56 protein-coding genes and 4 tRNA genes (2 of these 60 only partly in view) are annotated in these 55,719 nt (G+C 72.2%); 11 read left to right on the top strand and 49 right to left on the bottom strand.

The features are described from left to right. The 18 genes from rplE to rpsL form a co-directional block, all read right to left on the bottom strand. Window positions 1-436, bottom strand: partial view of a 50S ribosomal protein L5 gene (gene rplE / locus BM158_RS05365; RefSeq protein WP_091555282.1) — the 5' portion only. Its footprint begins 149 nt before the window's first position; 436 of the gene's 585 nt are visible here — the first part of the coding sequence; the start codon lies at window positions 434-436; the stop codon falls past the left edge of the window. Between the two features lie 2 nt (window positions 437-438). Continuing rightward, a complete protein-coding gene (rplX, locus tag BM158_RS05360) occupies window positions 439-774 on the bottom strand; it encodes a 50S ribosomal protein L24 (protein ID WP_191328651.1) in 336 nt (111 codons plus the stop codon). A gap of 2 nt (window positions 775-776) precedes the next feature. Further along, window positions 777-1,145, bottom strand: a complete 369-nt coding sequence (rplN, locus tag BM158_RS05355; RefSeq protein ID WP_091555279.1) for a 50S ribosomal protein L14 — start codon at window positions 1,143-1,145, stop codon at window positions 777-779. A gap of 213 nt (window positions 1,146-1,358) precedes the next feature. Next, window positions 1,359-1,667, bottom strand: a complete 309-nt coding sequence (rpsQ, locus tag BM158_RS05350; RefSeq protein WP_091555277.1) for a 30S ribosomal protein S17 — start codon at window positions 1,665-1,667, stop codon at window positions 1,359-1,361. Next, window positions 1,664-1,897 (bottom strand): 50S ribosomal protein L29, encoded by a 234-nt coding sequence (rpmC, locus tag BM158_RS05345; RefSeq protein WP_091061857.1) that lies wholly within the window; start codon window positions 1,895-1,897, stop codon window positions 1,664-1,666. Before rpmC ends, rpsQ begins: the two co-directional genes overlap by 4 nt. After that, window positions 1,897-2,313, bottom strand: coding sequence for a 50S ribosomal protein L16 (rplP, locus tag BM158_RS05340; RefSeq protein ID WP_091555275.1), 417 nt, complete (start codon window positions 2,311-2,313; stop codon window positions 1,897-1,899). Before rplP ends, rpmC begins: the two co-directional genes overlap by 1 nt. Window positions 2,314-2,316: 3 nt before the next feature. After that, a complete protein-coding gene (gene rpsC / locus BM158_RS05335; RefSeq protein ID WP_091555272.1) occupies window positions 2,317-3,231 on the bottom strand; it encodes a 30S ribosomal protein S3 in 915 nt (304 codons plus the stop codon). Then, a complete protein-coding gene (rplV, locus tag BM158_RS05330; RefSeq protein WP_091555270.1) occupies window positions 3,231-3,695 on the bottom strand; it encodes a 50S ribosomal protein L22 in 465 nt (154 codons plus the stop codon). Before rplV ends, rpsC begins: the two co-directional genes overlap by 1 nt. Before the next feature lie 22 nt (window positions 3,696-3,717). Continuing rightward, window positions 3,718-3,999, bottom strand: a complete 282-nt coding sequence (gene rpsS, locus BM158_RS05325) for a 30S ribosomal protein S19 (protein WP_091061398.1) — start codon at window positions 3,997-3,999, stop codon at window positions 3,718-3,720. A 17-nt stretch (window positions 4,000-4,016) separates the two neighbouring features. Next, entirely contained in the window at window positions 4,017-4,850 is an 834-nt protein-coding gene (rplB, locus tag BM158_RS05320; RefSeq protein WP_091555267.1) for a 50S ribosomal protein L2, read from the bottom strand. Between the two features lie 54 nt (window positions 4,851-4,904). Beyond that, window positions 4,905-5,207, bottom strand: coding sequence for a 50S ribosomal protein L23 (rplW, locus tag BM158_RS05315; RefSeq protein WP_091061394.1), 303 nt, complete (start codon window positions 5,205-5,207; stop codon window positions 4,905-4,907). Further along, entirely contained in the window at window positions 5,204-5,965 is a 762-nt protein-coding gene (gene rplD / locus BM158_RS05310; protein WP_091555265.1) for a 50S ribosomal protein L4, read from the bottom strand. Before rplD ends, rplW begins: the two co-directional genes overlap by 4 nt. Then, a complete protein-coding gene (gene rplC, locus BM158_RS05305) occupies window positions 5,962-6,627 on the bottom strand; it encodes a 50S ribosomal protein L3 (RefSeq protein ID WP_091555263.1) in 666 nt (221 codons plus the stop codon). Before rplC ends, rplD begins: the two co-directional genes overlap by 4 nt. A 13-nt stretch (window positions 6,628-6,640) precedes the next feature. Next, window positions 6,641-6,946 (bottom strand): 30S ribosomal protein S10, encoded by a 306-nt coding sequence (gene rpsJ / locus BM158_RS05300; protein WP_014742859.1) that lies wholly within the window; start codon window positions 6,944-6,946, stop codon window positions 6,641-6,643. A 126-nt stretch (window positions 6,947-7,072) separates the two neighbouring features. Then, window positions 7,073-8,266 carry an elongation factor Tu gene (gene tuf, locus BM158_RS05295; protein WP_091555261.1) on the bottom strand — a complete coding sequence of 398 codons (1,194 nt, stop codon included), beginning with the start codon at window positions 8,264-8,266 and terminating at the stop codon, window positions 7,073-7,075. A 99-nt stretch (window positions 8,267-8,365) separates the two neighbouring features. Further along, window positions 8,366-10,453, bottom strand: coding sequence for an elongation factor G (gene fusA, locus BM158_RS05290; RefSeq protein ID WP_091555259.1), 2,088 nt, complete (start codon window positions 10,451-10,453; stop codon window positions 8,366-8,368). Between the two features lie 107 nt (window positions 10,454-10,560). Continuing rightward, window positions 10,561-11,031, bottom strand: a complete 471-nt coding sequence (gene rpsG / locus BM158_RS05285) for a 30S ribosomal protein S7 (RefSeq protein ID WP_091061384.1) — start codon at window positions 11,029-11,031, stop codon at window positions 10,561-10,563. A gap of 1 nt (window position 11,032) precedes the next feature. Further along, window positions 11,033-11,407, bottom strand: coding sequence for a 30S ribosomal protein S12 (rpsL, locus tag BM158_RS05280; protein WP_055764615.1), 375 nt, complete (start codon window positions 11,405-11,407; stop codon window positions 11,033-11,035). 597 nt (window positions 11,408-12,004) lie between these two features. On the opposite strand from rpsL, the gene BM158_RS05275 reads away from it, so the two are divergent. The 3 genes from BM158_RS05275 to BM158_RS05265 all read left to right on the top strand — a co-directional run bounded on the left by BM158_RS05275 (window position 12,005) and on the right by BM158_RS05265 (window position 14,387). Next, on the top strand, window positions 12,005-12,982 hold the full coding sequence (locus BM158_RS05275) for a chymotrypsin family serine protease (protein WP_091555257.1): 978 nt from the start codon (window positions 12,005-12,007) through the stop codon (window positions 12,980-12,982). 57 nt (window positions 12,983-13,039) lie between these two features. Beyond that, window positions 13,040-13,264: a hypothetical protein gene (locus BM158_RS05270; RefSeq protein WP_091555255.1), complete on the top strand. Its 225-nt coding sequence runs from the start codon at window positions 13,040-13,042 to the stop codon at window positions 13,262-13,264. An 82-nt stretch (window positions 13,265-13,346) separates the two neighbouring features. Next, window positions 13,347-14,387, top strand: coding sequence for an LLM class F420-dependent oxidoreductase (locus tag BM158_RS05265; RefSeq protein WP_091555253.1), 1,041 nt, complete (start codon window positions 13,347-13,349; stop codon window positions 14,385-14,387). 54 nt (window positions 14,388-14,441) lie between these two features. Here the strand turns inward: BM158_RS05265 and BM158_RS05260 are convergent, their stop codons facing one another. The 15 genes from BM158_RS05260 to rplJ all read right to left on the bottom strand — a co-directional run bounded on the left by BM158_RS05260 (window position 14,442) and on the right by rplJ (window position 35,374). Further along, a complete protein-coding gene (locus BM158_RS05260) occupies window positions 14,442-18,350 on the bottom strand; it encodes a DNA-directed RNA polymerase subunit beta' (RefSeq protein ID WP_091555252.1) in 3,909 nt (1,302 codons plus the stop codon). Between the two features lie 91 nt (window positions 18,351-18,441). After that, window positions 18,442-21,939 carry a DNA-directed RNA polymerase subunit beta gene (gene rpoB / locus BM158_RS05255; RefSeq protein WP_229827631.1) on the bottom strand — a complete coding sequence of 1,166 codons (3,498 nt, stop codon included), beginning with the start codon at window positions 21,937-21,939 and terminating at the stop codon, window positions 18,442-18,444. A 309-nt stretch (window positions 21,940-22,248) separates the two neighbouring features. Further along, window positions 22,249-23,208: a hypothetical protein gene (locus BM158_RS22650; RefSeq protein ID WP_091555250.1), complete on the bottom strand. Its 960-nt coding sequence runs from the start codon at window positions 23,206-23,208 to the stop codon at window positions 22,249-22,251. 7 nt (window positions 23,209-23,215) lie between these two features. After that, window positions 23,216-23,857: a hypothetical protein gene (locus BM158_RS05245; RefSeq protein WP_131801974.1), complete on the bottom strand. Its 642-nt coding sequence runs from the start codon at window positions 23,855-23,857 to the stop codon at window positions 23,216-23,218. A gap of 112 nt (window positions 23,858-23,969) precedes the next feature. Next, the gene (locus BM158_RS05240) at window positions 23,970-25,244 is read right to left on the bottom strand and encodes an MCE family protein (RefSeq protein ID WP_091555247.1); all 1,275 of its coding nucleotides are present in this window, start codon (window positions 25,242-25,244) and stop codon (window positions 23,970-23,972) included. Further along, a complete protein-coding gene (locus BM158_RS05235; RefSeq protein WP_091555245.1) occupies window positions 25,241-26,533 on the bottom strand; it encodes an MCE family protein in 1,293 nt (430 codons plus the stop codon). The genes BM158_RS05240 and BM158_RS05235 overlap by 4 nt, the downstream gene beginning before the upstream one ends. Next, window positions 26,530-27,771, bottom strand: coding sequence for an MCE family protein (locus BM158_RS05230; protein ID WP_091556357.1), 1,242 nt, complete (start codon window positions 27,769-27,771; stop codon window positions 26,530-26,532). The genes BM158_RS05235 and BM158_RS05230 overlap by 4 nt, the downstream gene beginning before the upstream one ends. After that, window positions 27,768-28,793 carry an MCE family protein gene (locus BM158_RS05225; protein ID WP_091555243.1) on the bottom strand — a complete coding sequence of 342 codons (1,026 nt, stop codon included), beginning with the start codon at window positions 28,791-28,793 and terminating at the stop codon, window positions 27,768-27,770. Before BM158_RS05225 ends, BM158_RS05230 begins: the two co-directional genes overlap by 4 nt. Beyond that, the gene (locus BM158_RS05220) at window positions 28,793-29,830 is read right to left on the bottom strand and encodes an MCE family protein (protein ID WP_165628838.1); all 1,038 of its coding nucleotides are present in this window, start codon (window positions 29,828-29,830) and stop codon (window positions 28,793-28,795) included. Before BM158_RS05220 ends, BM158_RS05225 begins: the two co-directional genes overlap by 1 nt. After that, complete coding sequence (locus BM158_RS05215; protein ID WP_091555241.1) at window positions 29,827-31,266, bottom strand: MCE family protein; 1,440 nt, start codon at window positions 31,264-31,266, stop codon at window positions 29,827-29,829. The genes BM158_RS05220 and BM158_RS05215 overlap by 4 nt, the downstream gene beginning before the upstream one ends. Then, window positions 31,263-32,132, bottom strand: coding sequence for an MlaE family ABC transporter permease (locus BM158_RS05210; RefSeq protein ID WP_207507701.1), 870 nt, complete (start codon window positions 32,130-32,132; stop codon window positions 31,263-31,265). Before BM158_RS05210 ends, BM158_RS05215 begins: the two co-directional genes overlap by 4 nt. A gap of 3 nt (window positions 32,133-32,135) precedes the next feature. Further along, window positions 32,136-32,957: an MlaE family ABC transporter permease gene (locus tag BM158_RS05205; protein WP_229827632.1), complete on the bottom strand. Its 822-nt coding sequence runs from the start codon at window positions 32,955-32,957 to the stop codon at window positions 32,136-32,138. After that, window positions 32,954-34,066, bottom strand: a complete 1,113-nt coding sequence (locus BM158_RS05200; protein ID WP_191328653.1) for an ABC transporter ATP-binding protein — start codon at window positions 34,064-34,066, stop codon at window positions 32,954-32,956. Before BM158_RS05200 ends, BM158_RS05205 begins: the two co-directional genes overlap by 4 nt. A gap of 289 nt (window positions 34,067-34,355) precedes the next feature. Further along, window positions 34,356-34,751, bottom strand: a complete 396-nt coding sequence (rplL, locus tag BM158_RS05195) for a 50S ribosomal protein L7/L12 (RefSeq protein WP_091555237.1) — start codon at window positions 34,749-34,751, stop codon at window positions 34,356-34,358. Window positions 34,752-34,768: 17 nt separating this feature from the next. Further along, window positions 34,769-35,374: a 50S ribosomal protein L10 gene (rplJ, locus tag BM158_RS05190; RefSeq protein ID WP_091555235.1), complete on the bottom strand. Its 606-nt coding sequence runs from the start codon at window positions 35,372-35,374 to the stop codon at window positions 34,769-34,771. A gap of 331 nt (window positions 35,375-35,705) precedes the next feature. Between rplJ and BM158_RS05185 the strand changes: the two genes are divergently transcribed. Together BM158_RS05185 and BM158_RS05180 are read left to right on the top strand one after the other, a co-directional pair. Next, complete coding sequence (locus BM158_RS05185) at window positions 35,706-37,046, top strand: SAM-dependent methyltransferase (protein WP_091555233.1); 1,341 nt, start codon at window positions 35,706-35,708, stop codon at window positions 37,044-37,046. Between the two features lie 17 nt (window positions 37,047-37,063). Further along, a complete protein-coding gene (locus BM158_RS05180; protein ID WP_207506182.1) occupies window positions 37,064-37,882 on the top strand; it encodes a DUF1295 domain-containing protein in 819 nt (272 codons plus the stop codon). A 55-nt stretch (window positions 37,883-37,937) separates the two neighbouring features. On the opposite strand, the gene rplA is transcribed toward BM158_RS05180, so the two are convergent. The 13 genes from rplA to BM158_RS05115 form a co-directional block, all read right to left on the bottom strand. Then, complete coding sequence (rplA, locus tag BM158_RS05175) at window positions 37,938-38,660, bottom strand: 50S ribosomal protein L1 (RefSeq protein ID WP_091061356.1); 723 nt, start codon at window positions 38,658-38,660, stop codon at window positions 37,938-37,940. 88 nt (window positions 38,661-38,748) lie between these two features. Next, a complete protein-coding gene (gene rplK, locus BM158_RS05170) occupies window positions 38,749-39,177 on the bottom strand; it encodes a 50S ribosomal protein L11 (RefSeq protein WP_091061354.1) in 429 nt (142 codons plus the stop codon). A gap of 45 nt (window positions 39,178-39,222) precedes the next feature. Next, window positions 39,223-40,143 (bottom strand): transcription termination/antitermination protein NusG, encoded by a 921-nt coding sequence (gene nusG, locus BM158_RS05165; RefSeq protein WP_091555231.1) that lies wholly within the window; start codon window positions 40,141-40,143, stop codon window positions 39,223-39,225. A gap of 49 nt (window positions 40,144-40,192) precedes the next feature. Beyond that, window positions 40,193-40,783, bottom strand: coding sequence for a preprotein translocase subunit SecE (secE, locus tag BM158_RS05160; protein ID WP_091555230.1), 591 nt, complete (start codon window positions 40,781-40,783; stop codon window positions 40,193-40,195). 130 nt (window positions 40,784-40,913) lie between these two features. After that, window positions 40,914-40,986: transfer RNA gene (locus BM158_RS05155), tRNA-Trp, on the bottom strand. 175 nt (window positions 40,987-41,161) lie between these two features. Beyond that, complete coding sequence (locus tag BM158_RS05150) at window positions 41,162-41,587, bottom strand: MaoC family dehydratase (RefSeq protein ID WP_091555228.1); 426 nt, start codon at window positions 41,585-41,587, stop codon at window positions 41,162-41,164. Continuing rightward, window positions 41,587-42,030, bottom strand: coding sequence for a MaoC family dehydratase N-terminal domain-containing protein (locus BM158_RS05145; protein ID WP_091555226.1), 444 nt, complete (start codon window positions 42,028-42,030; stop codon window positions 41,587-41,589). Before BM158_RS05145 ends, BM158_RS05150 begins: the two co-directional genes overlap by 1 nt. Before the next feature lie 34 nt (window positions 42,031-42,064). Continuing rightward, window positions 42,065-42,229, bottom strand: a complete 165-nt coding sequence (gene rpmG, locus BM158_RS05140) for a 50S ribosomal protein L33 (protein WP_055764573.1) — start codon at window positions 42,227-42,229, stop codon at window positions 42,065-42,067. Window positions 42,230-42,317: 88 nt separating this feature from the next. Further along, a tRNA-Met gene (locus BM158_RS05135) sits at window positions 42,318-42,391 on the bottom strand. A 45-nt stretch (window positions 42,392-42,436) separates the two neighbouring features. Beyond that, window positions 42,437-42,509: transfer RNA gene (locus BM158_RS05130), tRNA-Thr, on the bottom strand. 88 nt (window positions 42,510-42,597) lie between these two features. Next, complete coding sequence (locus BM158_RS05125) at window positions 42,598-45,147, bottom strand: bifunctional diguanylate cyclase/phosphodiesterase (protein ID WP_091555223.1); 2,550 nt, start codon at window positions 45,145-45,147, stop codon at window positions 42,598-42,600. A gap of 578 nt (window positions 45,148-45,725) precedes the next feature. Beyond that, window positions 45,726-47,684, bottom strand: coding sequence for a hypothetical protein (locus BM158_RS21700; RefSeq protein WP_091555222.1), 1,959 nt, complete (start codon window positions 47,682-47,684; stop codon window positions 45,726-45,728). Further along, complete coding sequence (locus tag BM158_RS05115) at window positions 47,681-47,962, bottom strand: hypothetical protein (protein ID WP_091555220.1); 282 nt, start codon at window positions 47,960-47,962, stop codon at window positions 47,681-47,683. The genes BM158_RS21700 and BM158_RS05115 overlap by 4 nt, the downstream gene beginning before the upstream one ends. Window positions 47,963-48,071: 109 nt before the next feature. Between BM158_RS05115 and BM158_RS05110 the strand changes: the two genes are divergently transcribed. Further along, window positions 48,072-48,500, top strand: coding sequence for a pilus assembly protein TadG-related protein (locus BM158_RS05110; protein ID WP_229827633.1), 429 nt, complete (start codon window positions 48,072-48,074; stop codon window positions 48,498-48,500). Window positions 48,501-48,565: 65 nt separating this feature from the next. On the opposite strand, the gene BM158_RS05105 is transcribed toward BM158_RS05110, so the two are convergent. Then, window positions 48,566-48,647, bottom strand: a tRNA-Tyr gene (locus BM158_RS05105). A gap of 81 nt (window positions 48,648-48,728) precedes the next feature. Between BM158_RS05105 and BM158_RS05100 the strand changes: the two genes are divergently transcribed. Next, window positions 48,729-49,220, top strand: coding sequence for a YajQ family cyclic di-GMP-binding protein (locus tag BM158_RS05100; protein ID WP_091555217.1), 492 nt, complete (start codon window positions 48,729-48,731; stop codon window positions 49,218-49,220). Here BM158_RS05100 and htpX read toward each other — a convergent pair. After that, window positions 49,211-50,083 (bottom strand): zinc metalloprotease HtpX, encoded by an 873-nt coding sequence (gene htpX, locus BM158_RS05095; protein ID WP_091555214.1) that lies wholly within the window; start codon window positions 50,081-50,083, stop codon window positions 49,211-49,213. The genes BM158_RS05100 and htpX overlap by 10 nt on opposite strands. A 104-nt stretch (window positions 50,084-50,187) precedes the next feature. Here htpX and BM158_RS05090 point away from each other — a divergent pair, with 104 nt between their 5' ends. The 4 genes from BM158_RS05090 (at window position 50,188) to BM158_RS05075 (ending at window position 55,527) form a co-directional block, all read left to right on the top strand. Next, window positions 50,188-51,006, top strand: a complete 819-nt coding sequence (locus BM158_RS05090) for a GAF and ANTAR domain-containing protein (RefSeq protein ID WP_091555212.1) — start codon at window positions 50,188-50,190, stop codon at window positions 51,004-51,006. A gap of 99 nt (window positions 51,007-51,105) precedes the next feature. After that, a complete protein-coding gene (locus BM158_RS05085) occupies window positions 51,106-53,043 on the top strand; it encodes a 2-oxoacid:acceptor oxidoreductase subunit alpha (protein ID WP_091555210.1) in 1,938 nt (645 codons plus the stop codon). Further along, window positions 53,040-54,155, top strand: a complete 1,116-nt coding sequence (locus BM158_RS05080; RefSeq protein ID WP_229827634.1) for a 2-oxoacid:ferredoxin oxidoreductase subunit beta — start codon at window positions 53,040-53,042, stop codon at window positions 54,153-54,155. Before BM158_RS05085 ends, BM158_RS05080 begins: the two co-directional genes overlap by 4 nt. Window positions 54,156-54,195: 40 nt before the next feature. Beyond that, window positions 54,196-55,527 carry a cytochrome P450 gene (locus BM158_RS05075; protein WP_229827635.1) on the top strand — a complete coding sequence of 444 codons (1,332 nt, stop codon included), beginning with the start codon at window positions 54,196-54,198 and terminating at the stop codon, window positions 55,525-55,527. Here BM158_RS05075 and BM158_RS05070 read toward each other — a convergent pair. Further along, window positions 55,517-55,719, bottom strand: partial view of an aminotransferase-like domain-containing protein gene (locus tag BM158_RS05070; RefSeq protein WP_091555208.1) — the 3' portion only. 1,147 nt of this gene lie beyond the right edge of the window; 203 of the gene's 1,350 nt are visible here — the last part of the coding sequence; its start codon lies beyond the right edge, outside the window — the gene reads right to left on this strand; the stop codon is at window positions 55,517-55,519. The two genes, BM158_RS05075 and BM158_RS05070, sit on opposite strands and share 11 nt — an antisense overlap.

The raw sequence follows: 55,719 nt of genomic DNA, 5'->3' as shown, positions 1-55,719 counted from the left end.
GGAACATCGACTGCTCGGTCAGCCCGAACGTGTAGTTGCCGTGGCCGTCGAACTGCTTGGAGTTCAGGCCGCGGAAGTCGCGGATGCGGGGCAGGGCCAGGCTGAGCAGCCGGTCCAGGAACTCCCACATGCGGTCCCCGCGCAGGGTGACCTTGGCGCCGATCGGCATGCCCTCGCGCAGCTTGAACTGGGCGATGGACTTGCGGGCGCGGACGACCGCGGGCTTCTGGCCGGTGATGGCGGTGAGGTCGCGGACCGCGCCGTCCATCAGCTTGGCGTCACGGGTGGCCTCGCCGACGCCCATGTTGACCACGATCTTGGTCAGACCGGGGATCTGCATGACGTTGGCGTAGCCGAACTCGTTCTGCAGCGCCGGCGCGATGTCCTCGCGGTAGCGGGCGAGCAGCCGGGGCAGCTCTCGGGTGGGTGCGCTCATGATCAGAGGTCCTTACCGGTGCGCTTCGAGACCCGGATGCTGCGTCCGTCCTCGTCCTTGCGGTAGCCGACGCGGGTCGGCTTGCCCTCGGAGTCGATGACCATCACGTTGCTCACGTGGATGGCCGCCTCCTGGGTGACGATCCCGCCCGACTGCGAGCCGCGCTGGCTGGTGCTCACGCGGGTGTGCTTCTTGACCCGGCCGATGCCCTCGACGAGCACCTTGCCGGTCTTGGGGAAGGCGGCGATGACGCGCCCCTTCGCACCCTTGTCCTTGCCGGACAGGACGACGACCTGGTCGCCCTTCTTGACCTTCAGGGAGGGGGTCTTCTCCGCCATGGTCACAACACCTCCGGGGCGAGCGAGATGATCCGCATGAAGCGCTTGTCGCGCAGCTCGCGGCCGACGGGGCCGAAGATGCGGGTACCGCGCGGGTCACCGCTGTCGCGGATGATCACGGCGGCGTTCTCGTCGAAGCGGATGTAGGAGCCGTCGGGACGGCGCCGCTCCTTGACGGTGCGCACGACGACGGCCTTGACCACGTCGCCCTTCTTGACCCCCGCGCCGGGGATGGCGTCCTTCACGGTGCCGACGATGACGTCGCCGATGCCCGCGTAGCGACGACCGGACCCGCCGAGCACACGGATGCACAAGATCTCCTTGGCACCGGTGTTGTCGGCGACCCGCAGTCGTGACTCCTGCTGGATCACTGCGTAGCTCCTGAGGTGGTGAGGTTGACCGCCGGGCCGAGTCGGTGAAGCGGCGGTCGGGACCCACGTGCGACAGCCGGCGGCTCTCGCCGCCGGCCGTCAGGTCCCGGGTTGCGGTGCCTCCGCGGAGGCACCAGTGGTCCAGGGTACGCGCAACGACTCCCCCGTTTCCACGGGGGCGTCGTCACACCGGACCTGGGACGTCGTGGAGGCCTACTTGGCCTTCTCGATCACGGTCACCAGGCGCCAGCGCTTGGTGGCCGACATCGGCCGGGTCTCCATGATCTGGACGCGGTCGCCGATGCCGGCGGTGCCGTCCTCGTCGTGCGCCTTCAGCTTGCTGGTGCGGCGCAGGACCTTGCCGTACAGGCCGTGCTTCACGCGGTCCTCGACCTCGACGACGATGGTCTTGTCCATCTTGTCGGAGACGACCAGGCCCTCACGGACCTTGCGGTAGCCACGACCGGCCAGGCCGGGACCGGAGGCGACGGCCTCGTTGGTCTCGTTGGTGGTCTCGCTCATGCCACACCCTCGTTCGGGGCGACCGACAGGCCCAGCTCGCGCTCGCGCATGATCGTGTAGATCCGGGCGATGTCGCGGCGGACGGTCTGCAGCCGCCGGTTGTTGTCCAGCTGGCCGGTGGCCACCTGGAACCGCAGGTTGAACAGTTCTTCCCTCGACTCACGCAGACGCGTGGCGAGCTCGTCCACCGAGAGCTCGCGGAGCTCCGGGGCGGTGAGGCCGGCAGCCATCACACCTCTCCTTCACGGGTGATGAAGCGGCACTTCATGGGGAGCTTGTGGATGGCGCGGCGCATCGCCTCGCGGGCGATGGGCTCGTCGACACCGGACAGCTCGAACATGATGCGGCCGGGCTTCACGTTGGCGACCCACCACTCGGGCGAGCCCTTGCCGGAACCCATGCGGGTCTCGGCCGGCTTCTTGGTCAGCGGGCGGTCGGGGTAGATCGAGATCCACACCTTGCCGCCACGACGGATGTGCCGGGTCATGGCGATACGGGCGGACTCGATCTGGCGGTTGGTGACGTACGCCGGCTCGAGGGCCTGGATGGCGTACTCGCCGAAGTTGATCGCGGTGCCGCCCTTGGCCCGACCGGTGCGGTCGGGACGGTGCTGCTTGCGGTGCTTGACGCGACGCGGGATCAGCATCGATCAGCCCTCCGTGTTCTGGGCGCCCGCCTCGGCGGTGCCCTCGGCGCCGGCGGTCTCGCCGGTGCCCTGCGCGGTGGTCTCGACCGGGGTCTCCACCGCGGTGGCGGTGGTGTCCTCGACCGGGGCCTCGGTGGTGGCGGTGTCGACCGGGGTCTCGGCCGCGGCGCGGCCGGCCTCGGTGCCGCCGGCGGTGGTGCCGGTCGAGCCCGAGCGGCGGGGCCGCTGGGCGCGCTCGCGGCGCTGCTGGCGGGCGGCCAGGGCCTCGAGGGCCTCGCGCTCGGCGCGGGAGCCGCTCGCGTCGCCCTTGTAGATCCAGACCTTGACGCCGATGCGGCCGAAGGTGGTGCGGGCCTCGTAGATGCCGTAGTCGATGTTCGCGCGCAGCGTGTGCAGCGGCACCCGGCCCTCGCGGTAGAACTCCGACCGGCTCATCTCGGTGCCGCCCAGGCGACCGGAGCACTGCACCCGGATGCCCTTGACCTGCGGGCTGCGCTGGGCCGACTGCATGGCCTTGCGCATCGCGCGGCGGAAGCTGACCCGGCTGGACAGCTGCTCGGCCACGCCCTGCGCGACGAGCTGCGCGTCGGACTCGGGGTTCTTGACCTCGAGGATGTTCAGCTGCACCTGCTTGCCGGTGAGCTTCTCCAGCTCACCGCGGATGCGGTCGGCCTCGGCGCCGCGGCGGCCGATGACGATGCCCGGGCGCGCGGTGTGGATGTCGACGCGGACGCGGTCACGGGTGCGCTCGATCTCCACCTTCGAGATGCCGGCGCGCTCCATGCCCTTGCCCATCAGCTTGCGGATGGCCACGTCCTCCTTGACGTAGTCCGCGTACTGCTTGTCGGCGAACCAGCGCGACTTGTAGTCGGTGGTGATGCCGAGGCGGAACCCGTGGGGGTTGACCTTCTGACCCACTAGCGGGTCCCTCCCTTCGTGTTGGTCTTCTGCTGGGTCGCGGGGCCGGACTGGCCGGTCTCACGACGTGCCTTGCGCGACCGCGCGGCGAGCTCGGCGCTCGAGGCGACCTCGCTGACCTCGACGGTGATGTGCGAGGTGCGCTTGTTGATCCGGAACGCCCGCCCCTGGGCGCGCGGCCGGATGCGCTTGAGGGTGGGGCCCTCGTCGACGAACGCGGCGCTGACGACCAGCGCGGCCGGGTCGAGCTGCAGGTTGTGCTCGGCGTTGGCCACCGCGGAGGCGACGACCTTGGCCACCGGCTCGCTGGCGGTCTGCGGGGCGAAGCGCAGCAGCGCCAGCGCCTCGTCGGTGGGCAGGTAGCGGATCAGGTCCACCACCCGCCGGGCCTTCATCGGGGTGACGCGGACGAACCGGGCCGTGGCCCGGGCGACCGGTGCGTCGGTCCCCAGCTGGGAAGTCATCTGAAGATTCTCCTCGTGCCGCTCAGCCGCGCCGCGACCGGCGGTCGTCCTTGACGTGCCCACGGAAGGTGCGGGTGGGCGCGAACTCGCCGAGCTTGTGCCCGACCATGGCCTCGGTCACGAAGACCGGGACGTGCTTGCGACCGTCGTGCACGGCCAGGGTGTGGCCGAGCATGTCCGGGATGATCGTCGAGCGCCGCGACCAGGTGCGGATGACGTTCTTGGTGCCCTTCTCGTTCTGGGCGTCCACCTTGGCGAGCAGGTGGTCGTCGACGAACGGGCCCTTCTTCAGGCTCCTTGGCATGGTCTTCCCCTACCTGCTCAGCGCTTCTTGTTGGTGCGACGACGGCGCACGATCATGGCGTCGGAGGCCTTGCGCTTGCGCGTGCGGCCCTCCGGCTTGCCCTTGGGGTTGACCGGGTGGCGACCACCACTGGTCTTGCCCTCACCACCACCGTGCGGGTGGTCGACCGGGTTCATGGCGACACCGCGGACGGTGGGGCGCTTGCCCTTCCACCGCATGCGGCCGGCCTTGCCCCAGTTGATGTTCGACTGCTCGGCGTTCCCGACCTCGCCGACGGTGGCGCGGCAGCGCACGTCGACGTTGCGGATCTCGCCCGAGGGCATGCGCAGCTGCGCGAAGCGGCCCTCGCGGGCGACCAGCTGGACGCTGGTGCCGGCCGAGCGCGCGATCTTCGCGCCGCCACCGGGGCGCAGCTCGATGGCGTGGACCACCGTGCCGACGGGGATGTTGCGCAGCGGCAGGTTGTTGCCCGGCTTGATGTCGGCGTTGGGGCCGCACTCCACCGCGTCGCCCTGCTTGAGGCGGGCCGGCGCGATGATGTAGCGCTTCTCGCCGTCGGCGTAGTGCAGCAGCGCGATGCGCGAGGTGCGGTTGGGGTCGTACTCGATGTGCGCGACGGTGGCCGGCACGCCGTCCTTGTCGGCCCGGCGGAAGTCGATCAGCCGGTAGGCACGCTTGTGCCCACCGCCCTGGTGGCGCGCGGTGACGCGGCCGTGGACGTTGCGACCGCCCCGGCCGTGCAGCGGGCGGACCAGCGACTTCTCGGGGTGGTCGCGGGTGACCTCGGCGAAGTCGGCGACGGACGAGCCGCGGCGGCCCGGCGTCGTCGGCTTGTACTTACGGATGGCCATGGTTCCTACTCAGTCCCTGTCTGATCTGGCGTGAGGTCGCTGGTCCGGTCGCCGTCAGGCGCCCGGGCCGCCGAACAGCTCGATGCGGTCACCGGGGGCGACGGACACGATGGCGCGCTTGGTGTCCTTGCGCTTGCCCATCACGGCGCCCTTGGAGCGCTTGCGCTTCCCCTGGCGGTTGATCGTGTTGACGGACAGCACCTTCACGTTGAAGACCTGCTGCACAGCGATCTTGATCTGGGTCTTGTTCGCGTCCGGGCGGACGATGAACGTGTACTTGTTCTCGTCCAGGAGCCCGTAGCTCTTCTCCGAGATGACCGGGGACAGCAGGACGTCCCGGGGGTCGCGGACGCTCATGCCTTCTCCTCGGTGGTCGCGGGTGCCACGGAGGGCACGTCGCTGTCGATCTCGTGGGTCTTCAGGTCCTTGACCTCGGAGCTGCTGGCCCGACCGCGGCCGCCCTTGACCGGGCCGGCGACGAACTCGGCCAGCGCGGCCTCGGTGAACACGACCTCGTCGGCGCAGAGCACGTCGTAGGTGTTCAGCTGCCCGGCCTCGATGAGGTGGACGTTGCCCAGGTTGCGCAGGCTGACCCAGTTCAGGACGTCGTCCCGGTCCAGGACCACGAGCACCTTGGCGGAGGTCGTGACGGCCTCGAGCGCGGTGCGGGCGGCCTTGGTCGACGGCGCGTCGCCGGCGACGAATGCGCTGACCACGTGCACGCGGTCCTCACGGGCGCGGTCGGAGAGGGCAGCGCGCAGCGCGGCGGCCTTCATCTTCTTCGGGGTCTTCTGCTCGTAGTTGCGCGGCTGCGGGCCGTGCGAGATGCCACCGCCCTCGAACTGCGGCGCGCGCAGCGAACCCTGGCGGGCCCGGCCGGTGCCCTTCTGGCGGTACGGCTTGGCGCCGGTGCCGCTGACCTGGGCGCGGGTCTTGGTGGCGTGCGTGCCCTGGCGGGCCGCGGCGAGCTGGGCCACGACGACCTGGTGCATGAGCGACAGGTTGGCGTTGGCGTCGAACAGCGCACCCGGCAGGGTGGCCGTCCCGCTCTTCTTGCCCGTCGCGTCCAGGACGTCGACGGTCTTGTCCGACCGCTGCTCGGTGGACGTGGTCACTTCGCGTCACTCCCCACGGGGCCGCCCTTGACCGCGGAACGGACGAGGACCAGCCCACCCTTCGGACCCGGGACGGCGCCCTTGATGAGCACCAGGCCCTTCTCCGTGTCGACCTTGTGCACCTTCAGCGACAGGGTGGTCGTGGTGACCGCACCCATGCGCCCGGCCATGCGCAGACCCTTGAAGACCCGGCCCGGGGTGGCGCAGCCACCGATCGAGCCCGGGGAACGGTGCTTGCGCTGCACGCCGTGCCCGGCGCCCAGGCCCTTGAACCCGTGGCGCTTCATGACACCGGCGGTGCCCTTGCCCTTGCTCTTGCCGATCACGTCGACGGTGGCCAGCTCGGCCAGCACGTCGGCGGTCAGCTCCTGCCCGACCGTGTAGTCGGCGGCGTCCTTGGTGCGCAGCTCGACCAGGTGCCGGCGCGGCGTGACGCCCGCCTTGGCGAAGTGCCCGCCCTCGGGCTTGTTCACCTTGCGGGGGTCGATCGCGCCGAACCCGATCTGGATGGCCGAGTAGCCGTCCACCTCGGGGGTGCGGACCTGGGTCACCACGCAGGGGCCGGCCTTGACCACGGTCACCGGCACGATGCGGTTGTTCTCGTCGAAGACCTGGGTCATCCCCAGCTTCTCGCCGAGGAGACCACGGAATGTGCTCGCCATTGTCCCGAAACCCTTACTGGATGTTCACGTCGACCGAGGCCGGCAGGTCGATGCGCATGAGCGCGTCGACCGTCTTCGGCGTCGGGTCGAGGATGTCGATGAGCCGCTTGTGCGTGCGCATCTCGAAGTGCTCGCGCGAGTCCTTGTACTTGTGCGGCGAGCGGATGACGCAGTACACGTTCTTCTCGGTCGGCAGCGGCACCGGGCCGACGACGCGCGCTCCGGTCTTCGTCACCGTGTCCACGATGCGCCGCGCCGAGGCATCGATGGCCTCGTGGTCGTAGGCCTTCAGCCGGATGCGGATCTTCTGTCCCGCCATCGCCTTGTCTCGCTCCTGCCGATCGTGTGTTGCTCGAAGTCATTGCTGGGTCGGTCGACCCGGGGTGTTCCCGGGGACGACCCGGGTGGTGGGCGGCGGCCGGTCAGGCCGCCGCCCACCGGGGACTCACGTGAGGATCTTGGTGACCCGGCCGGCGCCCACGGTGCGGCCGCCCTCGCGGATGGCGAAGCGCAGACCCTCCTCCATGGCGATGGGCTGGATCAGCTCGACCGTCATCTCGGTGTTGTCGCCGGGCATGACCATCTCGGTGCCCGAGGGCAGCGTGACGACGCCGGTGACGTCCGTGGTCCGGAAGTAGAACTGCGGACGGTAGTTGTTGAAGAACGGCGTGTGGCGACCGCCCTCGTCCTTCGAGAGGATGTAGACCGAGCCCTCGAAGTTGACGTGCGGGGTGATCGAGCCGGGCTTCACGACGACCTGGCCGCGCTCGACGTCCTCGCGCTTGATGCCGCGCAGCAGCAGGCCCACGTTGTCGCCGGCCTGGCCCTGGTCGAGCAGCTTGCGGAACATCTCGACGCCGGTGACGGTCGTCTTGGTCGAGGTCGGGCGGATGCCGACGATCTCGATCTCCTCGGAGACCTTGACGATGCCGCGCTCCACGCGACCGGTCACGACGGTGCCGCGGCCGGTGATGGTGAAGACGTCCTCGACGGGCATGAGGAACGGCTTGTCGATCTCGCGCTCGGGCTCCGGGATGGAGGCGTCGACCGCGTCCATGAGCTCCATGAGCTTGTCGCCCCACTCGGCGTCGCCCTCGAGCGCCTTCAGCGCCGAGACGCGCACGACCGGCAGGTCGTCGCCCGGGAACTCGTACTCGGACAGCAGCTCGCGGACCTCGAGCTCGACGAGCTCCAGGATCTCCTCGTCGTCAACCATGTCGGCCTTGTTCAGCGCCACCACGATGTAGGGGACGCCGACCTGGCGGGCCAGGAGCACGTGCTCCTTGGTCTGCGGCATGGGGCCGTCGGTCGCGGCGACCACCAGGATGGCGCCGTCCATCTGCGCCGCACCGGTGATCATGTTCTTGATGTAGTCGGCGTGCCCGGGGCAGTCGACGTGCGCGTAGTGGCGGTTCTCGGTCTGGTACTCGACGTGGGCGATGGAGATCGTGATCCCACGCGCCTTCTCCTCGGGCGCCTTGTCGATCTGGTCGAACGCGGACGCCTCGTTGAGGTTCGGGTACTTGTCGTGCAGGACCTTGGTGATCGCCGCGGTCAGCGTCGTCTTCCCGTGGTCGATGTGCCCGATGGTGCCGATGTTGACGTGCGGCTTGGTCCGCTCGAACTTGGCCTTGGCCACTGGGGTTCCTCTCTGGGTTGGTCTGTCGCAGTGCTGCGGATCTGGGTGCGGGCTGGTGCCCGCGGGCCGGGCCGCCGCGTGAGCGGCCCGGGCCTGGTCCTACTCGCCGGTGGCCTTGGCGATGATCTCCTTGGCCACGTTGGCGGGCACCTCGGCGTAGGTGTCGAACACCATGGTGTAGCTCGCCCGACCCTGGGTGCGGCTGCGCAGGTCACCCACGTAGCCGAACATCTCCGACAGCGGCACCAGGGCCCGGACGACGCGGGCGCCGGAGCGCTCCTCCATCGCCTGGATGGTGCCACGGCGGGAGTTGAGGTCGCCGATGACGTCGCCCATGTTCTCCTCGGGCGTGACGACCTCGACGGCCATCATGGGCTCGAGCAGCGCGGGGCTGGCCTTGCGGGCGGCCTCCTTGAAGGCGGCCGAACCGGCGATCTTGAACGCCATCTCCGACGAGTCGACCTCGTGGTAGGCGCCGTCCAGGAGCGAGGCCTTGACCCCGACCATCGGGTAGCCGGCGAGGATGCCGTACTGCATGGCGTCCTGCATGCCCGCGTCCACCGAGGGGATGTACTCCTTGGGGATGCGGCCACCGGTGACCTTGTTCTCGAACTCGTAGGTCGCCGACTCCGCCGTCATCTCCAGCGGCTCGAGGGCGATCTGCACCTTCGCGAACTGGCCGGACCCACCGGTCTGCTTCTTGTGGGTGTAGTCGTGCCGGTCGACGACCTTGCGGATCGTCTCGCGGTAGGCCACCTGCGGCTTGCCGACGTTGGCCTCGACGTTGAACTCACGCCGCATCCGGTCGACCAGGATCTCCAGGTGGAGCTCGCCCATGCCGGAGATGACGGTCTGGCCGGTCTCCTCGTCCAGGCGGACCTGGAAGGTCGGGTCCTCCTCGGCCAGCTTCTGGATGGCCGTGCCCAGCTTCTCCTGGTCGCTCTTGGTCTTCGGCTCGATGGCCACCGAGATGACCGGCGCGGGGAAGGTCATCGACTCCAGGATCACCGGCTTCTGCGGGTCGCAGAGGGTGTCCCCGGTCGTGGTGCCCTTCATGCCGTTGACGGCGACGATCTCGCCGGCGCCCACGCCCGCACGCTCTTCGCGCTTGTTGGCGTGCATCTGGTAGATCTTGCCGACGCGCTCCTTGCGGTCCTTGGTGCTGTTGAGCACCGGGGACCCGGCGTCGAGCTTGCCGGAGTACACGCGGATGTAGGTCAGCTTGCCGAGGTGCTGGTCGGTCTGGATCTTGAAGGCCAGCGCCGAGAACGGCTCGGACTCGTCGGCGTGGCGCAGGACCTCGGTCTCGCCGTCCAGCGCGGTGCCGACGATCGCCTCGACGTCCAGCGGGCTGGGCAGGTAGTCGGTGACGGCGTCGAGCATGGGCTGCACGCCCTTGTTCTTGAACGCCGAGCCGGTGACGACCGGGTTGACCTCGCCGGCGATGGTGGACTTCCGGATCGCGGCCTTGAGGGTCTCGACGGAGATGTCCTCCCCGCCCAGGTAGGCCTCCATGATGTCGTCGTGGAAGTCGGCCAGGTTCTCCAGGAACTTGGCGCGGTACTCCTCGGCCTGCTCGACCAGGTCGGCCGGGATCTCCTCGACGGCGTAGTCCTCGCCCAGCTTGGTCTCGCCGCGCCAGGTGAGGGCGCGCATGCCGACCAGGTCGACGACGCCGATGAAGTCGCCCTCGGCCCCGATCGGGATCTGCAGGACGAGCGGGTTGGCGCCCAGTCGCTCCACCATCATGTCGACGCAGCGGAAGAAGTTCGCACCGGTGCGGTCGAGCTTGTTGACGAAGCACATGCGCGGGACGCCGTACTTCTCGGCCTGGCGCCAGACCTGCTCGGTCTGGGGCTCCACGCCGGCGACGCCGTCGTAGACCGCCACGGCACCGTCGAGGACGCGCAGCGAGCGCTCCACCTCGACGGTGAAGTCGACGTGCCCCGGGGTGTCGATGATGTTGATGTCGAAGCCGTTCCAGGAGCACTTCGTCGCGGCCGACGTGATGGTGATGCCGCGCTCCTGCTCCTGCTCCATCCAGTCCATCGTGGCTGCGCCGTCGTGGACCTCACCGATCTTGTAGTTGATCCCCGTGTAGAAGAGGATCCGCTCGGTGGTGGTGGTCTTGCCGGCGTCGATGTGCGCCATGATCCCGATGTTGCGGGTCTTGACGAGGTTGGCCATGTCCTGCCTCTCCTGCTCTGGTTCCTGACGCGGGTCCCCGGGGGTGGCCCGGGGTTCGCCGCGGGTGGCGGCTGGTGGCGCTGGTGGGTCTCACCAGCCGCCGGTGATCACCAGCGGTAGTGCGCGAAGGCCTTGTTGGACTCGGCCATCTTGTGCGTGTCCTCGCGACGCTTCACCGCGGCGCCGAGGCCGTTGCTGGCGTCGAGCAGCTCGTTCATCAGACGCTCGGTCATCGTCTTCTCGCGACGCGACCGGGAGTACTGGATGAGCCAGCGCAGGCCGAGGGTGGTGCTGCGGGAGGCGCGCACCTCGATCGGCACCTGGTAGGTCGCACCACCGACGCGGCGGCTGCGGACCTCGAGGGCGGGCTTGACGTTGTCCAGCGCGCGCTTGAGGGTCACGACCGGGTCGGTGTCGGTCTTGGCGCGGCAGCCCTCGAGGGCGCCGTAGACGATCGCCTCGGCGACCGAGCGCTTGCCGTCGACGAGCACCTTGTTCACCAGCTGGGTGACCAGCGGCGACTGGTAGACCGGGTCGGCGACGAGCGGACGACGCGGGGCAGGTCCCTTGCGGGGCATGTCAGCTCTTCTCCTTCTTCGCGCCGTAGCGGCTGCGAGCCTGCTTGCGACCACGAACCGCCTGGGTGTCCAGGGAACCGCGGATGATCTTGTAGCGGACGCCCGGGAGGTCCTTCACGCGGCCACCGCGCACGAGCACCATCGAGTGCTCCTGCAGGTTGTGGCCGACACCGGGGATGTACGCGGTCACCTCGACGCCGCTGGTGAGCCGGACGCGGGCGACCTTGCGCAGCGCCGAGTTCGGCTTCTTCGGCGTCGTCGTGTAGACGCGCGTGCACACGCCGCGACGCTGGGGGGAACCCTTCAACGCCGGGGTCTTGGTCTTCTCGACCTTGTCCTCGCGGCCCTTGCGGACCAGCTGCTGGATCGTGGGCATGGGTGGCCTTGAACTCCTGCCTGCGCTGGGTCGTGCTTCTGGATTGAGTACGTGCTGGTGTTCCTGCTGGTCCCGGGCCCGTCCGCACCCGCTCCCGGCCCCCGCGCTCGGGCGTGTCGCCCTTGTCGTGGACCGGTCAGGTGGATCGGGATCCGATCACCCTCGCGCCTGGCGTGGCCCCCGCGCCCCGGTCGGACCGGAGCGGGACCCCCTGGCGGCGACCGGTCCGGGGACCGGGCGGACGCCCAGGTGCACTGCGATGAGGGAGCAGGCCCAGGTATCCCTGGGCACGGCTGACCACGATACCCGGGCGCTGGAACCCGGTCAAAGCCGGGTACGTCACGCCAGTGCGGGCGCCGCTGCCACCGGCCGTGCGACCCGCCGGGCGGGTCGTGCGGTGACGCGGGCCCGGCCACCACGAGGGGGTATGCGCACCCCCGGGCGGTGGCCGGCCGGGACCGAACCGGGGACGACGGTACCCGCCGGGGCGCCCGCTGTCAGCGCGGCGCGGGCACGGGGCCGGCGCGGTCGGCGGTTGTCGGACCCTCCACCTACGGTCGGTGCACGATCCGTCACAGCGCATCCCCGGAGGCCACCGTGCACGTCGACACCGCCCGCGAGCTCAAGGCCGCCCTCTCCCGCCGGCTCTCCCAGGCGCCGCCGGGCGCGGTGGTCGCCAGCGACGCCCCCGGCTCCTGGAGCGGGGTGGCGCTGGGCCTGGCCCCGGTCGGGCCGCAGCAGGTCCACCTCGCCGTCCGGGTGCTCGCCGAGGCCGACGCGGCGCAGGTGCTCGACGCGCTCGACGACGCGGCCCGCGCCGAGGTCGACGTCCGGGTGATCGGCCCGGTGCGCCCGCTGCGCTCCCCCACCCCCGGGCAGCTGCAGCAGCGGACCCGTCCGCTGGTGCCCGGGCTGTCGGTGGCCCACCCCGACGTCACCGCGGGCACCCTGGGCGGCTTCGTCCGCCGCACCGGCACCGACGGCCTGCTGGTGCTGTCCAACAACCACGTGCTGGCCGCCAGCGACGCGGCCACGGAGGGCGACCCGGTGCTGCAGCCCGGGCCCGCCGACGGCGGCACCGCGGCCGACCGCATCGGCACGCTGACCGCCTTCGAGCGCTTCGTGGCCACCGGCAACCTGGTCGACGCCGCGGTCGCGGCGCTGGACGACGGGGTGGACGCCGACCCGGCCGGCTACCCGGGCGGGCCGCTGCTCGACCGGGTGGTGCCCGCCGACGAGGTCGACCCCGACGAGACCGTGGAGAAGGTCGGCCGCACCACCGGGCACACCACCGGGCGGATCACTGCGGTCGAGGTGGACGGCGTGGGGGTGCAGTACGACGAGGGCACCGTCTTCACCTTCGACGACCAGATCGAGGTCGAGGGCCTGTCCGGCTCCTTCAGCGAGGGCGGCGACTCCGGGTCGGTGATCTGGCGCAGCAGCGACCGCGCACCGGTCGGCCTGCTGTTCGCCGGCTCCTCCACCGGCGGCTCGGCCGGCGGCGGGGTCACCTTCGCCAACCCGTTGGCCACCGTGCTGCAGGTCCTCGGGCTGACCTTCGTCGCCGGCGCCTGAGCACCGGCCCGTGCCTGCCGCTGGACCGGCGGCGGGCGCGGGTCCACCATGGGGTGCGTGACCGACCGCAGCACCGCCCGCGCCGCGAAGGCGCAGCTGGCCGCCCGGCTGGCCGACGACCCCGGCGTCACCGGTGTCGGGCTGGCCCGGCAGGACACCGACTACGTGCTGCGGGTGGACCTCGCCGAGGCCGCCGCCGGCGCCCGCGTCCCGGGCCAGGTCGACGGCGTCGCCGTCGTCACCCGGGTGATCGGCGCGGTCACCACGCTGCCGGCCGGCTGAGCCCGGCGCCGCCCGCGCCCACCCGTGGCAGGGTGCTGCCCGAGGAGGGCGTCGGCGTGGACGCCCCGACGAGGAGGCAAGCGTGCGCATCGGCATCCAGACCAGCTACGCCGGGGACTTCCGGCAGACCGCCCAGGAGATCGTCGACCTCGAGCAGGTCGGCCTCGACGTCGCGATGGTCGCCGAGGTCTACACCTTCGACGCGGTGAGCCAGCTGGGCTACCTGGCCGCCGTCACCGACCGGGTCGAGCTGATCAGCGCGATCCTGCCGATCTACAGCCGGACCCCCGCCCTGCTGGCGATGACCGCAGCCGGACTGGACCTGGTCAGCGACGGGCGGTTCACCCTGGGCCTGGGCGCGTCCGGCCCGCAGGTGGTGGAGGGCTGGCACGGCGTGCCCTACGACGCACCGCTGGCCCGCACCCGCGAGGTGGTGGAGATCTGCCGCTCGGTCTGGCGGCGCGAGCGGCTGGAGCACAGCGGGCCGAAGTACACGATCCCGCTGCCGGCCGACCAGGGCACCGGCCTGGGCAAACCGCTCAAGCTGATCAACACCCCCGTCCGGGACCGGATCCCGGTGATGCTCGCCGCGATCGGCCCGAAGAACGTCGAGCTCGCCGCCGAGGTGGCCGAGGTGTGGGAGCCGATCTTCTTCCACCCCGAGAAGGCCGGCGAGGTCTGGGGCGACGCCCTGGCCGCCGGCAAGGCCAGGCGCGACCCGGCGCTGGGTGAGCTCGGCGTGGTCGCCGGCGTCCCGGTGGCCGTCGGCGAGGACGTCGGGCACCTGCTGGAGGTGGTCAAGCACGGCGTCGCGCTCTACGTCGGCGGGATGGGCGCCAAGGGAAAGAACTTCTACAACGACCTCGCGGTGCGCTACGGCTTCGCCGAGGAGGCCGCCACCATCCAGGACCTCTACCTGTCCGGGCGCAAGGACGAGGCCGCGGCCGCCGTCCCCGACGAGCTGGTCCGGCAGACCTCGCTGATCGGGCCCGAGTCCTGGGTCGCCGAGCGGATCGCCGCCTTCCGCGAGGCCGGCGTCACCACGCTGACCGCGCAGCCGCTGGACGACTCCCCCGCCGGCCGCCGGGCCAGCGTCGAGACCCTGGCCCGGCTGGCCCGTTGAACGACGAGAGGCCCCGCAGACCTGGTGGTCTGCGGGGCCTCCCGTGTCAGCGGATCAGCTCCGCCAGTCGTACTCCTCCAGGCGCACGGCCTCGCCGCTGCCCGTGCCGAAGACGTCCGGGCTGTAGTACTGCCCGTCGTCGTAGCCGGCCATGGTGTAGACCGCGGCGCGGGCCTCCTCGGTCGGCTCGACCGTGATGTTCCGGTAGCGGCTGATGCCGGTGCCGGCCGGGATCAGCTTCCCGATGATCACGTTCTCCTTCAGCCCGAGCAGGCTGTCGCTCTTGCCCTGGATCGCCGCGTCCGTGAGCACCTTGGTGGTCTCCTGGAACGACGCCGCGGACAGCCACGACTCCGTCGCCAGCGAGGCCTTGGTGATGCCCATGAGGACCGGGCGCGCCGAGGCCGGCTCGCCGCCCTCGGACACCACGCGGCGGTTCTCGGTCTCGAACAGCGTCCGCTCGACCAGCGCACCGGGCAGGAACTCCGTGGCGCCCGAGTCGATGATGGTCACCCGCTTCAGCATCTGGCGGATGATCACCTCGATGTGCTTGTCGTGGATCGACACGCCCTGGCTGCGGTAGACCTCCTGGACCTCCCGGACCAGGTGCAGCTGCACCTCGCGGGGGCCCATGATCCGCAGCACCTCGTGCGGGTCGACGGCACCCTCGGTCAGCTGCTCGCCGACCTCGACGTGCCCGCCGTCCTCCACCCTCAGGCGGGAGCGACGCGACAGCTTCTCGTAGACCACGTCGTCGGAGCCGTCGTCCGGGGAGATGGTGAGCTTGCGGAACTGCTCGCCGTCCTCGATCGACACGGTCCCGGCGAGCTCGGCGATGGGCGCCTTGCCCTTGGGGACGCGGGCCTCGAAGAGCTCCACGATGCGGGGCAGACCGTGGGTGATGTCGTCACCGGCCACACCACCGGTGTGGAAGGTGCGCATCGTCAGCTGGGTGCCGGGCTCGCCGATCGACTGGGCGGCGATGATGCCGACCGCCTCGCCGACGTCCACGAGCTTGCCGGTGGCCAGCGACCGGCCGTAGCAGGTCGCGCAGGTGCCCAGCAGGGACTCGCAGGTCAGCACGCAGCGGACCTTGACCTCGCTGATGCCGGCGTCGACCAGCTCGGCGATGAGCACGTCACCGAGGTCGGAACCCGCGGTGGCGATGACCGTGCCGTCGCCGGTCTCGACGTCGGCGGCCAGGGCCCGGGCGTACACGCTGGTCTCCACGTGCGCGTCGCGGGTGACCTTGCCGTCGAGGACGGTGCCGATCGGCATGAGCACGCCGCGCTCGGTGCCGCAGTCCTCCTCGCGGATGATGACGTCCTGCGACACGTCCACCAGACGACGGGTGAGGTACCCGGAGTCGGCGGTGCGCAGCGCGGTGTCGGCCAGACCCTTGCGGGCACCGTGCGTGGAGATGAAGTACTCCAGCACGGACAGGCCCTCGCGGAAGTTCGCCTTGATCGGCCGCGGGATGATCTCGCCCTTGGGGTTGGCGACGAGACCGCGCATGCCGGCGATCTGGCTGATCTGCATCATGTTGCCGCGGGCGCCGGAGTTGACCATGACCCAGACCGGGTTGGTGGTCGGGAAGTTGTCCACCATGGCCTGGCTGACCTCGGCGCGGGCCCGGGTCCAGATCTCGATGAGCTCGGCACGACGCTCGGCGTCGGTGATGACGCCGCGCTCGTACTGCTTCTCGATCTTGCGGGCCTCGTCCTCGTGGCGCTCCAGGATCCCGGCCTTGGCCGGCGGCGTCACCACGTCGTCGATGGCGATCGTGATGCCCGCGCGGGTGGCCCAGTGGAACCCGGCCGCCTTGAGGGCGTCGAGGGTCGCGGCGACCTGCACCTTGGGGTAGCGCTCGGCGAGGTCGTTGACGATCGCCCCGAGCTCCTTCTTCGGCACCTGGTAGTTGACGAAGCGGTAGTCCTCGGGCAGGGCCTCGTTGAACAGCACCCGGCCCAGGGACGTCGAGACCACGGCCGGCTGGCCGGGCTCCCAGCCCTCGGGGGCCTCCCACGCGTCGTTCTTCGGGCCGTTGTCGACGCCGAAGACCTCGTCGAGGCGGATGAGCACGCGCTCCTGGATGCCGAGGGCACCCCGGTCGTAGGCCATCCGGGCCTCGGCGGTGGTGCCGAAGGCCTTGGGCAGCTCGTCCTCGCCGCGCTCCTCGGCCGCGGCCTTGAGCGTGGTCAGGTGGTAGAGCCCCAGCACCATGTCCTGGGTCGGCGCGGTGATCGGACGACCGTCGGCCGGGCTCAGGATGTTGTTCGAGCTCAGCATCAGGATGCGGGCCTCGGCCTGGGCCTCGGCCGACAGCGGCAGGTGCACCGCCATCTGGTCACCGTCGAAGTCCGCGTTGAACGCCGTGCAGACCAGCGGGTGGATCTGGATGGCCTTGCCCTCGACCAGCTGCGGCTCGAAGGCCTGGATGCCCAGGCGGTGCAGCGTCGGCGCCCGGTTGAGCAGCACCGGGTGCTCGGTGATGACCTCCTCGAGCACGTCCCACACCACGGGGCGGGCACGCTCGACCATGCGCTTGGCGCTCTTGATGTTCTGCGCGTGGTTGAGGTCGACCAGCCGCTTCATGACGAAGGGCTTGAACAGCTCCAGCGCCATCTGCTTGGGCAGACCGCACTGGTGCAGCTTCAGCTGCGGGCCGACGACGATGACCGAACGGCCCGAGTAGTCGACGCGCTTGCCCAGCAGGTTCTGGCGGAACCGGCCCTGCTTGCCCTTGAGCAGGTCGCTCAGGGACTTCAGCGGGCGGTTGCCCGGGCCGGTGACCGGCCGGCCGCGACGGCCGTTGTCGAACAACGCGTCCACCGACTCCTGGAGCATCCGCTTCTCGTTGTTCACGATGATCTCGGGGGCGCCGAGGTCCAGCAGACGCTTGAGCCGGTTGTTCCGGTTGATCACGCGGCGGTACAGGTCGTTCATGTCCGACGTCGCGAAGCGGCCACCGTCGAGCTGCACCATCGGGCGCAGGTCCGGCGGGATGACCGGGACGCAGTCCAGCACCATGCCCATGGGCGAGTTGCGGGTCTGCTGGAACGCCGCGACGACCTTGAGCCGCTTGAGCGCGCGCAGCTTGCGCTGGCCCTTGCCGTTGCGGATGGTGTCGCGCAGCGAGACCGACTCGGCGTCGAGGTCGAAGTCGGCGAGCAGCTTCTGCAGCGCCGCGGCACCCATGCCGCCCTCGAAGTACTCACCGAAGCGGTCGCGCAGCTCGCGGTAGAGGCCCTCGTCGGCGATGAGCTGCTTGACCTCGAGCTTGCGGAAGGTGTCGACGACCTCGTCGAGGCGGTCGATCTCGCGCTGCGCGCGGTCGCGCATCTGGCGCATCTCGCGCTCGCCGCCCTCGCGCACCTTGCGGCGCACGTCGGACTTGGCGCCCTCGGCCTCGAGCTCGGCGAGGTCGGCCTCCAGCTTCTGCTGGCGACCCTCCACGTCGGCGTCGCGCCGGGTCTCCAGGTTGTGCTTCTCGGCGCTGATCTCGGCCTCGATCGTCGGCAGGTCGCGGTGGCGCGCCTCGTCGTCGACGGTCGTGATCAGGTAGGCCGCGAAGTAGATGATCTTCTCGAGGTCCTTGGGCGCCAGGTCGAGCAGGTAGCCCAGGCGCGAGGGCACGCCCTTGAAGAACCAGATGTGGGTCACCGGGGCGGCGAGCTCGATGTGGCCCATCCGCTCACGGCGGACCTTGGCGCGGGTCACCTCGACGCCGCAGCGCTCGCAGATGATGCCCTTGAACCGGACCCGCTTGTACTTGCCGCAGTAGCACTCCCAGTCCCGGGTGGGACCGAAGATCTTCTCGCAGAAGAGACCGTCCTTCTCCGGACGCAGGGTCCGGTAGTTGATGGTCTCGGGCTTCTTCACCTCACCGTGGCTCCACTGACGGATGTCGTCGCCGGAGGCCAGACCGATGCGCAGTTCGTCGAAGAAGTTGACGTCGAGCACTGTTACCCCTTTCCCGGGGCTAGTTCTTCACAACTGTTGAGGGTCGAGGCGCCGGCGCGGGGGTGGTGCGCACCCCCGCGCCGGCGGCCGATCACACGTCCTCGACGGACGACGGCTCGCGGCGGGACAGGTCGATGCCCAGCTCCTCCGCGGCCCGGAAGACCTCGTCGTCGGTGTCGCGCAGCTCGATGGCCTGCCCGTCACCGGAGAGCACCTCGACGTTCAGGCACAGGGACTGCAGCTCCTTGAGCAGCACCTTGAACGACTCCGGGATGCCCGGCTCGGGGATGTTCTCGCCCTTGACGATGGCCTCGTAGACCTTCACGCGGCCGAGGATGTCGTCGGACTTGATGGTCAGCAGCTCCTGCAGCGCGTAGGCCGCGCCGTAGGCCTGCATGGCCCAGCACTCCATCTCGCCGAACCGCTGCCCACCGAACTGCGCCTTACCGCCCAGCGGCTGCTGGGTGATCATCGAGTACGGGCCGGTCGAGCGGGCGTGGATCTTGTCGTCGACCAGGTGCAGCAGCTTGAGGATGTAGACGTAGCCCACCGAGATCGGCTCGGGGAAGGGCTCCCCGGACCGGCCGTCGAACAGCCGCGCCTTGCCGGTCTCCTTGACCAGGCGCTGCCCGTCGCGGGTGAGCGTGGTCGAGCCCAGGAGGCCGACGATCTCCTCCTCGCGGGCGCCGTCGAACACCGGGGTGGCCGCCCGGGTGCCCGGCGCCGCGCTGCGCGCGCCGGCGGGCAGGTTGCGCGCCCACTCGGGGTCGCCCTCGACCTCCCAGCCGGTCTTGGCCACCCACCCGAGGTGGGTCTCCAGGACCTGGCCGACGTTCATCCGGCCGGGCACGCCCAGCGGGTTGAGCACGATGTCGACCGGGGTGCCGTCCTCGAGGAAGGGCATGTCCTCCTGCGGGAGGATCTTGGAGATGACGCCCTTGTTCCCGTGGCGGCCGGCCAGCTTGTCGCCGTCGGAGATCTTGCGCATCTGGGCCACGTAGACCCGGATGAGCTCGTTGACGCCGGCGGGCAGCTCGTCGCCGTCCTCGCGGGAGAACACCCGGACGCCGATGACCTTGCCGGACTCGCCGTGCTTGACCTTCAGCGACGTGTCGCGGACCTCGCGGGCCTTCTCGCCGAAGATGGCGCGCAGCAGGCGCTCCTCGGGGGTCAGCTCGGTCTCGCCCTTGGGCGTGACCTTGCCGACCAGGATGTCGCCCGGGACGACCTCGGCACCGATGCGGATGATGCCGCGCTCGTCGAGGTCGGCGAGGACCTCCTCGGAGACGTTCGGGATGTCCCGGGTGATCTCCTCGGCGCCCAGCTTGGTGTCGCGGGCGTCGACCTCGAACTCCTCGATGTGGATCGAGGACAGGACGTCGTCCTGCACGAGGCGCTGCGACAGGATGATCGCGTCCTCGTAGTTGTGGCCCTCCCACGGCATGAAGGCCACGAGCAGGTTCTTGCCCAGCGCCATCTCGCCCTGGTCGGTGCACGGGCCGTCGGCGATGACCTGGCCGACCTCGACCCGCTGGCCCTCCTCGACGACCGGCGTCTGGTTGATGGAGGTGCCCTGGTTCGAGCGGCGGAACTTCAGCAGCCGGTAGGTCTGCCGGGTCCCGTCGTCGGCCATGACGGTCACGTAGTCGGCGGTGGAGTCCTCCACGACGCCGGCCTTCTCCGCGGTGACGACGTCACCGGCGTCGACGGCGGCGCGCAGCTCCATGCCGGTGCCGACCAGCGGGGCCTCGCTGCGCAGCAGCGGGACGGCCTGGCGCTGCATGTTGGCACCCATGAGCGCGCGGTTGGCGTCGTCGTGCTCCAGGAACGGGATCATCGCGGTGGCGACCGAGGTCATCTGCCGCGGCGACACGTCCATGTAGTCGACGTTCTCGGGGGCCAGGTAGTCGACCTCGCCGCCCTTGGTGCGCACGAGCACGCGCTCCTCGGCGAGACGGCCCTTGGCGTCGAGCGGGCTGTTGGCCTGCGCGACGACGAAGCGGTCCTCCTCGTCGGCGGTGAGGTAGTCGATCTGGTCGGTGACGGTGCCGTCCTCGACCTTGCGGTAGGGGGTCTCGATGAACCCGAAGGCGTTGACCCGCCCGAAGGAGGACAGCGACCCGATCAGGCCGATGTTCGGGCCTTCCGGGGTCTCGATCGGGCACATGCGGCCGTAGTGGCTGGGGTGCACGTCGCGCACCTCCATGCCGGCGCGCTCACGGGACAGACCACCCGGGCCCAGCGCCGACAGGCGGCGCTTGTGGGTCAGGCCCGCGAGCGGGTTGGTCTGGTCCATGAACTGCGACAGCTGGCTGGTGCCGAAGAACTCCTTGATGGAGGCGACGACCGGCCGGATGTTGATCAGGGTCTGCGGCGTGATCGCCTCGACGTCCTGGGTGGTCATCCGCTCGCGGACGACGCGCTCCATGCGGGACAGGCCGACCCGGATCTGGTTCTGGATCAGCTCGCCGACCGTGCGCAGGCGACGGTTGCCGAAGTGGTCGATGTCGTCGACGCCGTGGTCGGGCTCGCCGGCGTGCAGCTTCACCACGTACTCGATGGTGGCGACGATGTCGTCCTCGGTCAGCGTCTGCGTGGGCTGCGGGACCGCGACACCCAGCTTCTTGTTGACCTTGTAGCGACCGACGCGGGCCAGGTCGTAGCGCTTGGGGTTGAAGAACAGGTTCTCCAGCAGCGCCTGGGCCGACTCGCGCGTCGGGGGCTCGCCCGGACGCAGCTTGCGGTAGATGTCCAGCAGCGCCTCGTCCTGGCCGGCGATGTGGTCCTTCTCGAGGGTGGCCAGCATGGTGGGCGACCACTGGAAGTGCTCGCGGATGCGGTCCTCGGTCCAGCCCAGCGCCTTGAGCAGCACGGAGACCGGCTGGCGGCGCTTGCGGTCGATGCGGACGCCGACGGTGTCGCGCTTGTCGACGTCGAACTCCAGCCATGCACCGCGGCTGGGGATGACCTTGGCGGAGAAGACGTCCTTGTCGCTGGTCTTGTCCAGGGTCTTGTCGAAGTAGACGCCCGGGGAGCGGACCAGCTGCGAGACGACCACGCGCTCGGTGCCGTTGATGACGAACGTGCCCTTGTTCGTCATGATCGGGAAGTCGCCCATGAACACCGTCTGGCTCTTGATCTCGCCGGTGGTGTTGTTCATGAACTCCGCGGTGACGAACAGCGGCGCCGCGTAGGTCATGTCCTTGTCCTTGCACTCCTCGAGGGACGCCTTGACGTCCTCGAAGCGCGGGTTGGAGAAGGACAGCGACATCGAACCGCTGAAGTCCTCGATCGGGGAGATCTCCTCGAGGATGTCGGCCAGGCCGCCGACGGCGGTCTCCGCCTCCTCGGGGGACAGCGTCGCCTTCCACTCCGGGCTGCCGACGAGCCAGTCGAAGGAGGCCGTCTGCAGCGCCAGCAGATCCGGCACCTCGAGGGGCTCGTGGATCTTGGCGAACGAGACGCGGAGCGGGGCGCCGGGGATCTTCTGCGCTGCGGTGCCGGCGGTGTGCGCGCTGTTCTGGGGGTCGTCCGGGATGATCTGCTCGGTGCTGGTGGGGTTGGTGCTGGTGGGGCTGGAGCCTGCCAAGATGCGTCCTTCCAAGGACCTCACGACGTGCGGGCGGTCGGTGCTGGTCGTCGTCGGCGGTGGATGCGGCGCTGCGACCCGACGGCCGACTCGCACCCGCCCGACCTGGTCAGCACGGGGTGTCCCCGAGTTGTTCCGGGGCACCCCTGGTGACCCGGCTCGGCGGGCAGGCAGTCAGAGGGCAGCGCAACAGGAGACCCTACCCGTGATCGGGACAGATGTCCACGTCGGGTCGGAGGGCTCACGCCGCCGCGGGGAATGATGGCAGAGGAGCGCCCGTCGCGACAGCCGGGCGCGCCGACCGGCGGCTCAGCTGCTGGTGAGCAGCGTCAGCTCGCTGATCTTCCAGCCGTCGTCGGTCTCCAGCACGGTCACCCGCACCGTCTGGGTGCACGACTGCGCGCCGTCGTCGGTGACGGTGCACTCCGAGCCCGCCGGGGGCGTCTGCGTGCCGGAGTTCACCGACTCCACGACGTACTGCCCGAACACGACCAGGGTCGCCTGGTCCTGGGACGCGTTGACCTGCTGCAGACCGACCTCGAGGACGTCGTAGCTGGTGGTCGCCGACACCTGCTCGTAGGTGTCGATGATGCCGCCGGAGGACAGGTCGGCCTCGTACTGGTCGCGCAGGTCGCCGGTCAGCGCGTCGAGCTTGCGCTGGACGCTGCCGTCGGAGTCCCGGTAGTCGTAGGCGTAGACGTCCTCCACGCCGCTGCGCGCGGCCGCGAAGATGGCCGGGTCGACCGACGTCGGGTGGCTGCGCTGCCACAGCAGCCAGCCCCCGCCGGCGGCGGTGAGCACGCACAGCACGGCGAGCACCAGCGCGAGGGTGCGGCTGCGCCCGGGGCCGCCGGTCGCGGTGCGGCCGGCGGTCCGGGGCACCGCACCGGACCGTGCGCGGCTCCCCCGGCCGCGCCGGCGGCGGCCCGGCCGCTCGGCGTCGGTGTCGGTGTCGGCGGGCGGGTCGGCGACGGCGGTCGCGGCGCGGGCGGCCGGGCGGGGCCTGGCCTTGGGCAGCGGGGCGGGCTCGGCGGCGCGGGTCCGCGGGGAGGGACGGCGCCGGCCGGCCGGGGCGTCCGCGACGGTCCCGGCCTCGGCGGTGGGGGTCGCGTCGGTGGGGACGGTGGTGTCGGTGGCGTCGTCCTCGGCGCGGCGGCTGCCGGCCACCCGGGGGCGCGGGGAGGGCCGGGCGGCCCCGGTGCGCGGGCGCGGGGTGGGTCGCGGCCGGGGGCGGGTGCCGCCGTCGGTGCCGTCGGGGGTGTCGGTCACGGTCGGGTCACCGTCCGGAGATCCCGGACAGCAGCCAGCGGCCGCCGTCCTTGGTGAGGTCGACCTCGATGCGGTAGCGCTGCACCTGGGCCTGCTGGGAGGCGCTGCTGGTCTGGGTCGACTGGATGACCATGTACACCGTCGCGTCGGAGTCGTCGGCGGCGCCGACCGCGGCCCCCACGACCTCGGTGTTCACCACGGCCTGGGCGTCGGTGATGTCCTGCCGCCGGCTGTTGAGCTGGTCCACCGACTCCGTCCTCAGGTCGCCGGTGGTCACCGCCTCGATCTGGGTGATGTCGTCGTCGAGGGTCAGGTAGTCGAAGGAGGCGACGTCGACGATGCCGGAGCGGGCGGCCTGCAGGGCGTCGACGTAGTCGCCGGTGGCCACCGAGGAGGTGCCGGGGCGGGTGAACCACAGGAAGCCCGTGCCGGCCAGCAGCAGCACCAGCAGCACGGCGAGCACGGGCACCAGCGGCAGCGCGGCGCGCCGGGGGCGGCCGGCGTCGTCGTCCCGGTCGGTGGCTGCCTGGTCCTCGGTGGCCTCGGCGGCCGGGCCGGTGGGCTCGTCGGCGGGGGTGTCGGTCACCGGGGCGTCCGGGGTGCGGTCCGGCTCGGCCTCGGGCGAGCCCACCCGGGTCTGGTCGGTCACGGTGCGCTCCTCTCGGGTCGGGGCCGGCGGCGGGGGCCGGTCGGTGGGCAGGTCACGGTAGCTGTCCTGGCCGGGCACCGGGCCGCCGGCCGCGCCGGCCGGCCCGGGCGGGTCAGCCGGCGGTGGTGGCGAAGGGCGAGGCGCCGAGGAGCCCGCCGAGCAGGTCGTCCAGCAGCCCGTCCAGGGAGGGGCCGCCGCCGACCGTGCCGCCCTGGGGCCCGGGCGAGGCCACGCCGCCCGAGCCGCCGATGTTCTGCTCGCCGCGGATGTTGGACCCGGTCTCGTCGACGCCGTCGCCCGGGTTCGGGTCGACGCCGTCGACCACGTCGCAGCGCACCTGGGTGGTGTCCAGGCCGGCGACGGCGCCGGGCGAGGGCGTGGAACCGGTGGACACGTAGCCGCTGACGCAGGCGTGCGGGTCGTTCGAGTTCAGCACGAACCCGAAGTGCGCGCGCATCTGCCCGTCGGCGTCGCGGCGGACCACGCTGAACCCGCCGGTGACCACCTCGGGGTAGGTGACCAGCAGCTGCTCGACGCCGTCCAGGCGGGGGGTGGTGACGTCGTTGAGCACGTCGACGTTGCGGATGAGGGAGCTCAGGCCGGGGCCGGCGTCCTGCACCAGCTGCTGCAGCGCCGCACCGGCGTCGGGGGCGTTGACCACCAGGCTGCGCAGGTCGGCGTCGCTGCTGACCAGGGTGTCCGACAGCAGCCGCAGGTTCGCCGCCCAGTCCTCGATGGCGCTGCGCGAGTCGACCTGGGTCTGCAGCACCGTCTGCCCGTCGCGGATGAGCTGCAGGGTCTGCGGCAGGGACTCCTCGGCCCGGGTGAGCAGCAGGTTGCCGTTGTCGATCAACCGGGACAGGTCACCGCCCGCGCCGTCGAAGGCGGTGCCCAGCTCGTCGACGACGATCCGCAGGTTCTCGGTGTCGATGGAGCCGACCAGGCCGTCGACGTCCTGCAGCAGCTGCTCGACCGGGATGGGGATCGAGGTGCGGTCGACCGGGATGACCGAGCCGTCGCCCAGGAACGGGCCGTCGGCGGAGTCCGGCCGCAGGTCGACGTACTGCTCGCCGACGGCGCTGCGGTTGGCCACCGCGGCCGCGGCGTCGGCCGGGATGGGCGGGGCGTCGTCGTCGATCCGGAGCTCGACCTCGACGCCGTCGTCGGTCAGCTGCATGTCGCTGACCCGGCCGACGGCGACGCCGCGGTAGGTCACCTCGGCGTTGACGAAGATGCCGCCGGAGTCGCTGAACTCCGCGGCGACGGTGTAGCCGCCGCCGAGGAGCAGCCGGTCCAGCCCCACGTAGCGGAAGCCGACGTAGCTCATGCCCAGCAGCGCGACGACCGCGAAGGCCAGCAGCTGCAGCCGGGTGGTCCGGGTGATCACTGGCCGGCTCCCGTCGTCAGGCCGGGGACGGCCGGCAGGCCGAGCAGCCCGCCGTCGGTGCTCCCCGTGCCGGCGGTGCCCGGCACCAGCGCGGTGAGGTCGGGGAGCGTGGGCAGGGTGAACCCGCCGCTGGACCCGCCGCCGCCGGAGCCCTGGGTGGGCGTGGTCCCCGCCCCGCCGCCCGGGCTGCCGGGGACGCCGCACGCGTCGGTGACCTGCGCGGGGTCCAGGAGCACCAGGGCGCCGGTGGTCTGGTCCACCACGTAGCGGCAGAACAGCTCGGTCAGGTCCAGGTTGAGGTCCGCGGTCATGTTCGAGAACAGCGCGTACCCGCCGGTGCGCTGGTCGGTGCGGTACTGCAGCGCGGTCAGCGAGCTGGCCGGGAAGGGGTAGGTCAGCAGCAGGTCCAGCGAGCCGGCCAGGTCCGGGCCGGCCGCGGCGAGCTGGCTGAGGATGGGCTGCAGGTCCTGCAGGTTGGCCACGGTGTCGGCGCCGGTCTCGTTGATCACCCGGGTGCCGACGTCGCCGAGCTGGGCGAGTGACTGCAGCATCGACACCAGCAGCCCGCGCTGGTCCTCCAGCACGGCCAGGCCGGGGCCGATGGTGTCCAGCGCGGTGGTCAGCGTCCCGGTGCCCTGGGCCAGGGTCGCGGCCAGGGCGTCGACGCTGTCCAGCGCCCGGTTGATCTCCGCGCGCTGGTCGTCGAGGCCGCCGATGAAGGTGTCGAGCTGGTCGAGGGTGTTGCGGACGGCGTCCTCTCGGCCCTCGAGGGCGTCGCCGAGCTCGGCGGTGATGGTCTGCAGCTGGGCCAGCCCGCCGCCGTTGAGCACCAGGGACAGCGCGCCGAGGACCTCCTCGACCTCCACGTTGCGGTTGGTGCGGTCCAGCGTGATCAGCGACCCGTCCTCGAGCCGGCCCGAGGGTGCCTCTCCCCCGCCGGGCGCGGCCAGCTCGACGAACTTCTCGCCGAGCAGCGAGGTCTGCTGGATCATCGCGACGGCGTTGGCCGGCAGGTCGACGTCGCCGTCGACCTCGACGGTGACCAGGGCGGTCCAGTCGTCGCCGAGCTGGATGTCGGTCACCTTGCCGACCGGGACGTCGGCGACCCGGACGCCGGACTGCGGCACCAGGTCCAGCACGTCGGTGAACTGGATCTGCACCGAGTACGGGTCGTCGCCGGTGTCGGCGCCGCCGGGCAGGTCGATGGAGTAGGCGCCACGGAACCCGCAGCCCGACAGCAGGACGGCGGCCGACGCGAGGGCGGCGGCACGGCGCAGCGAGGTGGTCACGAGCCGGCTCCCGGGATCGAGGGCAGGCCGGGCAGGAGCGAACCCCCACCGGGCGCGGACGACGACGGCGAGAAGATGGCGGTCAGCAGCTCCTGCAGGTCGGGGATGCCGTTGCCGTTGAGGTCCAGCAGTTCGCCGGTGGCACCGGGGTCGCCCGAGAGGATCCGCCCGCACACCTGGTCGATGGGCGGCAGCCCGAGCAGTGCCGTCGGGTCGGCCAGGTCGATGCCCCCCAGCTGCAGCCGGCCCGCCTGGCCGAGCAGCTGGCAGACCACGACGTCGGCGTTCTGGCTGCCCAGGGAGTTGTCCCGGGTGTCCAGCGTGCCGTAGTCGGGGTTGTAGGCGTGCGCCAGGTTGCCGATCGCCGCCGGAGCCACGTCGAGCACCTGGGCCAGCGCCTGGCGCTGCTGCACCAGCGTGAGGGTGACGTCGGCCAGCCGGTCGACGTTGGTGGTCAGCAGCGCGGTGTTCTGCTGCACGAAGGTGGCCACCTGGCCCAGCGCGGTGTTCAGCAGCGAGATGGCCTGGGCCAGGTCCTGCCGCTCGCCGGCCAGCTGCTCGGCCACGGCGGCCAGGTTCTGGTTGAACTGGCCGACCTGGCTGTCGACGGTGGCCAGCGCGCTGGTGAAGGTCTGCAGGTTCTCCACCGAGGCGAACAGGTCGTCGCGGTTGTCGGCGAGGGTGCGCACCGCCTGCGAGAACCCGGACAGGGTGTCGTTCAGCGCCTGGCCGTTGCCGTCGAGGTTGGCCGCGGCGACGTCGACGAGGTCGGACAGCGCACCGTCGGCGTTCGCCCCGGTGGGGCCCAGCGCGGTGGAGAGGTCGTCGAGGGCGCCGTAGACCTGGTCGAGCTCGACCGGGGTGGCGGTGCGCTCCAGCGGCACCTCGGCGCCGTCGGCCATCCGGTCGCCGCCGCTGTAGACCGGCGCGAACTGCACGTACCGGTCGGCCACCAGGGACGGCGCGAGGATGACCGCGTCGGCGTCCGCGGGGATGGCGTAGGCGTCGTCGACGAGCATCTCGACCTCGACGCGGTCCCCCATCGGCACGACCCGGGTGATGGACCCGACGTCGATGCCGAGGATCCGCACGCTGGAGCCCTCGTAGAGGCCCACGGCCTGGGTGAAGTACGCGGTGACCCGGATCTGGCCGGCCGGGCGCAGCACCGCCCAGCCCAGCGCACCGACCAGGACCAGCGCCGCGGCCAGCGCCACCCACCGCTGCAGCCGGGCGGTCACGGTGAGCACCCCACGAGGCCGCCGGAGCCCTGGGAGACCGTGCCGCACAGCACGCCACCCACGACGCCCGGGATCAGGTTGTCCACGAAGCTGTCGAACCAGCGGCCGTTGCCCAGGGTGTTGGTGAAGACCGTGACGAAGGGCGCCAGGTTGGCCACCGTGTCCCCCAGGTTCTGCCGGTTGCGCTCGAGGATGTCGGTGACCGTGGACAGCTGGGCCAGGGCCGGGGTGAGCGCGGCGGTGTTGTCCTGCACCAGCCCGGACAGCTGGGTGGACAGCTGCTGGGTGGTGGTGAGGATGGAGTCGATCAGCTGCCGCCGGTTCTGCACCTCGGTCAGCAGGGTGTTGGAGTCGATGATCAGCTGGGTGAACTCGCCGTTTCGGTCGGCCAGCACCTGCGTCACGTCGCGGGTGGCCGACAGCAGCTGCTGCAGCTGGGCGTCCCGGCTGGAGATGGTCTGCGACAGCCGCGACAGCCCGTCGAGGGAGGTGCGGACCTCGTCGGGGGTGTCGGCGAAGGTCTCGCTGAGCACCTCGAAGGACTGCGCCAGCTGTCCGGTGTCGATGCCGTCGATGGTCTGGGCCAGCCCGCTGAAGGCCTGCACGACGTCGTAGGGCGAGGCCGTGCGGTCCAGCGGGATCGGCGTCCCCGGGTCCAGCGCGTTCGTGCCCTGCGGCACCAGCGCGAGGTACTTGGCGCCCAGCACCGTCTCGATCTTGATGGCGGCCTGGCTCTGGTCGCCGACGAAGGCGTCGCGGACCCGGAACTCCACGGTGACCGCGCCGTCCTCCAGCGCCAGGCTCTCGACCTGGCCGACCTTGACGCCGGCCACGCGCACCGGGTCGTCGGGCCGCAGGCCCGCGGCCTCGCTGAACTGCGCGGTGTAGACGGTGCCGCCGCCGATGAGGGGCAGGGACTGCGCGTTGAAGGCCAGCACGACCAGCAGCGCGATGACCGACAGGCTGACCGCCCCGATGGTCACCGGGTTGCGGTCGCGGAACGGGCGGGACTGGCGGGCCATCAGCTGCACCCCGCCGAGTTGTTCTGCGCGCCGCCCGGGGGCAGCTGGGTGGTGCCGACGACGGGCAGGGTGACCACGCCCGAGGCCGAGCACAGGTAGAAGTTGAACCAGCTGCCGTTGACCGCCGTCCGGGTGATCAGGTCGACCTTGGTCGGGGCCAGCTGCAGGAAGCTCTCCAGCACGTCGCCGCTGTCGGCGAGGTTGGTCGACAGGTCGCCCAGCGCGGTGATGTCGGCGGCCAGCGGAGGCCGCGCGTCGCTGAGGAACTGCGACGTGGTCGCGGCCAGGCCGTCGATGGTCTGCAGCGAGTCGAAGATGGCCTGCCGGTCCTCCGTCAGCCCGGAGACGAACTGCTGCAGCGACACGACCAGGTCCGAGAGCTGCTGGTCGCGCGCGGCGACGGTGCCGACGACGGTGGTCAGGTTGTCGATCACGCTGCCGATGACCTGGTCCTTGTCGGCGAGGGAGTTGGTCAGCGACCCCACGTGCGCCAGCAGGCTCTGCACGGTGCCCCCCTCGCCCTGGAAGACCTGGATGAGCTCGAAGGACAGGCGGTTGACGTCGTCGGGGTCCAGCGCCTGGAACAGCGGCTGGAACCCGCCGAACAGCACGGTCAGGTCCAGGGCCGGCTTGGTCTGCGCGACCGGGATGGTGTCGCCGGCGGCCAGGGTCCGCCCGCCCGAGCCCCCGCCCTCGGTGAGGGAGATGTACCGCTGCCCCACCAGGTTCCGGTACTTGATCGTGGCCTCGACGCCGGCGGGCAGCCGCACGTCGGTGGACACCTCGAAGCCGACCTCGGCCTGCGGGTCCTCCGCCGAGTCGCCGAGCCCGATCTCGGTGACCTGCCCGACCCGCACGCCGGCGATGCGCACCTCGTCGCCGACGACCAGGCCGGCGACGTCGGTGAACTCGGCGCGGTAGCCGGTCTGGTCGCCGAAGCCGGCGTTGGTGATGGTGGCCAGCAGCACGTAGCTGGCCAGGATGGTGACCATCGCGAAGACGACCAGCTTCACGATCGGTGCGGTCAGGCCCCTCACGGCACCATCACCTGCGTCCCGCGCAGCAGCGGCGCCAGGCTCGAGGCCGCGAGGTCGGACACCTGCGACGGGTCGACGCCGGTCTGGTAGCCCAGCAGCCCGCGGACGAAGTCCAGCTCCGCCGAGGACCCGGCCAGGCTGGCCGAGCCGCCGGGCCCGCCGTCGGTCAGCCCGCTGGGCAGCGCCGACGCCAGGTCCAGGTCGGTGCCCACGCCGGTGCCGTCGCGGCCGGTGCGGGTGTCCTCGAAGGGGAGGTCCTCGGGGCCGGTGCCGCCGAGGCAGCGCGGGTTGCCCGACACCGGGTTGTCCGGGGAGTCGACGCCGTCCAGCGGCGGGACCGGGCAGTAGTACTCGCCCTGCGCGGCCGCGGCGATGACGCCGTCGATGTCGCCCAGCCCCCGGCAGTCGGGGCCTGACACGTCGTCGTAGGCCGGCTGGTCACCGGGGACGTAGGGGTTGCGCGGGGGCAGGGTGACGGTGATGTTCAGGTTCAGCGCCGGGTCGCCGTCGGCACCGAAGGCCTCGGAGATCATCGGGTTGAACCGGGTCAGCCCGTTCAGGAAGCAGGGGTACTCCGGGGAGTAGCGCGCCAGCAGCGACAGCACCGGCCGGGAGCCCTGGGCCAGCTGGATCAGCGACTGCTCGTTCTGCTGCAGGAACCCGGCCGCGGTCTGCGCGGAGGAGCCGACCACGGTGAAGGTGCGGCGCAGCTGCTCGGCCTGGTCGACCACCGTGCTCGCGGTGACCGAGAGGTTGTCCAGCACGGCCAGGATGTCCGGCGCGGCGGCGTCGTAGGTGTCCGCGACGTCGGCCAGCAGCGAGATGTCGGCCTGCAGCTCGGGCAGCACGGTGTTGATCTGGCCCACGTAGCTGCCGGTGTCGGCCAGGTTCTGCCCCAGCCGGTCGCCGCGGCCGCGCAGCGCGTCGGCGACCGCGCCCAGGGTGTAGGACAGGTCGGCCGGGTCGACGGCCTGCAGCAGCGGCAGCAGGTCGTCGATGACGCGCTCGAGCTCGATGGCGTTCTCGCTGCGGTCCTGCGGGATGGTGTCGCCGGCGGCCAGCCGCTCCGGGCTGGGGTCGTCGGGGATGACCAGGGAGACGAACCGCTCGCCGAACAGCGTCTTGGGCAGCAGCCGGGCGTTGACGTTGGCCGGGATCTCGTCCAGGTGCTCGGGCTGGATGGCCAGCTCCACGGTCGCGCCGTCGGCGGAGGCCCGCACGTCGCGCACCTCCCCCACGATCACGCCGCGGACCTTGACGTCGCTGGCCGACTGCAGCTGGTTGCCGACGGTGTCGGTCTGCAGGGTCACCGTCACCGCGCCGCTGAACGCCTTCTGGTAGGTGGCCACGGCCAGCCCCAGCAGCAGGGCCAGCACCACCAGGAAGGCCAGCCCCTGCACCCGTCGCAGCGCGACCCTGCGCCCGCCCCGGCTCATCCTGCGATCCTCACCGTCGTCGTCGAGCCCCAGATGGCCAGGGACAGGAACAGGTCGATGACCATCACGGCCACGATGGAGAAGCGCACCGCGCGGCCCACGGCCAGCCCGACGCCGGCGGGGCCGCCGCCGGCCCGGTAGCCGTAGTAGCAGTGCGACAGGATGATCACGACGCTGAAGACCAGCACCTTCACGAAGGACCAGAGCACGTCCTGCGGTGGCAGGAACAGGTTGAAGTAGTGGTCGTAGGTGCCCGCCGACTGCCCGTAGACCGACGTGGTGATGGTGCGGGTGGCGAAGTAGCTGGTGAGCAGCCCGATCACGTAGAGCGGGATGACGGCGACGAACCCGGCGACGATGCGGGTGGTGACCAGGAACGGCAGCGAGGGGACGCCCATGACCTCCAGGGCGTCGATCTCCTCGTTGATCCGCATGGCGCCGATCTGCGCGGTGAACCCGCAGCCGACGGTGGCCGACAGCGCCAGGCCGGCGACCAGGGGCGCGATCTCGCGGGTGTTGAAGTACGCGGAGAGGAACCCGGTGAACGCCGAGGTGCCCAGCTGGTCCAGCGCCTGGTAGCCCTGCAGGCCGACCTCGGTGCCGGTGAAGAAGGACAGGAACGCGATGACGCCGACGGTGCCGCCGACCACGGCCAGCGCGCCGGTGCCGAAGCTGACCTCGGCGAGCAGCCGGAAGGTCTCCCGCTTGTAGCGGCGCAGCGTGCGCGGGGTCCAGCCCAGCGCCCGGCCGTAGAAGCTGACCTGGTCGCCGAGGTCCTCGAGGGTGGCCATGGGCCGGCCGTAGACCGTGCGCACCAGCCGGCGCGCACGGACCTTGACCCGGTCGACGGGTGAGAGGAGGGCCACCGTCTAGGACCCCTTCGGCGGCACGAGCTGGAAGTAGATGGCCGTGATGACGAAGTTGACCGCGAACAGCAGCAGGAAGGTGATGACCACCGACTGGTTGACCGCGTCGCCCACGCCCTTGGGCCCGCCACCGGCCCGCAGGCCCTTGTAGGAGGCCACGATGCCGGCGATCAGCCCGAAGATCAGCGCCTTGATCTCCCCGGACCAGAAGTCCTGCACCTGCGCCAGTGCGCTGAACGACGCCAGGTAGGCGCCCGGGGTGCCGCCCTGCAGGATGACGTTGAAGAAGTAGCCGCCGGAGACGCCGACCACCGAGACCAGGCCGTTGAGCAGGACGGCGACCACCATGGCGGCCAGCACGCGGGGGACGACGAGGCGCTGGATCGGCGAGATGCCGAGGACCTCCATGGCGTCGATCTCGTCGCGGATCTTGCGGGCCCCGAGGTCGGCGCAGATGGCCGAGCCGCCGGCCCCGGCGATGAGCAGCGCGGTGACGATCGGGCTGGCCTCGCGCAGCACGGCCAGCACCGACGCCGACCCGGTGAAGGACTGCGCACCCAGCTGCCGGGTCAGCGAGCCCAGCTGCAGGGCGATGACCGCGCCGAACGGGATCGCGACCAGCGCGGTCGGCAGGATCGTCACCGAGGCCACGAACCAGGTCTGCTGGATGAACTCCCGCAGCTGGAACGGCCGCCGGAAGACCGCGCGGACGACGTCGAGGGCGAAGGCGAAGAGGTTGCCGCTGGCGCGCAGGGGCCGGGTCGGGGAGAACGTCCCGTCCAGCAGGCCCGGCGCCTTCGGCTTCTCGCCCGGGACTGCGCTCACGGACGGCCCCGGGGATCGGGGACGACGAGGTCGGCACCGTCCTCGGTGCGCCACTCCCGGCCGCCGCCGGGGGTGGGCGCGAAGGAACCCGAGTCGGCCAGCGCGAGCAGGTCCGGCGGCAGGCTGGCCCGGATGGCGTCGGCGGTGGCCGGGTCGTAGGTGTGCAGCATTCGGGCCACCCGCTCCTGGCGGCGGCGCACGGCCTTGCGCTCGGGCAGGCCGGGGGTGGGCTCCAGCTGCGGCGGGACGGCGTCCCCGCCGGAGGCACCCTTGGGGCCGACGCCGTTGTGCGCGTCCCCGCCCCGGGCCTCCAGCGCGGCCATCTCGGCCTCGACCTGGGCGACGTCCTTCTCCTCGCTCATCCCGATCGGCCCCTCGCGGCGGCCGTTGAGGAACTGCCGGACCACCGGCTCCTGGCTGGTGAGCAGCTGTTCGCGGGGGCCGAACATCGCCAGGTGCCGCCGGAACAGCAGGCCGAGGTTGTCCGGCACGGTGCGGGCGGTGCCGATGTCGTGGGTGACGATGAGGAACGTCGCGTCGATCTGGGCGTTGAGGTCGACGATGAGCTGGTTCAGGTAGGCCACGCGGACCGGGTCCAGGCCGGAGTCGGGTTCGTCGAAGAGGATGACCTCGGGGTCGAGCACCAGCGCGCGGGCGATGCCGGCGCGCTTGCGCATGCCGCCGGAGATCTCCCCGGGCAGCTTCCCCTCGGTGCCGGCCAGGCCGACCATGTCCATCTTCTCCATGACGATGGACCGGACCTCGGACTCGCTCTTGCGGGTGTGCTCGCGCAGCGGGAAGGCGATGTTGTCGTAGAGGTTCATCGAGCCGAACAGGGCGCCGTCCTGGAACAGCACGCCGAACAGCCGCCGGACGTCGTAGAGCTCGCGCTCGGAGCAGCTGACGATGTCGACGTCGGTCATCACGATCGAGCCGCGCTCGGGCTTGAGCAGGCCGACGAGGGACTTGAGGAAGACCGACTTGCCGGTGCCCGACGGGCCGAGCATGACCGAGATCTCCCCCGGCGGGAGGGTGAGGGTCACGTCGGACCAGATGTTCTGGCTGCCGAAGGACTTGGTGAGCCCCTCCACGTGCACGGCGACGCCCACGCTCCGACCTCCTCCACCGGCTCCGCTGCCGGCGCTGCTGCTCCTGCTGGGCCCCGGCATCATGCGGCCCCACCTGCGACCGCGCATGTCTACTGGGGAGTAACGAAGGACGAGGTTAGTGGTTACGCAGGTCACGGCAATCGCGTGGGCCCCGTCTCACACGAACTCGTGACCTGCGCGCGACCTGCCGCGTACGCAGCAGGGGCCGCACCCCCCGGAGGAGGTACGGCCCCTGCTGTCGATCGGTGTCACCCGCGGGCGACGTGCCCGGCGTGCGCCGGGCGGGGTGTCACTTGACGGTGACGGTGGCGCCGGCGCCCTCGAGGGCGGCCTTGGCCTTCTCCGCGGCGTCCTTGGCGACCTTCTCCAGGACCGGCTTCGGCGCGCCGTCGACCAGGTCCTTGGCCTCCTTGAGGCCGAGCGAGGTCAGGCCGCGCACCTCCTTGATGACCTGGATCTTCTTGTCGCCGGCGGCCTCGAGGATGACGTCGAACTCGTCCTGCTCGGCGGCGGCCTCGGCGCCACCGCCACCGGCACCGCCGGCGGCGGGCGCAGCGGCCATGGCGACGGGGGCGGCGGCGGTGACCTCGAAGGTCTCCTCGAACTGCTTCACGAAGTCCGACAGCTCCAGGAGGGTCATCTCCTTGAAGGCGTCGAGCAGCTCGTCGGTGGACAGCTTGGCCATGGTTCTTCTCCTACTGGTCAGTCGTCGCTGGCCGCGGGCGCGGCGTCAGCGTCGGTGTCGGGGGTGGTGGGTGCAGCAGCAGCGGTCTCGTCGGCGGCCGGGGAGTCGCCCGCGGGCTTCTTCTCCTTGAGCGCCTCGGCGAGCCGGGCGACCTGCGACAGCGGGGCCTGGAACAGCCCGGCGGCCTTGGTGAGGTTGCCCTTCATCGCGCCGGCCAGCTTGGCCAGCAGGACGTCGCGGGACTCGACGTCGGCGAGGCGGGTGACCTCGGCGGCGTCGACCGGACGACCCTCGACGACGCCGCCCTTGACCACGAGGGCCGGGTTGGCCTTCGCGAAGTCGCGGATCGCCTTGGCGGCCTCGACCGGGTCACCGGCGATGAACGCGATGGCGGTCGGGCCGGTGAGCAGCGGGGCCAGCTCGGAGAAGCCGACGGAGTCCGCGGCCCGCTTCGTCAGGGTGTTCTTGACGACGGCGTAGCTGCTGCCCGCACCGAGGGAACGACGCAGCTGGCTCAGCTGCGCCACGGTCAGCCCGCGGTACTCGGTGAGCACCGCCGCACTCGAGTCCTGGAACCGGCTGGTGATCTCCGCGATCGCCGCATCCTTGGCCTGCGTGGGCATGGGCCTCCTCTCTCAGTCGGGGCGACCACCGGAGGAGGCACGGTGCGCATCGATCGAGGGGCCCGGAGACGGGAGACGCCCCGGCGCAGGGCGCACGGGGCGTGGGCAGGCACAGGGCCTGGCGACGATCCGTTCACCTGCGCGGGCCGCCCGGACGGATCCGGGACCTTCGATCGCACGCGGACGTGCGACGACCAGCGGTCTGGGGGGAACGCCGAGAAGAGTACACGCCCGGCGCGACGCGCGGTCGCGGGCATCCGCCCGGCCCACCCGGGACGAATGCCGCACGATCTACCCGCACGTCGTCGGCAGGACAGGAGCACCACCACCCATGAGCACCCCCGACCGCACCGTCGCAGGCCGGCTCGCCGGCCTCGTGGGCGAGGTCTTCGGCGGCCGCGTCCCGGTCCGCATCCGCGCCTGGGACGGCAGCGAGGCCGGCCCCGCCGACGACGCCCCCGTCGTCGTGCTGCGCAGCCGCACCGCCCTGCGCCGGCTGCTGTGGGACCCGAACGAGCTGGGCCTGGCGCGGGCCTACGTGGCCGGCGAGATCGACGTCGAGGGCGACCTGGCCGAGGGCCTGTCCCGGGTGTGGTCGCTGGTCCGCGAGCGGCCGCCGGCCCTGCCGGGCGTGCGCGACCAGCTGCGCTGGGCGCGGACCGCCGTCCGGCTGGGCATCGTGGGCCGCCGGCCGGCCGCCCCGCCGGAGGAGGCGGTGCTGTCGGGCGAGAAGCACACCACCGACCGCGACAGCGACGCGATCAGCTACCACTACGACCAGAGCAACGACGTCTACCAGGCGCTGCTCGACGAGCACATGGCCTACTCGTGCGCCTACTTCCGCGAGGACCCGGCCACCGACCCCGGCGCCGCCGACGGCAGCTACACCGTCACCGAGGCGCAGCGGGACAAGCTGGAGCTGGTCTGCCGCAAGCTGGGCCTGCAGCCGGGCATGCGGCTGCTGGACGTCGGCTGCGGCTGGGGCTCGATGATCGTCTACGCCGCCCAGCACCACGGCGTGCACGCCACCGGCGTCACCATCTCCGCCCAGCAGCGCGACCACATCGAGAAGGTCGTCGCCGAGCGCGGGCTGGCCGACCGGGTGACCGTGCGGCTGCAGGACTACCGCGACGTCCCGGTCCCCGTCGAGGGCCCCTACGACGCAATCAGCTCGATCGAGATGAGCGAGCACGTCGGCCAGGAGCAGTACCCGGTGTACGCGGCCACCCTGCACCGGCTGGTGCGCCCGGGCGGCCGGGTGCTGGTGCAGGCGATGAGCCACCCCAGCGCGCCCGGCGGCGGCGCCTTCATCGAGCGCTACGTGGCCCCCGACATGCACATGCGCCCGACCTGGCAGACCGCCGAGATGCTCGCCGCGCCGGGCCTGGAGCTGCGCGACGTGGAGAGCATCCGGGAGCACTACGACTGGACCGTGCGGGCCTGGGCGCAGCGCCTCGAGGAGCGCTGGGACGAGGTGGCCGGGCTCATCGGCACCGCCGGGGCACGCATCTGGCGGCTGTACCTGGCCGGCGGCGGGCTGACCTTCGCGGAGAACCGGATGGGCGTGGACCAGCTGCTGTTCGTCAAGCCCCGCCCCGACGGCCGCAGCGGCATGCCCGCCACCCGCAGCGCCTGGCACGAGGGCCTGGGCGCCCCCCGCCGGGCCTCCTGACCCCGACGGCGACGGCGGTGGACCTCGACTGGGGTGCCCTGGGCACCGGTGCGCTGGTCTCGTTCGTGGTCCTGCTGGCGGTGTTCACCGGCACCTGGCTGCTCGCGCTGCGGCTGGGCCGGCACTCGGTGGTGGACGTCGTCTGGGGCCTGGGGTTCGTCGTCGTCGCCCTCGCCGGGCTGCTCACCGCGCGGGCCGGCGGGCACGGCGACCTCGGCCGGCAGCTGCTGGTCCTCGCGCTCACCACCGCGTGGGGCGTCCGGCTGGCCGTGCACATCGGCCGGCGCAACGGGGACCGGGAGGACCCGCGGTACGAGGAGATCGCCGCCCGCGCCCGCGGCTCGGTGGCCGCGCACCTCTACCGCCGGGTGTACCTGCCGCAGACCGCCGTCCTGTTCGTGGTGTCGTCGCCGTTGCTGGTCGCGGCCTTCCAGGACGGGACGGCGACCGGTGGGTGGCCGCTGGTGGTGGCCCTGCTCGGCGTCGCGGTGTGGTCGCTGGGGTTCACCTTCGAGACGGTCGGCGACTGGCAGCTGGAGCGGTTCAAGGCCGACCCGGCCAACCGCGGCCAGGTCAACGACCGCGGCCTCTGGCGCTACACCCGGCACCCGAACTACTTCGGCGACGCCTGCGTGATGTGGGGCCTGTGGCTGCCCACGGCGGCGCACTGGTCGGGCTGGGTGTTCGTCGTCTGCCCGGCGCTCATGACGCTGAACCTGGTCAAGGGGTCGGGGGCGGCGATGACCGAGCGCCGGATGGCGAGCTCCCGGCCGGGGTTCGCCGCGTACGTGGCCCGCACCAGCGCGTTCGTCCCCTGGCCCCCGAAGCCGTCCTGAACGCACGACGCCCCCGCAGCCGGTGGCTGCGGGGGCGTCTGCGGTGCGGGGTCGGTCAGACCTGCGAGGCCTCGTCGACCAGCAGGTTGCGGGTGCGGTTCGGGTCCACCGGGATGCCCGGGCCCATCGTGGTGGAGACGGTGACCTTGCGGACGTAGCGGCCCTTGGCGGCCGACGGCTTGGCCCGCAGCACCTCGTCGAGGGCGGCGGCGTAGTTCTCCACCAGCTTGGTCTCGTCGAAGGAGACCTTGCCGATGACCAGGTGCAGGTTCGACTGCTTGTCGACGCGGAAGTTGATCTTCCCGCCCTTGATGTCGTTGACGGCCTTGGTGACGTCGGGGGTCACGGTGCCGGTCTTCGGGTTCGGCATCAGGCCACGGGGGCCGAGGATGCGGGCGATGCGGCCGACCTTGGCCATCTGGTCGGGGGTGGCGATCGCGGCGTCGAAGTCCAGGAAGCCGCCCTGGATGCGCTCGATCAGGTCGTCCGAGCCGACGACGTCGGCGCCGGCGGCCTCGGCCTCGGCGGCCTTGTCACCGGTCGCGAAGACGATGACGCGGGCGGTCTTGCCGGTGCCGTGGGGCAGGTTGACCGTGCCGCGGACCATCTGGTCGGCCTTGCGGGGGTCGACGCCGAGGCGGATGGCGACCTCGACGGTCGCGTCGTACTTGGTGGTCGACGTCTGCTTCGCCAGCCCCGCCGCCTGCAGCGGGCTGTAGAGCTGGGTGGCGTCGACGAGCTCCGCTGCCTTGCGGAAGTTCTTGCCGTGCTTGGCCATGGTGGCGCTCCTGTCTGCGCCCGCTCGCGCGGGCGGTCGTGTGGTGAACGGGCCTGGGCCGGCCCTCCCACGAGTACTGGGGGTGGTGCTACTGGACGGTGATGCCCATCGACCGGGCGGTGCCGGCGATGATCTTCTCGGCCTGGTCCAGGTCGTTGGCGTTCAGGTCCTCCATCTTGACCTGGGCGATCTCGCGGACCTGGTCACGGGTGACCGTGGCGACCTTGGTCTTGTGCGGCTCGCCCGAGCCCTTCTCCACACCGGCGGCCTTCAGCAGCATGCGGGCTGCCGGCGGCGTCTTGGTGATGAAGGTGAAGGAGCGGTCCTCGAAGACCGAGATCTCCACGGGGACGATGTCACCGCGCTGCGACTCGGTCGCGGCGTTGTAGGCCTTGCAGAACTCCATGATGTTGACGCCGTGCTGGCCGAGCGCCGGACCGACGGGCGGGGCGGGGGTGGCCGCACCGGCCTTGATCTGGAGCTTGATGACCGCGGTCAACCGCTTCCTGGGGGGCATGACTTCCTCTTCTTGTCGTTCAGGGGGTGGTGCGGATCAGCCGGGTCAGAGCTTCTGGACCTGGCTGAAGGACAGCTCGACCGGCGTCTCGCGGCCGAAGATGGAGACCAGCACCTGCAGCTTCTGCTGCTCGGCGTTGATCTCGTTGATGGTGGCCGGGAGGGTGGCGAACGGGCCGTCCATGACGGTGACGGACTCGCCGACCTCGAAGTCGACCACGGGGCTGCTGGGCGTGCCGGCGGCCGGCGAACCGGCCTCGGGCGAGGCGGCGGCCTTCGGGGTGGTCGCGGGGACCAGCAGCTTGACGACCTCGTCCAGGCTCAGCGGCGAGGGCCGCGAGGTGGCGCCGACGAAGCCGGTGACGCCGGGGGTGTTGCGCACCGCGCCCCAGGAGTCGTCGGTGAGGTCCATCCGGACCAGCAGGTAGCCGGGCAGCACCTTGCGGTTGACCTGCACCCGCTTGCCGTTCTTGATCTCGGTGACCTCTTCGGTCGGGACCTCGATCTGGAAGATGTAGTCCTCCATGTCGAGGCTGGTGATCCGCGACTCGAGGTTGGTCTTCACCTTGTTCTCGTAGCCGGCGTAGGAGTGGATGACGTACCAGTCGCCGAACGCGCCGGCCAGCGCCTTGCGCATCGCCTCGGCCGGGTCCTCGTCCTCCTCCTCGGCGGTCGCGAGGACCTCCTCGGTGAGCGGGTCGTGGTCGGGCGCCGGCTCCAGCGTGGTGTCGCCGACCAGTGCGTCGTCGACGGCGCCGCGGGCGTTGCCGGTGCCGCCGGCGACCGCGTCGGCCATCGGGTTGTCGGCGGTCAGGTCGCCGGTGTCCACCGAGCCCTCGGCCGCACCGGTCTCGCGCACGCCGGTCTCGGCGTCGACGGCACCGGTGGCGGCGTCCACGGCGGCGTCGGCCGTCGGGTCCTCGGTGGCGTCGGCGACGACGTCGTCGTTCTCGCGGGGGTCGGTCACGGGGTGGGTCTCTTTCCTGTGCGTCGGCGGTGCGGGGTCGGTGGCGGGGTCAGCCGAAGACGGCGATGACGCCCTGGGCGAAGAGGATGTCCAGCCCGGCCACCAGCGCCACCATGAAGGCGACGAAGACGATGACGACGGTCGTGTAGGTGATCAGCTCGCGCCGGCCAGGCCAGATGACCTTGCGCAGCTCGGCGACGACCTCGCGGAGGAACCGGCCGATGCTGCGCTTCTCGCGCAGCTCGGCGGCGCGGGCCCGCTCGGCCGCGGCCCGGGTCGGGGTCTGGTCCTTCTTGGCCGCGGCGCTCCGCCCGCCGGGACGGGTGGTGCGGGCCTCGCTGGCCGGGCGGCCACCGGGACGGTCGCGGCGGCGCACCCGGGGGGCGGCCGGCTCGTCGTCGTCCTCGTCGTCGTCGGCGGTGATGGCGCCCCGACGGCGGCGGGCGGGGGTGGCGACGACCTTGTCCTCGTCCTCGGCCGCCTCGGCGGCGACCTCGTCCTCGGCGGCCTCGAGCTCGGCGGCGTCGTCGACCCCGGGGGTCTCGGCGTCGATCTGCTCGTCGGTCAGCTCGGCGTCGTCGGCGGGCTCGGACCTCGGACGCCGGCGTGCGTCCTCGGTGCCCGGCTGCTCGTCGCTCACTGCGCCTCGCCTCGTCGTCGGTGTTCGCGGTCTGGGGTGGTGGTCGCGCCACCGTCCCGGCCGGCCCGGCCGGGTGTCCTGCGCCGCTCGGGGGCGGGTCGTGCACTCCGCCGGCGGACCGGCGGGCGGGCAGGGGTGACAGGACTTGAACCTGCAGCCTGCGGTTTTGGAGACCGCTGCTCTGCCAATTGAGCTACACCCCTAGGCGGCCACCGGGGCGACCGCCGGGGACCTCGACCTGCCGGGTGACGTGGTCCGACCACTCCATGACCAGCACGGGGTGGTACCGGGGCACGCCGGTGGCAGGGTCTGAGAACCCCAGGCGAGAAGTGTACGTGACGGGGTCGGCGCCCAGCCACCACGCCTGCCGGCGGGGTCTCAGAGCTGGACGACGGCCCGGGCCAGCGAGAGCACCTTCTCGCCGCCGCTGGTGACGGTGAGGTCCACCCGGACGCGGCCGTCGTCCAGCAGGGCGGCGACCCGGCCGGCCACGACGACCTCGGCACCGACGCCGTCGTCGGGCACGACGACCGGGCGGCTGAAGCGCACGGAGTACTCGACCAGGGCGCCGGGGTCGCCTGCCCAGGCCGTGACGGCGCGGGCGGCCAGGCCGGCGGTGAGCATGCCGTGGGCGATGACGCCGGGCAGGCCGACCTCGGTGGCCACGCGCTCGTTCCAGTGGATGACGTTGAAGTCACCGGAGGCGCCGGCGTAGCGGACCAGGTCGGCGCGGGTGACCCGGGAGGTCTGCGGCGGGAGCTCGGTGCCGACCTCGACGTCGGCGCGGCGGACGACGGCGGCCATCAGGCGCCCCGCGCCACGAGCATGGCGCTGGTCCGGCAGACCGGCTCGCCGTCCTCGGTGGCGAGGTCGACGCGGGTGGTGAGCATGTCGTTGCCGGCCACGCTGCGCACGGCCTCGATCGAGGCGGTGGCGACCAGGCGGTCACCGGCGCGGATCGGGCGGTGGTGGACGAACTTCTGCTCGCCGTGCACGACACGGCTGTAGTCGATGGCGACGTCGGGGTCCTCGAGGACCACGTTGCCCGCGCCCAGGCTCAGCACGATGGCGAACGTGGGCGGGGCGACGACGTCGGGGTGGCCGGCCGCGCGGGCGGCCTCGGTGTCGCGGTAGACCGGGTCGTCGTCGCCCAGCGCGCGGGCGAACTCGGCGATCTTCTCGCGCCCCACCTCGTAGACGACGGAGGGCGGGTAGCTGCGCCCGACCAGTCCTGGGTCCAACGCCATGCTCCCGCCCTCCGTCGCTCGAAGCCTGCTGGGGTCAGCGGGTCTCGCGGTGGACCGTGTGCTTCTTGTCCGTGGGGCAGTACTTCTTCAGCTCGAGCCGGTCGGGGTCGTTCCGACGGTTCTTGCGGGTGATGTAGTTGCGGTTCTTGCACTCCTGGCACGCCAGGGTGATCTTCGGACGGACATCGGTGGCTGCCATGAGCGTTTCCTCGCCTTGTTCTGGGATGACGTGCGCGGGATGGTCCCCCACACGGCGACGGACCCCGGTGACCGGGGTCCGTCAGGAGTAGCGGCGACCGGACTTGAACCGGTGACACAACGATTATGAGCCGTTTGCTCTACCAGGCTGAGCTACGCCGCCGGGATGACCGTGCGGCCCGATCTGTCGACTGGACCGGCTGGTCGGAGCCCCTTTACGGAATCGAACCGTAGACCTTCTCCTTACCATGGAGACGCTCTGCCGACTGAGCTAAAGGGGCCTGCCTGCTTCGCGGGACACACTACCCGGGCCTCGCGGCCCGGTGCGCGTGCCCCTCTCGGAGCGTGCTCGAGAACCCTAGCAAACGCTCACGAGCGCACGAACAACCGGCGGTGCGGGGCCCCCGGCGCGGCGGACCGGACGCCGGTGCGGGCCAGCAGCCAGTTCTCCAGCCGGTCGTCCGGCAGCGGACGGCTGACCAGGAAGCCCTGCAGCTTGTCGCAGCCCATCTCGGCCAGCAGGTCGCGGGTGACCTCGTCCTCCACGCCCTCGGCGACCACCCGCAGGCCCAGGTTGTGGGCGAGCTCGACGATGGAGCGGGCGATGAACGACTCGCTCTGGCTGGTGGACATGCCCAGCACGAAGGACTTGTCGATCTTGAGCTCGTCGATGGGCAGCTGGCGCAGCTGGGACAGCGAGGAGTAGCCGGTGCCGAAGTCGTCCATAGACAGCCGCAGGCCCAGGGCGTGCAGGTCGGCCAGCACCGTGGAGTTGCGCACGGAGTCGTCGACGACGATGCCCTCGGTCAGCTCGAGGGTCAGCAGCGAGCCGGGGACGCCGTGCCGCCGCAGGGCCGCGCGGACGCGGTCGACCAGGTCGGGCTCGGCCAGGCACTTGGCGGAGAGGTTGACCGCGACCGACAGCGCGATGTCCTGGTCCAGCCACTTGCGGCAGCGTTCCAGCGCCAGGTCGAGCACGTAGTCGGTGACCGCGCCGATGCGGCCGATCTGCTCGGCCAGGCCGATGAAGTCGTCCGGCGGCACGTTGCCGTAGCGCGGGTGGGCCCAGCGCACGAGCGTCTCGACGGAGACGATGTCGGAGGTGCGGGTGTCCACGATGGGTTGGAACACCACGGTGATCTGCTTCTCGGCCATCGCGGACTCGAGCTCGGTGCCCAGCTGCAGGCGGCGCAGGCTCTGCTGGTCCAGGACCGGGTGGTAGCTCGCCACCCCACCGGAGCTGTGGCCGGCCAGCAGGGCGACGTCGGCGCGCTGCATGAGGGTGCCGGAGGTGTCCCCGTGCACCGGCGCCGCGGCGACGCCGAAGGTGAGCAGGACGTCGAGGTCCAGCCCGGCCACGCGGGCCCGGGTGGCGGCCGCGTCGCGCAGTCGCCGGGCGGCCCGCTCGGTGGCCGGGAGGCTCAGCCCGGGCAGCAGGACGGCGAACTGGCCGCCCTCCATCCGGGCGACCAGCGCGCGGGGCGGGGCGTGCTCGCGCAGCAGGCCGGCGGTGACCAGCAGCAGCTCGTCGCTGGCGGCGTGCCCCAGGGTGTCGGTGACCTCGGTGTAGTTGTCCAGCGAGGCGAACACCAGGCCGGCGCGCACGTCGCCGGGCTCGGCGGACAGCAGGGTGTCGATCTCGACCGCCAGCCGCTGCCGGTTCGGCAGGCCGGTCAGGGCGTCGTGGTCGGCGTCGTACCGGATGCGGGTCAGCAGCTGCTGCTGCCGGATCGCGGCGTTGACGTGCGTGAGCATGGCGTCCAGCGCTGCCCGGTCGCCCGCCTCGAACGACACCAGGTCGCTGCGCCGGTCACAGACCTCGAGGTAGCCGTGCTCCCCCGCCGCCGTCACGACCGGAGCGCCGAGCACCTCGTCGGCACCCCGACGCGCCAGGGCCGCGGATTCCTCGTCGGTCGCGGTGGCGGAGGCCACCAGGACCGGCCCGCCCCCGACCGGGTCCACCGCCCGGCGGCGGATGGGGTCCTCGGGGTCGCTGGGGCCGGCGTACCAGTCCGGCACCTCGGCGTTCCCCACGACGACCAGACGGGGTCCGTCCTCCAGGAAGGGGGGCAACCACAGCGCGACCCGCTCAGCGTTGAGCAGCTCGCGCACCGCTGAGGCGATCTGCCGCACGCCGGCCTCGTCCGGGCTGACCTCCTCCACCCGGCGGGCGAAGTCGTACACCTGCTGGACGGTCCTGCGCTCCCGACCGACCCTCGCGGTGGTCCGGAAGAGCAGGAGCACCGCGATCACCAGCGGGAGGACCACGACGAGGGTCCAGGCGCTCGACCCGACCAGGATGAGCACGACGATGGCGATGCCCACCCCCAGTACCGGCATGACGATGCCGGTGGCGAGCATGCCGCGCCAGAATTCCCAGCCCGGGGGGCCGGCGGTGAGGGTGATCGCTGTCGAGACGAGCAGCGTCCCGCCCAGCGTGCTGGCGATGAGGGCGGTCAGCAGCGCCAGCCAGGTCAGGGGCTCGGCGATGTCCAGCGACCCGAAGGCTCCGAGGACGAGCCCGGCCAGGGCGACCTCGAGTGCGCCGTTCGCGATGTTGAACACCAGCTTGGGGAGCTGGTAGCGCTGGTGGACCAGCGTGACGAGGAGGGCCAGGGTGCGGGCGACGAACGTCCAGAACGGCCCCACCTCCAACAGGCCGATGACCAGCACGAGGTCCATCAGCGAGAAGGCGTAGGTCTCCCTGCCGAACTCCACGTGCAGCGGCACGGACTCGGCGACGACCCCGCCGACGAAGACCAGCCCGACGACCCACCACGAGACCGGGCCGATCGCGGGGTGCAGCACGGGCACGCCGAACGCGACGGCGAGCACCACGGCGAGCAGCGTCGGGGCCCACGGGCTCCGGTGCAGCGCTCTGCGCGGGGCGCCCGCGGTGCTGGGAGCGTCGACCACCATCGTCCTGCCTGTCGGAGCAGCAATGGCGCGAGGCTAACAGTGAGTGACCACGTTCTCTGCGTCTTCTCACCCTGGCGGGGTGGCTGACTACGTTGCGCCACCCCGCCCGTGCGATCGGGGTCGATCAGCCCCACTTGGTGACGCGGCCCCACTTCGTGACGCGGCCCCACTTGGTCACGCGGGTGGCAGGGGACATAGCGGTGGTGCTGGACATGACGCCTCCTCAGGCATGGGTGGACTGCACGAGTGCGGCAGCCGCCCACGCGGGGGCAGAGCAAGGTCGGCAAGGACCGCTGCGAGCAGGTTGCGAGGGCGTCACCCGTCCGGGCAAGTCGTTGACAGCCCGATCAGGTGGAGCGTGGTCGCGTCGCTACTCTGCGTCGAAGCTTAACGACCTCAAGTCACTGAGCCGGGTGACATCCGGCCGTGTCGCCGCGTGTCGGTGGTTGCCTGCGTCACGGAGGCCGTTCCACTGCTCACCGGCCCCGCGTCCGACACGCGCGGGCCGGGAGGGTCGACCCGATTCGGCTCCCGCGCGGTCGTGTCGTGACCTTCCGGCGCCGGGTCCGCACTGCGGGTCAGAACAGCCGCGCGACGGGTGACCCGCCTCGCCGGAGCTCGCCGAGCGGGGACGCCACGTCCGGTGGCGCCACCGCGCTGACCGGCAGGGGCGCCGGCAACCGCAGGGCTCGCAGCACCTGCTCGTACGCCAGCCCCGCACCGCCGGGCGCGCCGACGAGCCGGGTGGCGTCGGCCACGGCACCCGGGGCACCGCGCAGCAGCGGCGCCGCCGGACGGTCGGTGACGCCGAAGCCGACGGCACCCAGCACCGTGTCGACCACCGGGCCCGCCACCAACGGCACCGTGCCCGGCAGCAGCGAGAAGACCAGCTCGGCCTCCTTGCGCAGGAACTGCTCGTCGACGGCGGCGGCGTCCGCGCGGGCGGTGCCCACCAGGTGGGCCACGGTCGCGGCCTGGTCCCGCACCGCGGTGAGCGCACCGACCAGCACCGTGACGTCCAGCCCCGCCGGCAGGGTCGCCACCGCCCCCTCCAGCGCGGGCACCACCACCCGCGCGGCCGCGCGCTCCGCCAGCAGCGCCGTCGCCCCGGCCAGCACCGCCACCGCGCCGGGCGCGGCCGGGTCGAGCAACCGGGCGACGACCAGGTCCGGGTGGGCCGCCACCACGGCGGCGAGCTCGGGGGCCACCCGCGCCCAGGTCGCCGGCAGCGCGGTGACCACGTGGTCCCCGCCCGGGACGAACGGTGCCCCCGCGGACAGCAGCGCGGCCGTGGCGACCACCGGGGCGGCCGCGTCGCGCGCGGCCAGGCCCACCAGGTCGGCCAGCGCCGCACCGCCGTCCGCCCAGGGGCGCGACAGCAGCGCCGTCCACGCAGCGGGCGTGTCGAGCGCGCCGGCGGCGAGCTCGGACCGCCGGGACCCCACCAGTGCGCCCACGACGACGGCCACCGGGTCGGTGGCCCGGCTGGCCACCCGGTCGGCCGCCGACAGACCCTGCTCCCGCTCGCGGGCCAGCAGGGACGGCAGCCAGCCGGCCGCCAGGGCCGCTCCCCCGCCCGCCGCGACCACCGCCCCCATGCCGAGCGCGACCTGGTCGGGGACGCCGTCGGGGTCCAGCGGGTCGAGCACGGCCGACAGCAGGCCGGGCGCGCGCGTCGCCGACGACGCGGCCGCGGTGAACGCCACGGCCAGCCCGCCGGCCACCCTGTCGTCGGGGCCGGCCAGCAGGAGCACCTGCTGCAGCCCGGGCGCGCCGAGCCGCTCCACGAGGGCACCGGCGACCAGGGGGTCGGCGAGCAGCCCGGCGTGCTCGTCCAGGACGCGCGCGACCTCGTCGGTGCCTGCCGCACCGGTCAGGGCAACGGCGACGTCGGTGCCCAGGGCCGACCGCACCGCCGCGCCGTACGCCGGCAGCAGCACGGCCAGGTGCAGGCGGACACCGTCGGCCGTCGAGGCGCCGCCGCGGGACGGACCGACACCCAGGTCGGCGGCCGCGGCCCCCAGCGCGGCGGCCGCGACGGCCGCGTCCTCGCCGACCGAGGCCAGCAGCGCGGCGTGCTCGGCCGCCCGTGCCGCGTCGGCCGCCACGACGTCGGCGACCAGGGCCGCGGCGGCCGGGTCCTCGGTCACCGAGGACACCTGGGCGGCGGGGTCGACGAGGGTGGCCAGCCGCAGCTCCGCGCGGTCGAGGTCGGCGGCCTGCCGGTCGCGCAGCACCACGATCCGGGCCCGGGCCGCCACGACGGCCTCGCGGTGGCCGGCCACGGCGCCGAGGGCGGCTGTGACCGCGTCGTGCACCGCGCCCACGACCTGCCGGGTCGCCCCGACCTCCGCGGCCGCCGCGGCCGCGTCGGCCCCGAGCCACCCGGGCGCCTGGGTGGCCGGGCCCGCCAGGTGGGCCTCCAGCACACCGAGCACGAACCCGGCCGCGGCCAGGCCGTCGACGGCGGCGGCCAGGGCGTGCGGGTCGCCCTCCGGGTCGGGCAGCGGGACCGGCGGCGGGAGGACCGTGCTCACCGGGCGGCGACCGACCCGCGCGGGGCCAGCAGGGACCCGTCGAGGCCGGCCCAGTCGTCGGCGACCGCGCCGACCGTGGACCCCAGCCAGTGCAGCTCCCCCACCAGGTGCCCGCCCGCCACGGCGACGGCCTGGGTGAAGACCACCAGCGCGGGCTGGAGGGGGCCGCCGACCGCGGCGTCGGGGAGCCGGGCCGGGACCTCGGCCGCGGTGTCGCCGCAGCCGTGCAGCGCGGCCGCCAGGCCGTACAGCTCCGCGGGCGGCACCTGGATCGTCATGCCGGGAGTGTGCGACGCCCCGCCGACCTGCCGGCCCGGTCGTCCACAGGTGGGGACGCCGTCCACAGCAGCGCACCACCCGGGCCCCGCCGCACCTACAGTTCCGCCGGTGAGCAGGCCGTGGACCGGGTCGGAGGAGGGCTCCAGCCTGCCCTTCGTCCTGGTCTGCTGGCTGGTCGCGGCGCTGATGGCCTTCGGGGCCATCGCTGCGTCGGACGCCTTCCTGGAGCAGCAGCGGGTGCAGTCGGCCTGCGACGGCGCCGCCCTGGCGGCGGCCAACCAGACCGGCAACGGGGCGGTGTACTCCCGCGGCGTGGCCGGCTACCTGCCGCTGGACCAGGCCTCCGCCGAGGTGGCGGTGGCCGACCAGCTCGCCGACGGCGGCACCCGGCTGGACGCCTGGTCGGTGGCCGTCGACGGCGTGGAGGCCACCGTGACCTGCACCCGGGCCGTACCGATCGCGTTCGGGTGGCTGTTCCTGGGCGGGCAGCCGCTCGAGCGCACCGCCGTGGCCAGCGCCCGCGCACCCACCGCCTGAACCCGACGCGGCCGGGAGACGACGACGGCCCCCGACCAGGAGGTCGGGGGCCGTCGCACCAGGCGTGGCGGGTGAAGGATTCGAACCTTCGTAGGCTAAGCCGACGGATTTACAGTCCGCTCCCATTGGCCACTCGGGCAACCCGCCGTGTGCTGTGGTGCCCGACGAGCGTACAAGACCGGCGGAGCCGCCCCACCAGGTGGCTCGCCGAGGAGGGAAGGAACCCCCATGGCAGATGCGTCCTTCGACGTCGTGAGCAAGGTCGACCGCCAGGAGGTCGACAACGCGCTGAACCAGGCCGGCAAGGAGCTGTCCCAGCGGTTCGACTTCCGGGGCACCAACGCGAGCATCGCCTGGGCCGGCGAGGAGGGGGTCACCCTCACCGCCGACACCGAGGAGCGGGTCGCCGCCGCCCTGGAGGTGTTCAAGGAGAAGCTGGTCAAGCGGGGCATCTCGATGAAGGCCGTCGACGCCGGCGAGCCGCAGGCCTCGGGCAAGACCTACAAGATCTCCGCGACCATCCAGCAGGGCATCGCCTCGGACAAGGCCAAGCAGATCGCCAAGACCATCCGCGACGAGGGCCCCAAGGGCGTCCAGGCGCAGATCCAGGGCGACCAGCTGCGGGTCAGCGGGAAGAAGCGGGACGACCTGCAGGCGGTCCAGCAGCTGCTGAAGAGCAAGGACTTCGAGATCGCCCTGCAGTTCGACAACTACCGCTGACCGGTCTCCCGGGCCAGCTGCTCCAGCCGAGCGATCCGCTCGGCCATCGGGGGGTGGGTGGCGAACATCGACGCCGCGCCCGCCCCCCGGAAGGGGTTGGCGATCATCAGGTGGCTCTGGCTGACCAGCCGCTGGTCCTGGGGCAGCGGCCGGGCGGCCACCCCCCGGTCCAGCTTGCGCAGCGCCGAGGCCAGCGCCAGCGGGTCGGCCGACAGCTGGGCGCCCGACGCGTCGGCCTGGTACTCCCGGCTGCGGCTGACCGCCATCTGCACCAGGCCGGCGGCCAGCGGGCCGAGCAGCACCAGCAGCAGGCCGCCCAGGGCGTTGCCGCCGCTGCGCTCGTCCCGGCCGCCGAACAGGCTGGTGAACATGGTCATCTGCGCGGCGAAGGTGATCGCGGTGGCCATCGCCCCCGCCACCGAGCTGATCAGGATGTCGCGGTTGTGGACGTGCGAGAGCTCGTGGGCCAGCACGCCGCGCAGCTCGCGGCGGTCCAGCAGCTCGAGGATGCCCTGGGTGCAGCACACCGCCGCGTTGCGCGGGTTGCGGCCGGTGGCGAAGGCGTTGGGCTGGTCGGTGGGGCTGACGTAGAGCCGCGGCATGGGCTGGCGGGCCCCGGTGGCCAACTCGCGGACGATCGCGTACAGCTGCGGCGCCTGGGTCTCGGTGACCGGGAAGGCCCGCATCGACCGCAGGGCCAGCTTGTCGCTGTTGAAGTACGCGTAGCCGTTGATGCCCAGGGCGACCACCAGCGCGACGGCCAGGCCGCCCCGTCCGCCCAGCAGCGCACCGATCGCCAGGATGATCCCGGCCATCAGGCCGAGCAGCAGGGCGGTCCGGAGACCGTTGTTCCAGCGGTGCACGCCCGGACAACGCGGTGGGCCGGGGCGCCGTTCCCCAGGCCCCCGGCGGGGCGACCGGCCCGGCGGAGGTTTGCCGGGGCTGCCGGTGAGCAATCCCCGGTCCCATGAGCGCCGACACGGACACCGGTGAGCACGAGCGCGTCGCCGCCCCCGGTGCCGACGACCTGAACCGCGCCACCGGGCTGGGCAGCCTGGACCTGGTGACCCGGGTGGCCACGGCGCAGCCGGCGGCGGTCGGTCTCGTGGTGGACGCGCTGACCGGCCCGGACGCGCACGGACGCGACGTCACGGAGCTGCTGCAGCTGGTGGCGCGCACCGCCACGGCCACCATCGACGACTGCGACTCCGCGGGGGTGACCGTCGTCCAGGAGGGCACGCCGTTCACCTCGGCCTGGACCGACGAGCGCACCCTGGCCGTCGACCGGGACCAGTACGACGTCGACGACGGACCGTGCCTGCACGCCGTCCGCACCGGGTCCTGCGTGCGGGTGACGGTGTCCGAGGCCGCCGAGCTGTGGCCGGACTTCACCCGCGCGGCGACCGCGGACGGTGTGCTGGCCTTCCTCGCCTGCCCGCTCGTGGTCGACGGGACCCGGTTCGGTGCGCTCAACCTCTACAGCCGGTCGATGGACGGGTTCTCCGACCACGACGAGGCCCTGGCCACGCTGATCAGCCGCATCGCCAGCGGTCTGGTCGCCGGGCAGCTGCGCCAGCACCGGTCGGCCACGCTGATCTCCCAGCTCGAGGAGGCGATCGCCTCGCGCGCGGTCATCGAGCAGGCGAAGGGTGCGATCGCCGTCGTCCGGCAGGTCTCCCCCGACGACGCCTTCGGGATCCTGCGCACCGTCAGCCAGGAGACCAACGTCAAGCTGCGCGAAGTGGCGGCCCGCACCCTGCGGGAGTTCGGCGCGCTGCTGGGCTGACCCGCCCGGGCGGCGGCGTGTGCTCGATCACCTCGGGCTCCTGACGGCCCGGCCGACCGTCACGGGAACGTAATCTCGGCCGGTGGAGGTACTTCCCTGATGACTGGCACAACCTCGGAGACCGCTCCGCAGACCCAGGCCTCGGCGCCCGGCGGTCTGGTGAAGGACGTCGTGACGCTGGACCGCGTCGTCATCCGGCTGGCCGGTGACTCCGGCGACGGCATGCAGCTGACCGGCAACCGGTTCACCAGCGAGACCGCGTCGCTGGGCAACGACGTGTCCACGCTGCCGAACTTCCCGGCCGAGATCCGGGCCCCCACGGGCACCCTGCCCGGCGTCTCCAGCTTCCAGCTGCACTTCGCCGACCACGACATTATGACCCCCGGGGACGCCCCGGACGTGCTGGTCGCGATGAACCCGGCCGCGCTGAAGGCCAACCTGGCCGACCTGCCCGGCGGCGGGCTGCTGATCGTGGACTCCGACGAGTTCACCGCCCGCAACCTGGCCAAGGTGGGCTACGCGGAGAACCCGCTGGAGGACGGCTCGCTGGAGGGCTGGCAGCTGGTCAGCGTGCCGCTGACCAGCATGACCACCGACGCGCTCGCCGACTCCGGTCTGGGGAAGAAGGAGGCCGAGCGCAGCAAGAACATGTTCACCCTCGGCCTGCTGTCGTGGATGTACCACCGGCCGACCGAGGGCACGATCCGCTTCCTGGAGCGCCAGTTCCGCCGGAAGCCGGAGATCGCCGCGGCCAACATCGCCGCCTTCCGGGCGGGGTTCAACTACGGCGAGACGACCGAGGCGTTCGCGGTCTCCTACGAGATCAAGCCCGCCCCGATGGCCCCGGGCACCTACCGCAACATCTCGGGCAACCAGGCGCTGGCCTACGGCCTGGTCGCCGCCGGCGTCCGGTCCGGCCTGCCGGTCTTCCTGGGCGCCTACCCGATCACCCCGGCCTCGGACGTGCTGCACGAGCTGAGCAAGCACAAGGCCTTCGGCGTGCGCACCTTCCAGGCCGAGGACGAGATCGCCGGCATCGGCGCCGCCCTGGGCGCCAGCTTCGGCGGTGCGCTGGGCGTGACGACGACGTCGGGCCCCGGTGTCGCGCTGAAGTCCGAGACCGTGGGGCTGGCGGTGATGACCGAGCTGCCGCTGGTCATCGTCGACGTGCAGCGCGGCGGTCCCTCGACCGGCCTGCCCACCAAGACCGAGCAGTCGGACCTGCTGCAGGCGATGTTCGGCCGCAACGGCGAGGCCCCGGTGCCCGTGGTGGCCCCCCGGTCGCCGGCGGACTGCTTCGACGCCGCGATCGAGGCCGCGCGGATCGCGCTGACCTACCGCACCCCGGTGTTCCTGCTGTCGGACGGCTACCTGGCCAACGGCGCCGAGCCGTGGTCGGTCCCCGACACCGACTCGCTGCCCGACCTGCGGGTGGAGTTCGCGACCGAGCCCAACGGCACCGACGCCGCCGGCGACCCGGTCTTCCTGCCCTACCTGCGGGACCCGGAGACGCTGGCCCGGCCGTGGGCGGTGCCCGGCACGAAGGCGCTGCAGCACCGCATCGGCGGGCTGGAGAAGGCCGACGGCACCGGCAACATCTCCTACGACCCGGCCAACCACGACCACATGACCCGCATCCGGCAGGCCAAGGTCGACGGCATCGCCGCGTCCCTGCCGCCCACCGAGGTGGACGACCCCGACGGCGACGCCAAGGTCCTGGTCATCGGGTGGGGCTCGACCTACGGGCCGATCGGTGCCGCCTGCCGGCGGATCCGCCGCTCGGGCCGCTCCATCGCGCAGGTCCACCTGCGCCACGTCAACCCGCTGCCGGCCGACCTCGGCGACATCATCCGGTCCTACGACCGCGTGGTGTGCCCGGAGATGAACCTCGGCCAGCTGTCCCTGCTGCTGCGCGCCGAGTACCTGGTCGACGTGCACAGCCACACCCAGGTGCGCGGGCTGCCCTTCCGGGCCGCCGAGCTCGCCGCCGTCCTGCAGGACGTCATCGACAGCACCGGACCGGAGGTCCAGTCGTGACCACCCACCCCATCGACGAGCACGTCCACGAGCTGGGCATGCCGGCCTTCGACCAGCGGATCGCCGACGCCGTCGCGCGCTCGGTGGAGCTGGGCGGGGAGAAGCAGACCACGCTCAAGGCCAAGGACCTCAAGACCGACCAGGAGGTCCGGTGGTGCCCCGGCTGCGGGGACTACGTGATCCTCAACGCCGTCCAGTCGTTCCTGCCCAGCCTCGGCATCGCCCGCGAGGACATGGTCATCGTGTCCGGCATCGGCTGCTCGTCCCGCTTCCCGTACTACATGAACACCTACGGGATGCACTCCATCCACGGGCGGGCCCCGGCGATCGCCACCGGCCTGGCCGCCTCCCGGCCGGACCTGTCGGTGTGGGTCGTCACCGGTGACGGCGACGCGCTGTCGATCGGCGGCAACCACCTGATCCACACGCTGCGGCGCAACGTGAACCTGACGATCCTGCTGTTCAACAACCGGATCTACGGGCTCACCAAGGGCCAGTACTCCCCCACCTCCGAGCTGGGCAAGGTCACCAAGAGCACCCCGATGGGGTCGCTGGACCACCCGTTCAACCCGGTGAGCCTCGCCCTGGGGGCCGACGCCACCTTCGTCGGCCGGGCGATGGACTCCGACCGCAAGGGCCTCACCGAGGTGCTGCGGCAGGCCGCCGAGCACCAGGGCACCGCGCTGGTGGAGATCTACCAGAACTGCAACATCTTCAACGACGGCGCCTTCGAGCTGCTCAAGGACCCGTTGACCGGCACCCAGTGGTCGATCCCGCTGGTGCACGGGGAGAAGATCGTCTTCGGCCCGGACGGCGCCTCGTGCGTCGTGGCCGACGGCTGGGGCGGGCTGCGGGTGGCCGAGACCAACCAGGTGGACGAGGCCGACATCGTGGTGCACGACGCGCACCGCGAGGACCCGGCCTACGCCTTCGCGCTGTCCCGGCTGTCCAGCCAGGACCTGCGGTACACCCCGATGGGCGTCTTCCGCTCCGTGGCCAAGCCGACCTACGACGCCATGATGACCGACCAGCTCGAGGACGCCCGGTCCGGCCAGCCGGCCGACCTGGACCGCTTGCTCCGAGGGTCGGACACGTGGACAGTAGAGGCGTGACTCGCAGACACACCTATCTCCCCGCCGGGTACAGGCACCGGTGAGCGCCGGGCACGACACCGTCGTCGCGCCCGCCGCTCCCCCGCGGACGGCGACCGGCCGGCTGGTCGAGGACGTCGTCCTCGGTGCGCGGATCGGCGCCATGCGCGCCGGCGGCTACGTCCTCGCGCGGCGAGGTGACCGGGTGGCCCGGCTGCTGCACCGGCCGTGGCGGCTGGACCCCTACCCGGTCTACGCCGAGCTCCGGGCGGCCCAGCGCGCCGGCGGCGCGGTGCGCAGCCGCACCGGGCTGGCCGCGGTCGCCACCCACTCCTCGGTGGAGGCCGTGCTGCGCGACCGGCGGCTGGGGGTGCGGCTCTCCGACGGGCGCAGCCGCCTCGGCGAGGGCGACGGCCCGTCGCTGATGGAGCCGGTGGACCTGTCGCTGCTGACCATCGACCCGCCCGACCACACCCGGCTGCGCCGGCTCGCCCAGCCGGCCTTCGCGCCGCGGCGCCTGGCGCACTACCGGGAGGTCGCCGAGCAGGTGACCGGGGAGCTGCTGGACGCCGCCCTGGCCCGCGGCGGCCCGTTCGACCTGGTCACCGAGCTGGCCTCGCCGCTGCCGATCAGGGTGATCTCGGCGCTGCTGGACGTGCCCGACGTGGACAGCGCCCGCTTCGCCCGGTGGGGCCTGGCCCTGGGCTCGTCCCTGGAGGGCGTCCGCTCGCCGTCGCACGTGCGGGAGCTGACCCGGGCCACCGACGACCTGCGTGCCCTGTTCGGGCAGCTGCTGGAGCAGCGCCGGGCGCACCCCGGGGAGGACGTCGTCTCCACCCTGGCCGGCGCCGTCGACGGCGGCACGGCCACCCCCGACGAGGTGCTGGCGCTGGCCCAGCTGCTGCTGGTGGCCGGCTTCGAGACCACCACCAACCTGATCGGCAACGCGGTGCAGGCCATGCACCGCACGCCCGGGCAGTGGGCGGCGCTGGCCGCCGACCCGTCGCTGGCGGCGGCGGCCGTCGAGGAGACGCTGCGCTACGACCCGCCGGTGCAGCTGACCGCCCGGTTCGCGCACGAGGACGTCGAGATCGGCGACCTGCGGCTGCGCCGGGACAGCGGCGTGCTGGTGCTCCTGGCCAGCGCCAACCGCGACCCCGAGGTGCACCCCGACCCCGACCGCTTCGACCTGCACCGCGAGCAGGCCGCACCGCACCTGGCCTTCTCCGGCGGGGCCCACTACTGCCTGGGCGCGCCGCTGGCCCGGCTGGAGGGCGAGGTGGCCCTGCGGCTGCTGGCCGAGCGCGCACCGCGGCTGCGGCCGGCCGGGGACCCGGTGCCGCGGGTGGCCACCGTGCTGCGCGGCCCGCTGCACCTGCCCGTCACCGCCTGAGGCCGGCCAGCACCCCGGTCAGGGCGGCCAGCGCCGGGGCGAGGTCGGACCGGGCGGGGGCGGCCCAGCCGACCACCAGCCCGGCCCGCGGGTCGGCGAGCGACTGCTCGGCCAGCGTGCCCACCGCGACGCCGCGGGCCGCCAGGGCCGTCGCCGCCGAGGACTCCGTGCCGCGGTCGGACAGCGGGACCA

This window comes from Klenkia taihuensis, assembly GCF_900112525.1.
Classification (GTDB): domain Bacteria; phylum Actinomycetota; class Actinomycetes; order Mycobacteriales; family Geodermatophilaceae; genus Klenkia; species Klenkia taihuensis.
This window is presented reverse-complemented; position numbering and strand designations above follow the sequence as displayed.

Coding starts and splice junctions, on each gene's coding strand:
- rplK (WP_091061354.1), bottom strand. CDS start 39,177: ATGCCCCCCAGGAAGCGGTTGACCGCGGTCATCAAGCTCCAGATCAAG.
- rpsG (WP_091061384.1), bottom strand. CDS start 11,031: ATGCCCCGCAAGGGACCTGCCCCGCGTCGTCCGCTCGTCGCCGACCCG.
- fusA (WP_091555259.1), bottom strand. CDS start 10,453: ATGGCCAACCTCGTCAAGACCCGCAACATCGGGATCATGGCGCACATC.
- rplX (WP_191328651.1), bottom strand. CDS start 774: ATGGCGGAGAAGACCCCCTCCCTGAAGGTCAAGAAGGGCGACCAGGTC.
- BM158_RS05150 (WP_091555228.1), bottom strand. CDS start 41,587: ATGGCCGCCGTCGTCCGCCGCGCCGACGTCGAGGTCGGCACCGAGCTC.
- rpsL (WP_055764615.1), bottom strand. CDS start 11,407: ATGCCCACGATCCAGCAGCTGGTCCGCAAGGGCCGCGAGGACAAGGTC.
- rpmC (WP_091061857.1), bottom strand. CDS start 1,897: ATGGCTGCCGGCCTCACCGCCCCGGAGCTCCGCGAGCTCTCGGTGGAC.
- BM158_RS05115 (WP_091555220.1), bottom strand. CDS start 47,962: ATGACGATCCAGGTGCCGCCCGCGGAGCTGTACGGCCTGGCGGCCGCG.
- BM158_RS05225 (WP_091555243.1), bottom strand. CDS start 28,793: ATGGCCCGCCAGTCCCGCCCGTTCCGCGACCGCAACCCGGTGACCATC.
- BM158_RS05100 (WP_091555217.1), top strand. CDS start 48,729: ATGGCAGATGCGTCCTTCGACGTCGTGAGCAAGGTCGACCGCCAGGAG.
- rpsJ (WP_014742859.1), bottom strand. CDS start 6,946: ATGGCGGGACAGAAGATCCGCATCCGGCTGAAGGCCTACGACCACGAG.
- rpmG (WP_055764573.1), bottom strand. CDS start 42,229: ATGGCAGCCACCGATGTCCGTCCGAAGATCACCCTGGCGTGCCAGGAG.
- BM158_RS05090 (WP_091555212.1), top strand. CDS start 50,188: ATGAGCGCCGACACGGACACCGGTGAGCACGAGCGCGTCGCCGCCCCC.
- BM158_RS05085 (WP_091555210.1), top strand. CDS start 51,106: ATGACTGGCACAACCTCGGAGACCGCTCCGCAGACCCAGGCCTCGGCG.
- rplL (WP_091555237.1), bottom strand. CDS start 34,751: ATGGCCAAGCTGTCCACCGACGAGCTGCTCGACGCCTTCAAGGAGATG.
- rplA (WP_091061356.1), bottom strand. CDS start 38,660: ATGGCCAAGCACGGCAAGAACTTCCGCAAGGCAGCGGAGCTCGTCGAC.
- rplB (WP_091555267.1), bottom strand. CDS start 4,850: ATGGCCATCCGTAAGTACAAGCCGACGACGCCGGGCCGCCGCGGCTCG.
- rpsQ (WP_091555277.1), bottom strand. CDS start 1,667: ATGAGCGAGACCACCAACGAGACCAACGAGGCCGTCGCCTCCGGTCCC.
- BM158_RS05215 (WP_091555241.1), bottom strand. CDS start 31,266: ATGAGCCGGGGCGGGCGCAGGGTCGCGCTGCGACGGGTGCAGGGGCTG.
- BM158_RS05185 (WP_091555233.1), top strand. CDS start 35,706: ATGAGCACCCCCGACCGCACCGTCGCAGGCCGGCTCGCCGGCCTCGTG.
- BM158_RS05125 (WP_091555223.1), bottom strand. CDS start 45,147: ATGGTGGTCGACGCTCCCAGCACCGCGGGCGCCCCGCGCAGAGCGCTG.
- rplJ (WP_091555235.1), bottom strand. CDS start 35,374: ATGCCCACGCAGGCCAAGGATGCGGCGATCGCGGAGATCACCAGCCGG.
- rpsS (WP_091061398.1), bottom strand. CDS start 3,999: ATGCCAAGGAGCCTGAAGAAGGGCCCGTTCGTCGACGACCACCTGCTC.
- rplC (WP_091555263.1), bottom strand. CDS start 6,627: ATGGCGAGCACATTCCGTGGTCTCCTCGGCGAGAAGCTGGGGATGACC.
- rplP (WP_091555275.1), bottom strand. CDS start 2,313: ATGCTGATCCCGCGTCGCGTCAAGCACCGCAAGCAGCACCGTCCCGAC.
- rplV (WP_091555270.1), bottom strand. CDS start 3,695: ATGACTTCCCAGCTGGGGACCGACGCACCGGTCGCCCGGGCCACGGCC.
- BM158_RS05145 (WP_091555226.1), bottom strand. CDS start 42,030: ATGGCGTTGGACCCAGGACTGGTCGGGCGCAGCTACCCGCCCTCCGTC.
- rplW (WP_091061394.1), bottom strand. CDS start 5,207: ATGAGCGTCCGCGACCCCCGGGACGTCCTGCTGTCCCCGGTCATCTCG.